The organism is Bacillus cereus group sp. N24 (genome assembly GCF_016483345.1).
Taxonomy (GTDB): domain Bacteria; phylum Bacillota; class Bacilli; order Bacillales; family Bacillaceae_G; genus Bacillus_A; species Bacillus_A toyonensis.
Map to the genome: position 1 here is coordinate 288358 of NZ_JAEHCA010000003.1, position 57671 is coordinate 346028.

Consider the following 57671-nt stretch of genomic DNA (forward strand, 5'->3'; position numbering starts at 1 on the left):
TCAAATGTTAGGAAAATTTTTATCTTATTATAATTTAATCGTTCCAGCCTCATCTCATACCCTCCCTACGTAACCATTGAATCTAATTTTTATTATATGAAATAGAAAATAGATGGTTCTTTCCGAACAACTATTCTAACATTTTTAACCATTCATCCCATTCTTCTTTCGTATCGCCGATTAGGATTGTTTGAATGTTCAACTGATCTCGAGCGCTTATTTCCCCTATAACCCCAACAGAAAGGTTCTCATTTTTTTCTTGCAATAAATCCCCAACATTCATCGCCCTTTTCAGTTCTAGGCCATTTTCAAAAGAGACAAATAAATATTTTGGCTGTATTTGCTCAACCGCTAATAACATGCCATCTCCCTCTAAACTTGTCCTAATATGTATCGCCTCATATCCTTTTAAACGTAAATACATTGAGAAAATAAATCCTTTCAACGCATTATTTTCTAACACAATTACTTTGTGTATGGAAGAAAACGTTGAAGCATTATGATACACCATTCCTAGACGAGTTTGTAAAAATGATACGGCATATTGGAATTGCGTCATTGCAATCTCATTGTTATTTTTTAGTGTCAACAATTTGTTTGTCACTTGAAGAATAATACCGGTGATAATTTTTTCTGTTGAATAAATACTAAAAGCCTCATTTATTAATGCAGAAGTTGTAATTTCATCAAATTCTAACAAAGCTTGTAGTAAATCGTCCACTAAAACAACTTCTTTATCGTAATGTATTTCTTTTTGGGCATTACTCTGCAAACGATTCCCTTCTAATAACTGCACTGCTTGTCCAATCATCATACCGGAAGAAACCTTCTCCATTAACCATTTCAAAATTCGAATATGCTCTTCTGTATATAATCGATGCCCAGCTTGATTCCGCTTTGGGGCAATAATCTGATATCGCCTTTCCCATGCACGAAGCGTACTCGGTTGAACTCCAATAATATTCGAAACAGCTTTTATATTATATTTTCCATTTAGAGTTGGCATCATTTCCCTCCACATAACGTAATAATATGTGTTTGAGCAGGTGCTCGAAAACGAAGTGGAATCAATGTTGTTCCGTATCCATTACTAACAAAGAGAGTCGTATTTGAATGATTATATACGCCACCTTTTAAATATTTTTCAGATGGGAATAATCGAATCTGTCCTCCATGTGTATGTCCACTTAACACAAGTGAAATTTGTTCTTTTCCAGACATTTTTTTTATTATATCAGGGTTGTGACTAATTAAAATACGAAATCCCTCTTCTTTACAATCAGCCAATGCTAAGTCTAAACGATCACGTTCCAATCCAACATCATCTACACCGAGTAAGCAAATTTTCTCTCCTAACTCAGATTCAAATACAACTCTTGTATTATCTAAAACTTTTACATTATTTTCTAATAGCAACGCATCTAATTCATGGTATTCAATCTCATAGTCATTATTTCCCCATACAAAATATACAGGAGCTATCGCTCTTAACTTTTGAATATTTGCAGAGATTTTTGATAAAGGTACGCCCTTTTCCGCTAAATCACCACCAATAATAACGAGATCTACTTTTCCCTTTATTCGCTCAATTAACGAATCTGAAACGACTCTTCTATGAATATCAGAAATAAAAAACATATTCATCTGTTGAAAACTTTGCGGGAATTCTTTAAATTCTAAAGTATGTTCCAATACCGTATTACGCATCGCTTCTTTATACATTACAAGAAGAAATATTATACCTATACATATGAGAGTACTTAATATTGTAATCCATATCATATTTTTACTCCCCTACTCATAAAGATAATCCTCAGTTTTTATAACAAGCTACGAATTGCTTAATTTACTAGCTCTCTTGTTTTACGGACTTATCTTTTATCGGAATTTTTAATTCTTGACCTGCACTCACTTCATCTTCTTCTAAGTTATTATACTTTTTAATAACTTCAATCCCACTTTCATCTGAAAAATATTGCTTCGCTATACTTTCTAAAGTTTCTCCCTTTTTCACAGTATGCGTTACCACCTTCTCAGATTGTTTCTGAGTTTCAGATTTGGCTGAATCAAAAAAAATTACTTCAAACGCACTTTTACCAGCATTACTACTATCACTTTTCACCTGAATATATTTATCCGTATACCATAAAATACTAATTGGTAGTAATATGAATAGACACGTTAATACTCGGACAAAAATGTGATTCATTTTAAACTTTTGCTTTTTCTCTTTATTTCTATGAAGTTCACTTCGCGGCGGTAAACTTTCATCTTCTTCCACTTGCTCAACTTCTAATTCCTCTTCAAAATCAGGAATTCGTTTCCTCATGTTGTTCACCACCACCTTCCATTTATTTTCTTAGTTGGAGTCCCATTATAAAATCAACAAGAAAGTGTGCAAAGATTGTTATAAATAAATTCTCTGTCCATTCAAATACATAACCAAAGACAAAACTAATAAAACAGACGAAACAAAACAAAAATGGCTTTGTTATATACCGAATATGTAAGACTGCAAATACTAAACTTGCTATTATAATTCCGAAATGAGTCTGCATTACACCTCTAAATAAAAATTCTTCTGCAAAGCCAATAACGAACGTAATAACGAGTAAATGCATAACTGACATTCCTTGAAACATCTTATCGTTAATACCACCATCATCAAACCAAGACTCTGGAAATACTCGCATTGCAACATAATCTAATAACACAATACCAATCGCTAATAAACTACCTACTATAAGTATTCGTACAGGTTCCCACTTCCAAAGACTAAAAACTTCTTTTGTATCTCGAAATAATATATATGCTAGCAAACAACCAATACCAATAATAATTAGCTGTGTTATATACAGATTCAGCCTTATTTCTTTCGGACTCATATCTTCAACATTATGCCTTTGAATGTTCATCATTCCTCCATCTTTTCTAGGCCGAAAAGCTTTTGTAACTCTGTTTCCCAATTATAGTCGAAATCGGATTGTTGCGCTCGTCTTTTTTTATACTCCGTTTTTGTAATACCACAATAATCGCAGCAATTTTTCAACTCTGTCTCTTTTCTATAACCGAACTGTTGAAGTACATATTCACGCCTACATCCTTTAACTTGTATCCATGACTTCATGTTTTCTAGCTCACTATATTTATTACGCAATCTTATTTCTACTTCAGCTATTAATCTGTTCATGATTTCATCTGACAAGCTCTCTAATATTAGTTTTCGCCGTTGTATGATCCCAAGCCGTTCGAGATGATAGCGGATGAAACGCCAATATTGTTCATTAAATCTTGCTGCATTATAACAAATTTCTTCTACATCTTCTATTGGTAATTCTTTCGTTTGAAACATTCTTTCTTGTAGTAAAGAAAATAAAAATTGTATTTGCGACTTACTTGGCAATTCATCTTCAATAATTGAAATTGGCAAATCGTGATCCAACGGACTACATAATAAAAAGGCTATACTCGGTTCGCCATCTCTTCCAGCTCTTCCGATTTCTTGCAAGTAGGAAGCTATATTAGTCGGATAATGGAAATGAATAATATATCTCGTATTCGACTTATTTACTCCCATACCAAAAGCACTTGTGCATATTACAATTTGCAATTGATCATTCATAAATTGCTGCTGAATTAACATACGCTCTTCATGTTCCATACCACCATGATAAAAAGCCACACCAGTACAGCCTTTTCCTCTTAAATATTCCGTTAAACGTTCTGTCCATGCTCTACTTGAACAATATACAATCCCAGGCCCCTGTAAATACATCACATGTTCCAAAAGTGCTTCTTTCTTCTCTTCTATCGTCTCTACAAATTGCACTTCCATTGCAATATTTGGACGATCAATAGAGTATGCATGCTGCGAGACATTCTTTAAACTTAAACTCTCTGCTATATCTTGCAGTACATCCTTTGTCGCTGTCGCTGTTAATGCTAGTACCGTAGGAGATCCAATGTTCTCGATTACTACGTTTAATTTTTTATAATCCGGTCTAAAATCATACCCCCACTGCGAAATACAATGGGCCTCATCCACAACAAACATTGAAATATGAATTTTCTTCAATTCTCTTATTAATAAATCCGATTGCAACATTTCTGGAGACACAAAAATAAATTTATAAAAAGCCAATTTTTTCATCGCTTCTCTTTTTTCACTTAATGTCCGAAAACTATTAAATGCAATCACTCGATTTTTCACAACATACTTTAATTGTGTAACTTGATCTTCCATTAAAGATAATAGTGGTGATACAACAAGCACTGTTCCTTCTTGCATTAGCCCTGGGAGTTGATAGCACATAGATTTCCCTCTTCCAGTCGGAAGCATCGCTATAACATCTTTTCCTTCTAATAAGTCTGTAATAACTTCTTTTTGTCCTTGACGAAATTCAGAATATCCAAACCACTTATATAAATATTCCTCAAGTTTCATTTATACCCTCCATCCGTGCCAATACAAGACGGACTTCAAAATAAGATATCTCTTCCCCAACCGCTTGTTTCAAGACACGTAACTTACGTGTTTGTAATGTCTCAATTACTTCTTTTACTTTATCTATTTTGTCTTTCTCCATAAACATCTCAATTGAAAATTCTTTTTCTCGTAAAGCGATTTCTACAAAATGATCTTCTATCGTTGCAACCTTCAAATTCCGAATTGTTGCTATTTCTTCCAGAAAGCGTCCTTGTCTCCAAAGATTATATGTTTTTTTCGTAGATATGCTAAATAAATCAGCCTTCTCATTTGGATAAGATATAATTTCAGCTAATAACGGAAACTCACTTTCTTTATTACGAACTTCTTGAATAATGAAATGAATTGTACCCCAAAATAAAAAATACACTCGAAATACATCTTGTTTCGTAATTTCTGCTAATTGTTGCAACGTACAACCGATGCGTTTATAGCCCGTTAAGCGATATGTTACGATTGTCGCCTCTAATGGTTTATTTTTTTGTAAAAGAGTATACATCTCCTTCCACAACCTTTTAGCCAATTCACTTCTCATATATGGTATTCCAGTGAGAAAACGTTTCACCCACATCATTATTTCTGTATCTTGCTGAATTGGAATAAATTTCGTATTCACCTGTTGTAAATTCGAAATGGTTTGAACGATTAATGATAATCTCTTCCAAAACGTTTCACCTATTTCACCATAGTGTAAACCATGTAAACACGTCGGAAAAGCAAAGTCATCTTTCCATTTTTTTAATTGTATGTTACCAGCAGTCGTTACTACGTATGTATTTTCATGTATAGATTGAACTAAATCCGTTTGTAACAACTTTGCAACTTCTTGATCATAATCAGCTCTATTCAATGATTTATAAATCCCAAACAAAAAAGAAATTTGAAACATATTCCCATCTTGTAATGTTTGCGATGACCTCTTTCCTTTTAATAAATAATAAATAGAAGAAACGGTCCTTTCGCCATTTAATTGTTTTAAACAATACAATAAAGTATATTGTATTTGCATTACCGCTTCCCCTTTCCAATTTAACTTAATTCTTTTTCAATATGATTACAACGTCTACTGTTACTCATTAACCTTATCATATCGGTACCATATGCTTGTACATACTCTATTGTACCAAACGAAATAACATTTACGTATTTTGAAAATCTTATGACATAATTCAAAAATAAGTTGACACTCTAATTGATAAGCATTATCATTATAATTTTATGTTGAAAAGTTTTACAAACCGTTTTACAATAAGGTTATAATTTTTATGGCGAGCTTTTCACATACATATTATCAGGAGGGAAAAAAGATGGCAAAATATACAATCGTTGATAAAGATACTTGTATCGCATGTGGTGCTTGCGGCGCTGCTGCACCAGACATTTATGACTATGATGATGAAGGTATTGCATTTGTAACATTAGATGATAACCAAGGTATCGTTGAAATTCCAGATGTATTAATTGAAGATATGATGGATGCATTCGAAGGTTGTCCAACTGACTCAATTAAAGTTGCTGACGAATCATTTGACGGCGACGCTTTAAAATTCGAATAGTCTTTTATTAACTTCAAAAAATGCCCCTCATATTGATGAGGGGCATTTTTTGTTCCCTATTTTCATTCTACTTAACAAAAAACCAGTAGTAGTTTCACACTACTAATGGTTTTATTTTATATGTTATGCATTTTTCATTTTTGCAAACACCCATACTTTCAGGCGTGAGAATAATGCTACAAATACAATTGTTACTACAATTCCTTTAATTAAATTAAACGGTAAGATCGCTGTTACAACAGTCGTTCTTATAGCCTCACTAGACATAGCAGGTGCATTTAAAAACCAAGTGTAAGCTGGGAATATGATGATATAGTTTAATACACTCATAATTAGCGCCATTGTAATTGTCCCTAACATTAGTCCTGTCGTTAAACTCTTTACAGTACGATACTTTCTAAATAAGAAAGCTGCTGGTCCAATAAATAAACATCCTGCAATAAAGTTTGCAATTTCTCCAACTGGCACTCCTATTAAACTTCCTTGAATCCCGTAATGTAAAATATTCTTTATTCCCTCTACAATTATCCCCGCAATTGGTCCAAAAATAATTGCAGCAATTAGAGCTGGCACATCACTAAAATCAATTTTTAAAAATGGCGGAAGCCCTGGGAACGGGAAATCCAACATCATTAGTAAATATGCAATACTACTTAGCATTGCTACACTCACCATCTTTACTACACTGTTTTTTTGTTTCATCGTTCTCTCTCCTTTTCCATCGATCATCTCATGGAAAGTGGAAAGGTTCTGCTATGCCTATTTTTTCATAGAATGAAAAAACCCTTTGTGTTTTACACAAAGGGAGAATTTAAGGCACATCAAACAGACGTTCAAATTCCTATCTTTTTTGAACGCTTGAACCTCCATCTTCTCCCATCCAGACTATACTGTCGGCTTTGGAATCACACCAAATCCTGCCTTAACGGCTCGCGGGCTTAGAACGAAATCATAAATAGTTCATCACCGCCGGTCGGGATTTTCACCCTGCCCCGAAGATAGACCGATATTCTATTTTCCCCTTCATTATACAACAACCTAATAACATTGTGAACTAAAAAATTGTAACTTACTTAAAATTAGTTGTTTATTTTTTATAACCTATTAATAATTGCAAAATATTTTACAATACACCCCATATTTTTTATTATTAGGCATTTCTCTTTTGAATTCCCTAGTCATATATAATGAAAAGTGATAAGATGTTGAATTGTTAAGATAAGAACATTTTCTGAGTTATGGAGGAAATGTCATGAAGAAAGATAAAAGACACTCTATTCGAGAAGCAATGAAAAAAAACTTAAGAAAAGAATACTTTTACTTAAAAAAAGAATTACTTTTCTACTGTCCAATTGATTTAGGCACATTCTCAAGCGAGACATACTATGCTGCTTTCGATGAAGATGGCATCAGTATTTATCAGTATGATAAAAAAACAGAAAGTAAATTAAAATTGTGCGAGCGTCATCCATGGAAGAGTTGGAATAAAGTGAAGGTTGATCACTATTTGACAACTTCTCAATTTATTTTTCAAGGTGAGCGTAACTGGATATTATCCCTTTTCCAAAAAGGAAAAGAAGCTCAAAAAATTATCGAAGAGCATACATCTTTACAAACAGAAGTTGTTTCTCGCTCTTTCTTAAAAAAACTTCCTGGTTTTCGTTCTAATACACCGTTGAATAAATACATCGGCAGCATTTGTTACACTGCACTTATTGCATTTTTATTAAAATGGATGATTCCATTTCAAGCACCACAAATCGCCCTGTACTCTCTTTCGATTGGTTGTATGCTTCTTGGCTTACTTTGTTTGACAATCGGTTTAATTGAACCGACTATTGTACTGTTTCGAACAAAAGAAAAAACAAGAACAAAAGTTTTTTACTTATATAGCTACTTAGCTATTTCTGGATTTATATGTGTCTTTATTTTTTGGTAAAAGAAGAGCTAGTTAAACTAGCTCTTCTTTACTTTACGTATAATTGTTGATTTGGATAAATTTGCTCTTGCTGCAATCCATTTTTTGCTTTTATTTCCTTAAGTGTCATACTAAATTTCCGTGCAATATTAACTAAAGTATCCCCTTTTTGTACGACATATAATGAGGAAGAAACAACTTCATTTCTTTGTTCATTTAAAACAAGTAATGGATTCATCGCATTCTTTTTCGCCATCGTCCATCTTCCTTGATGAAGTTCTAAATGTAAATGTGCACCTCGTGATTCTCCTGTGTTTCCTACTTCTCCAATTATTTCTCCTTTTGAAATATAATCCCCTTGAACTACGTGTCTCTTATTTAAATGTGCATACACAGCCTCATATTCTCCATGTTTAATAAATACAACGTTCCCATAACTATTTGAATAATAAGACTTTGTCACCTTACCATCTTGAATAGCTGCCACAGGTGCTCCGATCGGTGCAGCTATATCAATACCGTAGTGTTTTCCATGCCTTGTCCCAAAATAATCACTTATCTGTCCTTCCACAGGCCATGTCCATCGATTTTCTTCTGCGTAAACATGTAATTGAGATAAAAACAGTACAGTCAATAACATGACGCTACATTTTAACACTTTCATATACATCCTCCGTTTTCTAATTACCACCATACCTTCTCTATTTTGGTATATTACAGAAAAAAGTATACAAAAAAAGAAAGTGAATTACTCCACTTCCTTCTCTTTCTTATCACGAAAAACTAATGCGCTACGGTTATACTCCACATCTTTTACTTGTAATCGAGTATTTATTACTCTAGCTACTGCAAACAAATAATCAGATAATCTATTTACATACTTTAGAACAACTTCATTTGTTTCCACTTCTTTTTTCAACGATACGATAGAGCGCTCTGCTCTTCTCACAACAGTACGTGCAATATGAATGGTAGCTGATGCCTCGCTACCACCTGGTAAAATAAAGCGTTCTAATGGTGGCGCTTCTTCTATATACAAATCAATCCTTCTTTCTAAGCTTTCGACCATTTCGATCGTTACTTTATAAGGGATTTTCTCCTCCACTATCGCCAAATCTCCCCCGCAATCAAATAGTTCATGTTGAATATTTTCAAGTTCATTGTAAATATCTCCAAATGCCCCGCCTTGTAGCTTAGTCATCGCATATCCAATATGAGAATTCGCCTCATCTATCGTGCCATATGCTTCTACACGAATATTATCTTTATCCACCCTGCCACCTATTATACTTGTTTTCCCTTTATCTCCTGTTTTCGTATATAATTTCATTTCTTCACAGCACCTCTCTCGTTATTCTTAATTCGACTAAGATAGAAAAAAGTTCTACTATAATTTATTTAATTGATTTTACAAAAAAATAAAAAACAGTAGAACTTTATTTATTATTAACTTTAAAAACATATATCTAAATTATACGATTCGGCAAATATACAGAGAATATAGTTCCTTCTCCAACAACACTTGAGACAGAAATTTTCCCATCATGGCCTTGAACAATATTTTTAGCAATCGCAAGCCCGAGTCCTGTTCCACCCTTTTTCCCGCGTGTTCTTGCTTTATCAGCTTTGTAAAAACGATCAAACAAGAACGGGATATCTTCTTCTGGAATACCAACACCTGAATCTTGCACTTCGAAAGTAAGACCATTATTTTCCGTATGAATTACAAGTGCAACATGTCCACCTGCATTCGTATGACGAATTGCATTATCAATTAAATTCGTCAACACCTGTTCCATACGGTCTGCATCAAACGGATATTGTTCAATTGGACTTTGGAAATCTACTGTTAGTTCAACTTCTTTATCCTTTGCAATCCCTTGGAATTTACGGCCAATCTTTTCGACAAATGGATGAATATCTACTTCACCAATATGTAACTCTACGTGGCCACTTTCCATACGAGCTAAATCTAATAATTCATTTACAAGTTTACCTAAACGAACGGATTCATCATAAATAATTTGAACAAACTCATTAATTTCCTCTTTCGTTTGCACAATATCATCTAAAATCGCTTCACTATACCCTTGAAGCATGACCATTGGTGTACGAAGTTCATGTGATACATTGGCAATAAAGTCTTGACGCATCTTCTCAAGACGGCGTTCTTCCGTCATATCACGCAACACTGCTACAGCCCCACGAATTTTCGTTTGATTGTAAAGCGGCGTCATAAGAACTACGTAGTTACCTTTTTGCAAATTAATTTCAACAACTTGTTGTTGCTCACTTTCTACAACGCGATGGAATAGTTCCACAAGTTCAGAAGGTAGTTTTTTACTTAGCTCTATCTCTTTTTCTTCTTGCCAAACTTGTAAGAAATTTTCAGCCGGTGGATTAATAACTACGACTTCACCTTCTTGATTTAACGTAATAACTCCATCTGCCATACTACTCAAAATACTAGCTAACTGTTCTTTTTCTTGCTGCAAAGCATTCATATTAAACTTCAACTGTTTACCCATTTGATTTAAGGCCGTTGCAAGCTCACCAATTTCATCCTGAGATACCATAGGGGCCTTTGCATCAAACTTCCCACGTGCCACCTCAAAAGCAACCTCACGCATTTTACGAAGCGGTGCGGTAATTCGAGTAGATAAGAAGAACGCAAAGAAGGTTGTTAATATAATCGCAATCCCAGCCGATAAGAAAATAAAATCAGTCGTTCTCTCCATACCTTGTATTGGTACTTGTAAAGATTCATATACGAACACTGCACTTTGATTTTTTGATTGCACCGGTTTTCCGACAATCATAATATCATTTTCAGTATTTTTATTCTTCCTACTATTAGAAGCTTTTCTTATGTTGTTTTTAATTTCTTTTTTATCTTTAAAAACAGCAGCTAATTCTTTATCTTCTTTTAAATCATCTATTGTTAACGTAACTAATCCTTCTTGTTTCGGAGAAGATGAAATCTCCTTACCATCTTCTACAATAATGATTCTTGAAAGTGGGTCAGAGAATTTATACGCGATATTCTCAATCGTTTTTACATCGGCACCTTCTTCAATTAACTCTGAAACACTTGTTGCAACTTTCTGAAGCCTAGCTTCACTCATATCAACATAATACGTTCTAAAAAACTGTGAAAGTAAAATCGCAACAAATCCAAGAACAAACGAAACGAGAAGTAATATGGTCATCCATAACTTCCCTACTACACTTCTCCAAAGCATCAGTCGTTCACAACCTCAAACTTGTAACCTACGCCCCAAACGGTAACAATCATCTTCGCAGCATCTGGTGATTTTTTACTTAATTTCTCACGTAAACGCTTTACATGCGTATCCACTGTACGTAAATCTCCGAAGAATTCATATTGCCATACTTCTTTCAACAATTGCTCTCGATCGAATACCTTATCAGGAGCTTTCGCTAAGAATAATAGTAATTCATATTCTTTCGGCGTTAAGTTCACTTCATTACCATCTGCAGTAACACGATGTGCATCGTTATCAATTGTTAAGTGCGGGAACACAGTAACATCTTTCGTCGTTGTATCTTGTGTAAAGAATGTTGTTGGTACAGCACGACGTAACACCGCTTTCACACGAAGCACTACTTCACGTGGGCTAAATGGTTTTACAATATAATCATCCGTTCCAACTTCAAATCCTTGTACCCGATTTACTTCTTCACCTTTTGCCGTCAACATAATAATTGGTGTCGCTTTTTTCTCACGAACCCCTTTGCACACTTCGATACCATCTTTACCAGGCATCATAAGATCTAATAAGATTAAATCATAATCATTTTGCAACGCCATTTCTAAAGCTGTATCACCATTATCTGCTTCCTCAATTGTGTATTGCTCTCTTTCTAAGTACATTTTCAATAAACGACGAATGCGATCCTCATCGTCTACAATTAAAATTCTAAATTCATTTTCCATTTCTACCCGCTGCATATTTTCACATCAGCGGTTCACACCTACCCTTCTACACTATTATATTGCGCTATTCTCGGTTATTTAAGCACTCCTCTAAATGTTTCACTTCCCACTATTATGCTTCACAAGAATAATAAAGTTTGTTCAATTTTTTTCCAAAACTATGTATTTTATTTGAACAGTATATTATGTCCTCGACATCATTTTACAAAATCAACCGCTACTTTGTCATGTTTTTCTCAAAAAAGAAGAAAATTTGACAAAAATAAAATAGGAAAGTGACATACACTCTCCTATTTTATTTCTCTATGCATATGAATGTAAACCCGCAATGATTAAGTTCACTACAATAAAGTTAAACATAATGATCGCAAAACCAATTACTGCAAGCCACGCTGATTTTTCCCCATGCCATCCTTTAGATAATCGTAAATGTAATACTGCCGCATAAAAGAGCCACGTTATAAGTGCCCAAACCTCTTTCGGATCCCACCCCCAAAAACGCGTCCATGCTATTTGAGCCCAAATCATCGCAAAAATTAGCGCACCTAATGTGAAAACTGGGAATCCAATTGCAATAGATCGATATCCGATTTCATCCAGTAAATCACTATTCGTATTCTTTACTAGTGGCTGAAGTGCCGCTGATACTCGTTTGCGTAAAACAAGTCTTAATACAACATAAAGTAGTGTTCCAACTATTACTGACCAAATAACAGTATTTAATTTTTTCGCATTTACAATCGCTGGAACTTCGACTGTCGGTTCTAATTTATTTTCTGTCAGTAACTTCCCTTCATGTGGTCCAACTAAAGCTGGGAGATTATACTTCATCTCGACTTGTTGTTCATTTTTATCAATCCATTGAAACTTAGCTTCATATTTCATACTGGAGAATACTGTCGTTACCGCAATAAATCCAACTGTACAAACAAGTGTGAACACTACCGTTTCTAACCAAAATGTACGTTTACTTCTCGTTGATTGATCTACATTTTTCAATAAATACATAACGCCCGTAATAAAACTAATTGCTAAAATTGCTTGTCCTGCTGCTGCAGTCGTCACGTGAATGTGTAACCAGTTACTTTTTAAAGATGGGATAAGCGGGGATATTTCCCTCGGGAACATACTTGCATAGGCAATTAATAAAAGAGCAACTGGTAATGCAAATAGTCCAATTATACTTACGCGGTACATAAAATACATTACAATAAATGCTCCGACAAGCATCATACCGAAAAACGTACCGAATTCGAAAAAGTTACTAACTGGCGCATGACCTGATGCAATCCACCTTGTAACAAAATATACTGTTTGTGCTATAAATCCTAAAATTGTAATCGTTATTCCTACATTTGCCCATTTATGACCCTTTTCTTTAATTGCTCCCCCAAAAAATAGAGTTGCTATTAAATATAAAATAAATGCGGTAAAGAGAAAGTTACTACTTATTTGCACCATATCGTTTCCCCACCTTAACTAATTTTTTTATCAATTACTTTATCATTTGGCTGTGGAATTGCTGTACCTTCTAGTATTCTTTCAATATCTTTCTTTAAACCGAACCAATTTTTATTCGTATGTCCTGCAATCCACCATTCATCATTAACACGTTGTATCCAAATACGGCGATGATTCCAATACATACCTTGAATGACACCAACCATAAATATAAATCCTCCAATACCAAGAATCCAAAGCGTTAAATCTTTCCTAACCGTTAGAGCTGTCGCATTTTGCATTTCAACACCTGCAAATGACATTTTATATTTGTTGTTTCCATCTGCTTCTATATTTTGCTGAATACCAACGAAACTCACTTCACCATCTGGCGTCTCAGGCGTAAACATTTTAAATACGAATGCAGGGTTGTTTGGTAATTTTGTTTTTGTATTCGGTTTTCCATTCTCATCAAAATAAAAATCTGGAAAATAGCTTAATAGTTCTAAAGAATAACCATTTCCTAAATCGTATTTTTCTGTAGGATTCGCTAAATCTACTTTAATTGGTCCCCACTTTTGATTATTTTCTTTGTTTTGCAAGTGGAAGGACATACTTTTAAATTCACTTTCTTTATAATCCACTTGATACACTGCAAATTGATCAAATTTCAATGGCTCATTCACGCGAATTTCCGCTTCTTTTACTTTTTCTAATTTCGGTTTTTGCCCTGCTATATTTTCGCCTACCGCTTTATATAATACTGCATTCGTTTGGAAGTTTTTCGCAATCATTTTATCCCCAACACGGTCTATCGCTTCATCAAAAACTTCCTTATCCTTACTTTTATCATAAACTTCTTTTATAAACTTCTCATTTTTTAAATAGTATTGACCATCCGTCCCTGGTACTTCTTTCGTTTCACCATCACGTAACCAAAGAGCTTCGTCTACGTACATACTCGGTAAAAAACGAAGCATCGCACCGAATAAAAAGATAATAAGGCCGATATGATTTACATATGGACCCCAACGTGAGAAACGTCCCTTTTCCGCTAAAACGTTTCCGTCTTCCACTTTCACGTTATAGTTTCTTTTCTTTAAATTCTTTTGCACTCTTTCCAAGTCACCATCTTGCGGAGTACCAGTCCCGTATAATCTTTGTCTCTTTAAAAAGCTAGGATGTCTTTTTACCCCTTGTTTTTTTAAAGCTTTATAAAGGGGAATAACACGGTCTAAACTACATATCACAAGTGAAGTACCAATAGAAGCAATTAAAATCATGTACCACCATGAACCGTATAAATTATTAAATCCTAATTGATAGTATAATTGCCCTAAAAATCCGTATTCCTGTTTATAATATTCAGCTGGTGCAATTCCTGGCGTTATGTACATTTCTTGCGGAAAAATTGTTCCTATCGCTGATGCAGCTAAAGTTATTACGATTAGCCATACACCTACTTTTACAGAAGAGAAAAAGCTCCAAATTTTATCGACTATCGTTTTTGTTTGCGTGAGAGATCTCCGCGCACTCCCCTCATAGCGCATATCCAATAGTTTTACATTTTCATTGCTTTCAAATGGTTTCCCACAAGCTTCACAAAAAATGGTTCCTATCGGATTAACATGTCCACACTCACATTTAATTTCTTTCAACACTCTCACCGCCCCTGTATCTATATGTACTATTGTATATTCTAACCTCAAGTTACCGCAATACTCAGAATTTTTAAATCAGAGGCGCTATAGACATGCACCTCTTATGTAAAGGCTTTCTTTATTACGGAGTAATTTTCTTTAAATAGCCTTCTAACTGTTCTTTCGTTTGTTCACCTATAATTTGCTCCACTACTTTTCCATCTTTATCAATCAAAAAGCTTGTCGGTAATGGACCTACTCCATATGTGCCTATGATTTTTGTTCCTTTATCAATGGCAATTGGGAATTTCAAATCATATTGTTTCACAAAGTTCTTAACAGCAATATCTGTTTCATCTGCATCTAACGCAATAATTTCAACGCCTTTTTCTTTATACTTTGGATATAATTCATTCATATAAGGCATTTCTTTTTCACAAGGTTTACACCAAGTTCCCCAAAAGTTTAAAAATACACCTTTACCCTTTAAGTCCTTTAATTCAATTTTCTTTCCTTCCAAATCCGTCACAACAAAATTAGGTGCTTCTTTCCCAATTTGCATTTTCTCTTTATCAGTGAAAAACCCTTGATAAAGGGTAAATCCTACAGCACCGCTTAAAATGAGCAGGATGATAACACGAAATAATAAGCGATTTTTCTTCATCTTGTCTCCCCTCTCCTCGGTAAATGGTATGTATTCTTTTCTGTAAATGTTATATTGAATAAATCACCAGCAGAGCACTCCACTGGTGAAATTTTAACTCTATAGCTTATCTTGGCTTTGTAGAAGCAAGCGCGCGTAATTGTTTTACCTCATGTGGTGTCAATTCTCTTGCATCACCAGGTCGCAAACTACCCACTTCTAAAAAGGCATAACGTTCACGTTTTAATTTCACTACTTTACAGTCTAACGCTTCAAACATACGACGTACTTGACGGTTACGGCCTTCGTGAATTGTTAATTGTACAATCGCCATCTCTTTACGCTTGTCCCAAGAAATAATTTTCACATTTGCTGGTGCTGTCTTCCCGTCTTCTAATGTAACACCTCGTTCTAACATGCGAATTTTCTCACCTGTTAATGGCCCTTTTATTTTTGCAACATATGTTTTTTCAACTTTATATCTCGGGTGCATTAATACATTAGCGAAGTCCCCATCGTTTGTCATTAATAATACGCCAGACGTATCATAATCTAAGCGTCCGATTGGGAATAAACGTTGTGTAATTTCAGGGAAAAAGTCTGTTACAACATTTCTTCCTTTATCATCTGATACACTTGAAATTACGCCAGTTGGTTTATATAGTAAAAAATAAACAGGTTCTTCTTTTTCAAGAGGGATGTTATTTACTTCTACTTTATCTTGAGGAGTTACTTTTGTTCCTAACTCCTTCACTATTTTTCCATTAACTTTCACTTTTCCTTGCTGAATTAATTCCTCAGCCTTTCTTCTCGATGCAATACCTGCTTGTGCAATCACTTTTTGTAATCGTTCCATTTCTTTTTTTCACCTCGAATTTATCTTACCTTACATTAGAAAGACTTGGCAACCGCATACGTTTTACGACTGTTCGCCTCGTCTCACTTAAACAACATAGCGATGATATTAAACATATAAAGGGCAAATCATGTTTTTATCCTTTATTATTGTCCATATTTTTCATATTTCTCACAATAAAAGTTCATCATTTTGTCAAAAATACTGCATAAAAAAACCACTATTAAGCTACACCTTAATAGTGGTCGTATACGTATTATAAGCGAAATAGCCTAAAAAATGAATAGTATTACTGAAACAATAAAGAAACAAACACAATTGAGCAAATAATCCCGATTAAATCTGCAAAAAGTCCTACTTTTAATGCATCCCCCATTTTTCTAATCCCAACAGCTCCGAAGTATACTGTTAAAATATAAAAAGTCGTATCTGTACTCCCTTGCATCGTAGAAGCTAATCTCCCAATAAACGAATCTGGTCCATATGTTGCAATTAAATCAGTCGTAATACTTAAACCAGCAGAACCCGAAATTGGACGTATAAGCGCAAGTGGAACGATTTCTGCTGGGACATGAATTAAATCTAACATCGGCTTCATTACAGATATCATCGCATCTAAAGCACCTGATGCCCGAAAAATAGAAATGGATACAAGCATTCCAACCATAAACGGTAAAATGGAAACTGCAATTTGAATCCCTTCTTTTCCTCCCTCAACGAACGATTCATACGTTGGGACTTTCTTTATCGTGCCATATAAAAGGATAAAACCAATTACACAAGGGATTACCCATAATGAAATTGTATTTACAATACTCATTTTTTCCGCCCCTTTCTACTCCTTCTTCGGTAAAAATAGCGGTCAATCCAAATTGCCCCAATCATAGAGAGCACTTGTGCAATGAATGTTACCCCAACAATTTCAGTAGGATTTGCTGATTCATAAGTCATTCGAATCGAAATGACGGTAGTAGGAATTAAAGTAATAGCTGATGTATTTAATGCTAGAAACGTCACCATAGAGCGACTGGCCGAATCCTTCCCTCCATTTAATTCTTTCAGTTGTTCCATCGCTTTAATACCAAGAGGGGTTGCTGCATTACCTAGTCCAAAAAAGTTCGCCATCATATTCGATAGAATAAATCCCATTGACGGATGATCCTTCGGTATTTCTGGAAACAACCTTTTTACTATCGGCATAAAAAGTGTAACTAACTTTTTTAACAACCCTGCTTCCTCTGCAATTTTCATTAAGCCAAGCCAAAATACTAAAACGCTAATAAGTCCTATGCAAATCGTTACCGCATCTTTTGACCCATCAAATACAGCTTTCGTTACTTCTTCCATCGTTCCGTTTATCATGGCATACACAATCCCTATGACCGCCATCGCTGCCCAGACGAGATTAACCATCGTTCCCAACACCTATCATGTAAGAAAAAATTTCTTTCACATTGTTCCAGTACATACCCGTTGCAGCTACTAACTTCCGTTTACTATAAAATAAATTCCGTTCTCCGACTTTTTCATTACCAACATAAATGTCTGTCTTCCCAACCTTTACTCCCTCCGTAAGTTTTGCACTTTTATCAAGTTCAACTTTTAATACTACGTTCTTTTTTTCTTCTTCAGTTAACGGTACCGAAAAACTATTTTTCGTATAAACATGATTGGCATATTTCTTTTCATTTATTTCAGCAAGCGCTCCTTGTCCTAAAACTTTTGTTTGCTTAAAACGTTCAAACCCTTTGTCAAATAGATTCATATGATCATCCCAATCACTAGAAGCACTCAAAGTTACGACAATTAAATCTAGTCCATCTTTTGATGCCGTTGTAACAAGCGTTCGTCCTGCTTTTTTCGTAAAACCTGTTTTCCCACCTGTTGCAAATTCATAATAGGATGTCACAAGCTTATGTTTATTTTTCCACGGATAATCCCATGAATTTGATTTATACTTTTTTGTGCCAAAAATTTTCTTAAAGGTCTCGTTCCCCATTGCATATTTCGTTAACAGTGCCATATCATAAGCCGAAGAATAATGAGAGCCATCTCCATCCAAACCATGAGGATTTGAGAAGTGAGTATCTTTCATTCCAATTTGTTTCGCCTTTTCATTCATTAAATATACGAACCCCTCTATACTCCCTCCTACATTTTCAGCAATTACTTGCGCTGCGTCATTACCTGATCTAAGCATAAGTCCGTATACTAAATCCTCTAGCTTTACTTTCTGTCCAGGTTTTAAATAAATCGCCGATCCTTCCACCCTGACTGCTTCATTACTAACTGATACCATTTCTTTCATTTTTCCTGATTCAGCAGCTAACAAGGCTGTCATAATTTTTGTTATACTAGCAATTTTTTGTGGCTCATGTTCTGCTTTTCCGTATAATACACGACCAGAACTTTGCTCCATTAATACAGCATTTCGAGCGCTAACATTACTGTTCATCTTTGCATATGTAGGAATCGGCATAACGCTTGCGTACATAATAAGAAGCGTAATGATTACACAAATTCGTCTCATATTTCCCCCCACGTCCTTTTGGCACTTTTTGTACAAGTGTATGCTTGGCCTTTTAAAATATGAACGAAATCTTCCTTCTGCTCCCATTAAAAAAGACGCAAGGAATTTGCGTCTAATATGGTGTCCATTCAATTTGTTTCGCAGTTTCAAATCTTTTTTCTACATCAGGCCAATTCACAACATTCCACCAATTTTTAATATATTCATCTTTTCGATTTTGGTATTGTAAATAATACGCATGTTCCCATACATCTAGTACAAGGAGCGGTATCGTATCCCATTGTGTAAACAATTGATGAAGTGTACTCTGCAAAATTTCTAACCTTCCAGATCGGGGGACCCAAACGAGAATCGCCCAGCCTGAACCTTCTACTTTAGAGGCTGCTTCCGTAAAATGTTTTTGAAAACGTAAAAAGCTCCCAAAATCTTGTTCAATTTGTTGTGAAAAAGCCCCTCTTGGACTTCCACCACCATCTTTTTTCATGTTATTCCAAAATATCGTGTGTAAATAATGTCCTGATCCATGAAAAGCCGCTTCTCGTTCCCAATGCTTAATTAAATCAAATTGATTTGTTTTTCTCGCTTCCTCCATCATCTTCTCTGCTTTATTTAACCCTTCTACATAACTACGATGATGTTTATCATGGTGTAACATCATAATTTCTCTAGAAATATACGGCTCTAACGCGTTATATGGATAAGGTAATGGTGGGAGTGTATGCCCTCCAATTGGAACAGCTCGTTCACTATCCCCTCTTTCATATAGTTCATATTCCTCTTCTTCTTGCATAAATACTTCCTGCAGATGATGTTGAATATGTTCTACATCATCGCTTATTTCATACATAAACTCCGCATCCGTTTCGTACTCATGCTCTTTCATACGCTCTAATAATGTCTGAATTTTATAAGCAAGCATATGGACATCATACACTTCCATTGCGCGGCTATCTAATACGTGAAGAACACTTTCACACCAACTTTCTACTTCATGAAAGTAATCTGTAAATACACCTTGCTGACTCATGTTACACCTCCTTATTGCTATCCACTTAAATATATTCAATGAAAATCCCTTATATAACTGTACAAAAGGAAAAGAAGCTAAGTCTCCTTAGCTTCTTTTCCTTAATTAGTATTTGTGTAACATCTTCGTTTGGTAATCTGTCTCATAATATTCTAGTTCTTCACGCATCAATTGAAATTTACCTTCTAAATTCTTCATCACTTGCTCTATAGATGAAGGTGGTGTTTGTTGAAAAACGATAGAATTTTTTCCTGTATATGCAGATCGACTATTTTCATACCAATGATCACTCTTCGGGGAAAAAAACTCTGCAATTACTTGATGATATATCTTATATAAAATTTTTTCAGCTGCTGTTTTTCGAAATGGCTGGCTATTCAGCAAAACAAAACATGCATCATGTCCTTCTTCGCAAAAAACGAGAAGACGTCTCATTGATGCTAATAACCCTTTATAATATTGCTCGTTCCCAGCTGGTGTCTCTTCTAATAAAAAAGGCAACGTATGATAATTTACATAATTGGTTATCAAAGTAATCGCATCTTCTAAAAATATAGAAACTTGTTCTGTTTGATTTTCAACCATCAAATTAGACATTTCTTCCCTCTCCCTTTCCATTTCACGCTATTTCTATTCTTTTATTTTTATGTAATTCAGCCAATATTTCTTGTACTTTCAACACTGTTCTCTCATCAAAATATTGTTGAAATTCTTCTATATTATTTAAATATAAACGTTTTTGCGCACGGAGCTCCTTATCTTTCACTAAACAACATATCGCTACAATATCCCGTAAATATATGTCTTGTTCTTCTACTTTACACACTGGATTTCCTTCAAAAGGAGTAATTTCTTGTATAACTTCTTCAAAATAGCGAACGTATAAAACTGAAAAAGTTTTCTCTTTATCATTTAATATATATGTCACTTCAGATCTGTTAAAAAAATCTTCTGATGTATTAGGTTTTGCTTTCTCTAACTCATGCCCCGCATAACCTATTATAATCATATACTTCCCCTCTCTTCCTTCTTTCACTCCATTTTAACTTAACTTTCTGATAAACGAAATATTCTTTTAAATATACCTATATAAAAAATAGCTTACCTATACAGGAATTTACCTTTTTATTTTTCTTGAAGTTTGTCATAATAATATTATTGTCTCAGTTTTCTTATACAAGGAGAGTTGTATTTATGTCGTTTTCATGGAAACGTTTCTTACAAATCGGGAAAATTATCTTCCCATTTGTTGTATTAACAGTTGTATTCTTTCAAGCAAAAAAAGAATTAGCGGGCATTTCTTTTTTAGAAGCGATTGATACAATTAAAAACATTCCAACTGGAGGAGTCTTTTTAGCAATTACACTTGGTGCATTCGCTGTATCAACGATGTTCTTTTATGATTATGTTATGCTTCGTTACTTAAAAGCTGATATACCTGTCCAAAAGATTTTCCGTATCTCATGGATTGCGAATACTTTAAATGGTTTTATTGGATTTGGTGGCCTCGTTGGAGCTGGTGTACGAACAATGCTTTATCGTCCATACATAAAAGAAAATGGCAAGCTTATTAAAAGTATTGCCTGGATGACGACTGCCTTTATTAACGGATTAGCCATACTTTCATTCCTCGGTCTTATCGGAATATTAGACACAAGATTTATTTTGCATGAAAAACCGTGGTTATGGCCTGTCCTTATCTTCTTTGCCCTTTTCGTCCCTATATACATCGGCTTTTCTAAACTTAAAAATAGAAAAACAACGCAAACCGAAGGACAAGAAGAGGAAGAGAAAAATCCAACTGTTTTATACTCATTAGTTTCATTAGTCGAATGGGTATCTGCTGGTATCGTTATGTACGTCATTTTAATACTGTTTGGAATTGAAGTTGACTTTCAAAAGTTTTTAGGTGTATATGTAATTGCTGCCTTAGCTGGCGTCGTTAGTCTTGTCCCTGGTGGGCTTGGTTCATTTGACCTTGTCTTCTTAACTGGACTAGGACAATACGGCATTGATACAGGTGTTTTACTGCCTGCTATGTTACTATATCGCCTCGTCTATTACATTTTACCATTCTGCCTTGGTCTCATTTTTGCGGCTTTCGAAATGACAGGAGTGGCCATTAAAAAGTTTGAAGATAAACCTTTTATTGCGCCTGCATTAGAAACCACTGGCGTTATATGGACTTTGCAGCGTGACTTTCTAGGGAAATTAGGTTCATGGGCATCTGCTGCTTTAACAGTATTTGCTGGCTTAATGGTTATTTTATCGACTATTTTACCAACAAGTATAAACCGGGCACACGCCTTACATATTTTAGCTCCAAAGCATCTGATTCAGTTTTCTTTTAGCTTATCGCTAACATTCGGTATTCTCCTTCTAATCCTTTCAAGGGGAATATATTACGGAACAAAACGTTCTTATTATATGACAATTATTTCTTTAATTGGAGCGGCTATCTTTAATACGCTAAAAGGAATTGATATTGAAGAAACATTTATTTTGTTAATCGTACTCGCTGTATTATATATGCTTCGTAAAAGATTCGTACGCGAGAAAATGGAAATCTCACTTTCTGATATCGTAAAAGTTTTTATATTCTTACTTGTAACGTTATATTTATATAAAAACTTAGGTATTTTATTTGCAGGTGCAAAAGAAGCTTTTAAACCTGATTTCGTCGTTCGTAATATTACCCAAGTGAAACGAAGTGCATTAGCAGCTGCCTTTTTCGTTCCTACTTTTTTACTAATTGGCTCACTCATTGCCAATCGTTATCGAAATGAATTTCCCGGGCAACCAGCAAATGATAAAAGGTTACAAAACTTCTTAGATGAACACGGTGGAAATGTACTTAGTCATTTAGGTTATTTAGGAGATAAACAATTCTTCTTTAGCAGTGATGGGAAAGCGCTCCTTCTCTTCTCCATAACTGGAAAACGTCTTGTTGTATTAGGTGATCCAATTGGTGACCCTTCCTCCTATCGTAATGTGTTGCAAGAGTTTTTAGCTGAAGCTGATCGATTTGGATACATTTGTGTATTTTATCAAATCGAAAGTAAATGGATGAGTTTATATCATGATTTTGGTTATAACTTCTTTAAACTTGGTGAAGAAGCTGTCGTTGATTTAAATACATTTACAATAACAGGAAAGAAACGCGCTGGTATGCGAGCGACTTTCAATCGTTTTGAAAGAGAAGGCTATACATTCTCTATTCATCAGCCGCCATTCTCAGACGAATTATTCGAAGAGTTACGGAAAGTTTCTGATGCATGGCTCGGTGGAAAAAAAGAGAAAGGTTTTTCACTTGGATACTTCGATCGTGAATATATTAGCCGTGCTCCTATCGCTACATTATCTGATGCGGATGGAAAGATTATCGCATTCACAACCTTTATGCCCGTATATCAAAACGGATCATTGTCTGTTGATTTAATGCGCTATTATCCAGATGCACCTAGTGGAATTATGGACGCAATTTTCATTCACTTATTCCAATGGGCAAAAGAAAATGAATATCACTCCTTTAATATTGGTATGGCGCCACTTTCCAATGTTGGGTTATCAACACAATCATTTTGGTCTGAAAGAGTTGCTGCTGCAATCTTTAATAACGTTCGTTATACGTATAGTTTCAGCGGATTACGACATTTTAAAGAGAAATACAAACCAGCATGGAGCGGTAAATATTTAGCATTTAGGAAGAATCATTCTTTACCAATTACGATGCTCTCTGTAACAAAACTAATAGGAAAAAGAAAAAACAGCTAAAAATTTAGCTGTTTTTTCTTTTTTGAACTTGTACGATAAAATCCTTCTCATATTTCTTACCATTTATATAAAAAGTTCCCCACAGTTTATACGTGCCCTGGGCAGGAAATGTAATACGATACTGTAATTGCTCATCCGTATCAACAGGCATAGCGTATAAAAAGTTTTTCCTCGTTTCATCTACGATATAAAGAGTTTCCTCTTCTCCTCTCTCTGAATGTAATTTCAATTTTTCACCCTTTTTTGCTTGAAACTGAAATGTTAACGTCACCGGCTCATTTGGATGTAATGCACCGAATAAAAGAGAAACTTCATGCTCTCCAATTTTTTTTGTAAGTACACTATCGACTGGCAGGTTCACCTTCTTCTTATTTTTTTCTTCTTTTTCTCTCCCAAAATCTGTCTTCGCGAATGATTCTACTGACTTATTTTTGTCTTCATATAAAAATATTGTATACGCTTCATCTTTCGCTATTTTGGAAGATAACTTATATGATCCATTCCCTGCAAATGTAGGTTTAATTTGTTGTATATGTTTTAACTGTTCATCTACAATAACTGCCCGAATTTGATCATTTACACCACGAACCTCATTATTCTTTTTATTTAGTAATTGAAACAAAATATCTACTTTATCATTTCCTTTTCCATTTGATACATCCCATTTTACTTCTTGAACATCTCCTACCGTCTCTACGGATTCCTGATATTTTTTTATGTAAAATCCTCCCGCCACAATAAGTACCAAAGCTACAAGTCCAATGACAAGATTTTTCAAAAAATCACCTACCATTTTTATTGTCTCTGTTTATACAAAACTTCTTTCATATATATTCTAGATTATGATTTATGAAATCCTCCTCTTTTGCACATATTACAAATAATTAAAAAGATTTTAATTGAACGGATTCGTAGTGTATAATGCAAATGATATTGATTTCTATCAATACATTATAAGGAGGACTTTTCATGAGTGTACATATTGAAGCAAAACAAGGCGAAATCGCTGAATCTATTCTATTACCTGGTGATCCATTACGCGCAAAATATATCGCTGAAACATTTCTAGAGGACGTTACTTGCTATAATAACGTGCGTGGTATGTTAGGTTTCACTGGAACTTATAAAGGAAAACGTGTATCTGTTCAAGGTACAGGTATGGGTGTTCCTTCTATTTCTATTTATGTAAACGAACTAATCCAAAGCTACGGAGTTAAAAATTTAATTCGTGTTGGGACTTGCGGTGCAATTCAAAAGGACGTAAAAGTACGTGACGTTATTATTGCAATGACAGCTTGTACTGATTCGAATATGAACCGTTTAACATTCCCAGGTTTTGATTTTGCACCAGCTGCAAACTTTGACCTTTTAAAGAAAGCTTACGATGCAGGAACTGAAAAAGGATTACACGTTCGTGTTGGTAACGTTTTAACAGCAGATGTTTTTTATCGTGAAAGCATGGACATGGTTAAAAAACTTGCAGATTACGGTGTATTAGCAGTAGAGATGGAAACAACTGCTCTTTACACATTAGCAGCGAAATATGGTGTAAATGCATTATCTGTATTAACAGTAAGCGATCACATCTTCACTGGTGAAGAAACAACATCTGAAGAACGTCAAACTACATTTAACGAGATGATTGAAATCGCTTTAGATGCAGCAATTCAACAATAATACATTAAAGAACTCGTCATACGTCTGTCGAGTTCTTTTTATGTGACTTTTTATAAAAAACTACTTTAGAAAGAGACAGATTTCTCCCTCTACTTTCTTGTCACGTTTGTTATAATAAAGTGAAATCATTTACAGTATTTCTCATAAGAGGTGAAGCAGTGAAAAACAGAAGTATCGTCTTTAAACTATTTTTATTAACATCAACATTATTTACAATCATATTCCTCCTCTTTTTCCTAGGACAGTCTCTATTTTTAGAGAAATTTTATATTAATAAAAAAGTAAAAACCGTTCAAACTGCCTTTGAAAAATTCGTAGATAATTACGAAAAAAGCGGCAAAAGTTATGAGGAAATTAGAAAACTAAAACAAGAATTTCATGATAAAACAAATGCTGAAATGCAATTTTTAGATTCTAATGGCATTATTAAAAGTGACACCAATTACTACATTGATGTAATTGGTCCTAACGATACAACGTATTCCATTCCACTCAACAATATTTTAACACCTGAAGAATATAATAAATTTGAAAATTTAGGTTTAAAAAAAGATGGAATAATATCCGTCTTTGGATTCTTACACGGTAATATAATCACACCAATTGCATTAAAAACAAATTATAATCAGTGGAGCAATGGAAATATTACTTCCGATATGCAATTAATTGGTGAAAATCCATCTAAAAACAGACTTACAAACCGATATAAACAACAAGGATTTACTACGGTGGACTTTGAGGGTGTAATATCTAAATTACAGCTTCCTTCCAAGGCTGAGGTCCGTCTTGCAAATGATTTTGAAACATTACAAGCTGTTCAATCCTTTGCAAACACTATTAGACAAGGGATTTTCAATTCAAATCAACTAATCATATATCCCATAGATGCTGGCGAAAACTTAAAAAATCGTATCTTTGTAAAACCTATTATTGAAAACGGAAAAATTACAGAGTACGCCTTTGCGATAGTATCTTTGCAACCTGTTAATGAAGCGATGCTCGTTTTAAAAGATTATTATGTCTATGCCTTAATCATTGTGTTTCTCGTGATTATTTTATTATCCTTCTACTATTCAAAAATTATTGTGAAACCATTAATTAAGATTAATCGCGTTACAAAGAAAATGGCTAATTTTGATTTTAGCGAGAAACTACCTGTTACAGCAGACGATGAAATTGGCGGGCTTTCCGGCAGTATCAATACATTATCTGTAAACTTAAAAGACAGAATTGATCGATTAAATGTTGCCAATACAAAATTACAACAAGATATTGAACGTGAACGTCAATTAGAGAAGACGAGGAAAGAATTCATTTCTGGTGTATCCCACGAATTAAAAACACCACTTAGTGTAATTAGAAGTTTCGCAGAAGGGATTCAAGATGGTGTTAGTAAAGATACAACGTATTATACAGATGTTATTTTAGAAGAAACAGAAAATATGAACAGACTTATTGTTGAAATGTTAGAATTAGCAAAACTAGAATCGGGTACGTACAAACTAGAAATGACAACATTCTCAATCGGTGAATTAATTCAGCAAGTCCATACAAAGTTATTATTTAGCATGGAGGAAAAGCAGTTACAAGTGGACGTCGATGCAGACACTTCTATATTTGTTAAAGCGAATCGTAGTCGTATTGAGCAAGTAGTTGTGAACTTACTTAGCAATGCAATTCGCTATACGCCCGATGGAGAAAGAATACAAGTCTCTATTATAGAAACCGAAGATACAGTAAAAGTCGAAATCGAGAATACAGGAAATCCTATCCCAGAAGAAAGTCTTGAAAAAATTTGGGATCGCTTCTATCGTTTAGATGCATCACGCAGTCGTCATACTGGTGGTACCGGTCTCGGGTTATCTATTGTAAAAAACATTTTAGATCTCCATCATGCCAAGTACGGTGTATATAATACGAATAATAGCGTTGTATTCTATTTTAATTTACCAAATGTAAAAGAAGTCAAATAATTTGTCTTAATTTCACTAGGAGTTCACATGAAATTCACACTCTCCCTTTATAGTAAGAAACAAGTTAATCCTTTCCTTTACACATATAAAAGAGGAGAGTGCGTGAAATGAAACAAGCAGGACAACCTATTCAAAGTGAAAAACAATTAGAAACTATCAAAAATATACTTTTACAATCTTCGAAACGTGATGGCTTATTATTCGTATTAGCCGTAAATTCTGGCTTAAAAGTAAGCGAAATCTTACAATTAAAAGTTAGCGATGTCATCGATGAAAACGAAAATGTTCGTCATTCCATTTTATTTTACAATGAAAAAGTAAAGAAACATAAATGGTTTGCTGTAAATGAAGACTTACAGCACGCAATCGAAGACTACATGAAAGAACGTAAAACTTGGAAACGCAATGAGCCATTATTAAAGTCTCAAAAAGGAACAAAATCTATTACGAGACAACATGCATGGTACATTTTAAACAAAGCTGCAAAAGAAGTTGGATTAGAAGGGATTAGCTCACATACACTTCGAAAAACTTGGGGCTATTGTGCATACAAATCAGGTGTTGACATTGCATTTTTACAACACTTCTTTGATCATAGTACTCCATCAAAAACTTTAAAGTATATCGGTATCGCTTAATACCTCTTATACATAAAAAAGGTTACCATTTAAAAAATGGTAACCTTTTTTATGTTTCATATTCTCTTTTCTTTTCTTGTCTCTCTTATATTGTAGTGGTACTCTAATAATAAGGGGGAGAAATTATGAACACACTTACAATTGAATTACCGCAAGAAACGGCTGAAAAACTCGATTTATTAAAACAAGCTTATGAAAAGAAAACAGGTGCTAGCATTTCTGAGAGCACTCTCGTTCAAACACTTATCTCAAAAGAATTTATCCAAGCAATAACTCCTTTTGATTTACAACAATTTATTAACGGAAAAGAACAGCATTAATGCTGTTCTTTTTTTATTGCTATTTAAAATACAAAAAAATTTTACTTATTTTCCGAAAAACCATTGACAATGATAATGATAACCATTATCATTTATTATGAAGCCAACAATTGATGAATCAACCAAACGCTCAGTAACATTGTTACCCCTCTTTTTCATATAGAAAGGCACTGTACATTCCCCCTGTTTGTACAGTGCCTTTCTTGTTTTATCATCGTTCAAATAAATTTAATTGCTCAGGCTTTGGCTCACCATATGTAATGTTCATCATTTTCATAAGTTGTTTCGCATTATCCGCTGCATCCCCGCCCGAATTATTATTAAATAATACGTATATGTCCTTTGTCTTCTTTTTTAGTTGCTCTAGTCGTTCTACCCATTCTTCTAATTCTTTATTGTTGTAGCGATATAAACAGCGAACCGCCCTCCAATTTTCCCCTTTATCCAGCCAGCCATGAACGTTTCGACCATGAAAGCGGATTAATGTTATATCCGAATCCGTCGCCTCTAATACGAGTGGAACCGAACCAATTCCCGCTTGCGGTTCATCACAAATTGTATGAATCCATTTTTCTTTCTCTAAAAATTGTAGCGTTTTATCTCTCATTTCTGGATAAAACCATGTTTGATTTCGAAACTCTATCGCACACGGTAAACCTTCCATTTTCTCTTTCGTATATCGAAGGAAATCTACATTTTTCTTTTTGCAATCAAACCATGGTGGATATTGAAATAAAATTATTTTTAATTTATTCGCTTCTATTAAAGGAAGAATCGATTGTTTATACACATCAAACATCTCATCAAACGTAGAAAAAGGAGTTTCTCCTTTCATATGCCCTGTCATTCCTTGATACGCTTTTACGACAAAAGAAAAGTCTGTCGGTGTTTCCATCGCCCATTTCGTATAATTTCGTGCCGGTTGCATCGCATAAAATGAACTATCCACTTCGACAATAGGAAAATGTTCACTGTATGTTCGTAATTTATTTTTATTTTCATAGGGATCTATATATAAAGAATCATGATCTCCCCACCCTGTCACTCCAATGAAAAACAATCATATTCCTCCCTTTCAGTTTTCATCTTATATTCATTCTACTGATTTCCCAATCATCTTGGACAATCAAATTCATTAAGTAACTCTTTCTTTAAGAGTATCCGTATAAAAATATGATATACTAAATGGAAGAATTTTTAAATTGAGGGGTTATTTATTTATGCTTCCAACCGATGATATTTTATCTCATGAAAAACGAATAGAAGAACTAGAAAATAAAGTACGTTTTTATGAAGAACTTGTGAATCAATTGCCGCATCATTTCACATATAAAAATCCACATATTGGTTTGCAAATAAAGAAAACAAGAACAAATCATTCCATTCAAAACATACGAAAAGAGAATAAAGAAGCTGATTTTCAACTTACTTGCGATTCATTATTTTTATTTGAACAACTTGAAAAACACTTTGTTCATATTTTTGATGCTTTTTCACATCATGTAACCTTTATTGATAATAAGGGGAATATTACATTATGTAATCAAGCTGCTGCAGATGATTTTGTTGTAATACGAAACGAAATAATTGGAAAGCCAATTCAACAATTACTTAACTTACCTGAAGAAAAAATTAAAGCTATTGAAACCTTAAAAACAGGAACCGAAATATATAATGAAGAGGTTTTAGACAAAAACTATGGCATTATTAATAATCGAATTATTCGCGATTATAATGGAGAGATTTTTAGAGTTATTAGCGTTTTTCATTATTTAAACACAGAACGTGATGCAGAGAAATTTTCATTAGCAGGACGAATTGCCGCCGGGATTGCACATGAAGTACGCAACCCACTTACAACAGTACGGGGATACTTACAGTTTTTACAAGAGAGTGTATCTCCATCCAATAAAGAATTATTTAAACACTTACTTATTCCTGAATTAGATCGTGCAAATAGTATTATTACAAAATTTTTATCTATATCGAAAACACGCGAATTTAAAAGAGAACCGTTTCCCATTAATACATTTTTACGTGAATATATTCAACAGCTACTAGCAAGTGAGGTCTTTTTGCATAACATTTCAATTGATTATAATTTTTCTAATGAATTAGATGATATTTTAGTCCATATTGATCGCCATGAACTTGTTCAAGTGTTTTTAAACCTATTTCAAAACGCCGTTGATGCTCAAGGTGAAAAACCTCTTTCTATTCAAATCACTAGTTATCGCCTAGATAACTTCGTTCGGATTACTTTCACAGATAATGGAACTGGTATTCCTCCAGCTATTCAAGAATATATCTTTGATCCATTCTTCTCAACAAAAGATTCAGGAACAGGACTGGGCCTATCAGTAACAAAGAAAATTATTCAAAATCATAACGGCACATTAAAAATGACTAGTAATCAAGCCGGTACAACTTTCACTATTTCTATTCCAACTTTATCTAAAACAAACCATGAAAGAATGAATGAATACAAATGAGGTATTCCTCCACAAACCGCATGCCAATTGTTAGATACTCTCAACAATTGACATGCTTTTTTATGTTGAACTAATCTTCTTTAATTTCTATAAATCTTTCTCCATAACTTAATTGTTTTTGCTTGGTAGGCAAACTTCTTATTTTTTTAGAAATAGTAGTTTGTCCATCACGAATTTAGTATAAATCTCATCTTAATATATAGTAACGACTATTGATTCTATCAAAGAAAGGAATGAAAAGATAAACAATATAAATAAAGGAAAAGTATTTTATGGTAATGATTGTTGCGAAGTAAGAGCTTGCAGTCATATTAATATCTCTAAGTCCGAACTGAAAGAGTTTGTTAGACTTCTTCAAGCACTTGGTCAAGCTATTCAAGCTGTCTTTCAAACCCCTTCTCAAAATAATATAGATAATCTAATTGATGCCCTAAATAATCTACAAAAGTTCCTCAATTGCTTAGATTTATCTCCGGCACAAAAACAAATCGGAAATTCTATTATCACTAATCTATTAACTATTTTAAGAACAACACCTTTCTCATGCGGAGCATTGTACGTTGAGCTACAAAGCTTGCTAAGTTATTTAAAGTAGATTGTTGTACTATCGACAAATTAGTTAAACTCATAACAGAGATCCAAACTATTCCTAGTTCAATACGGATCAGATTGCCTTGGAGGAGGTGATAGTAGGACTCAAGGGGCTTAACTGGTGTCCAAGGACCGGCGGGCGCTCAAGGTGCTACTGGTGCGACAGTCCAGCGGGTACTCCAATTCCTGTAACTATCGCGTCCATCGGAAACTCCAACGCACAAACTATATTTCCTGGAACAAACATCCAATTTAATCAAGTTTTTGAAATAAATACTATCACTTTTAATGACACTTCAGACACTTTAACAGTTTTAGAAACAGGCGTATATGATATTAATTTCTCAGCGTCTACAACTTTCCCAGGCTCTTCACCGTTTGGGTTCGGTATTTCCTTCAATGGTCAACCACCTACTCGTAATTTTTCAACTAACGTTATCAGTAGTGCTGTTTCTTTCTCTACAATCGTTACTTTACAAACTGGTACAACAATCGCTGTACAACCTACAGCAAATACTATTTCTATTCCTAACACAGGTGATACAACAGCAACACTATCTGTTTTCCGAATTTACTAATTTCACTAAATAAGCGTATTTATAATAATATGCATCATTTGACTGTAAATTAAATTTCTCTTTTTATATAGAACGGGGCACTTATTTGGGAGGATAAGTGCTCCTTCTTTACGTTTCTTTACCTCAAATTTACTCTATCTTAATCCTCATTTTGTATGATAAATAGTGAAGTCAAAGATATGAAAGAGGGATGAAAATGAGAGTTATGTCACTGATACGCATCTGGGTTGCTTTTATGGTATGCATTATTTTATGTGTAGGATTTTTTTTAACTCTAAAATATTCCACTATATCAAAAGCAGAGAGAAAAACAGTTCCATACAAGCTTTTGTATACAAAACAAAGTAACATCCCTTATTCCAATGCAGCAAATAATGAAAAAAAGGTTATAAAAGGAATGCTTATTACGAAAGCTTCTAGTTACGAAACGCTACTTCAAATTGCTGAAACGATTAAAGATCAGTATATAAATAAAGAAATTGATGAAATCACGCTTTCTATCCATAATGAAAATAATGGTAGTTATGAAGAAGAATTACCTTACGAACCTATTAGTAAAGGCAAAATCATTATCACATATGATTCTCAATCCTCTGGCAGTACGAACATTATACTAAACGAGTAATATCATTTCCCAATTGGTATGGGCTAATCATTAGCGGTGAATAAACATCCCTTAATGATTGAAGTTTCACTTTATTTTTCATACGAAAAAGAGGCGGATTTCGTTATTCGCCTCTTTCTTCTTTTACCAAAGTGATGGAATCCACTCTTTCACTTTATCAAACCACTCTTGCTGCTCTTGTTTTCTTTGTTGTTCCTGTTCTTTCCTTCTCTTCTCTTCTTCTTTTCTTCGTTTTTCCTCTTCGATTGTTTGCAATTGTTTTTTGTAGTCAGCCTCTGGTATTAGCGATAACTGGAATGCTTTTTGAGCTGGATTTGCATTTGCTTTTTTCATGATATCCCGGAACATCGTCGTCGTAATTTGACTCCCTCCTGGAACATAATGCTCGCTATCTGTTTTATCATATCCTACCCAAATCGCACCTACTAAATCTGGCGTATATCCAACAAACCATGAATCCTTTGCACCATTGCTTGGACCATTTACAATTTGAGTAGTACCTGTCTTACCCGCCGTATCAACATTATTAACTTTCGCTTTTTCACCTGTTCCCTTTTCGACAACACCTTTTAATAAATATGTCATCTTTTGAGCAATTTTTTCACTCGTCACCCGCGTCTCTTTCTTATACCATTTCCCAATCGTTTCACCTTCAGCGTTTTGAATTTCTCTAATTGCATGAGCCTCCACTTGAACACCATCATTTGCAAATGTACTATATGCTTGGGCCATTACAAATGGAGATGTACCTACATGCATTCCGCCTAAAGCAATCGGATACGTACGATCTTCTGGCACTATTGGAATACCAAATCTCTCTAAAGATTTCAATCCTTTATCTAATCCTATTTGTTCTAACAGCCAAACTGCTGAAACATTATACGACTTTGCCACCGCTTCATACATTGTCACATTACCATGGAAGGTAAGATCACTATTTTTCGGTTCGTATTCTTTAATACTAAATGGTTCATCTTTTAATATATCGTATACTTCATACCCTTGTTCTAACGCTGGTACATATACAGCAAGAGGCTTTAACGTTGAACCTGGTTGCCTTTTTAATTGAGTAGCATGGTTAAATTGTAAAAACTGATACGGCCCTCTGCCTCCAACTAAAGCTGGAACACCACCAGTTTTTGGATTCACAAGGACCACTCCTGTTTGCATGAGCTGATCTGAACCACTATCTTTAAAATAGTTATCATTATTCACAACATCTTCTACAGCCTGTTGTTTTTTCGAATCAAGCTCTGTATAAATACGATAACCACCTGCTAAAATCTCATTTTGTGTTAATTCGTACTTGTCCATTGCTTCTCTAACAATATAGTCTACATATTGGGAATATTTACCTTTGTATTTATCATCAACACCACGTTTTAATACAAGACCGGACTCTTTTTCTTTATTGTACTGTTCTTCAGAAATATACCCTTGCTCTTTCATTAAACTTAATACGACATTACGTCGTTCAATTGATTTATTAAAGTTTTTATAAGGCGAATACGCAGACGGCGCTTTAATCAAGCCCGCAATCGTTGCAGCTTCTGAAATTGATAAATCTTTTACATCTTTATCAAAATAAGATTTAGCTGCTCTTTTTATACCCCAAGCCCCTTCACCAAAATAAATTTGATTCATATACATTTCAATAATTTCATCTTTTGTATAAGTACGTTCTATTTTTTTAGTTAGAAAATATTCTTTTATTTTACGTGAGAACGTGCGGTCTTGTGTCAAAAATACATTTTTCGCAAGTTGTTGTGTAATTGTACTTCCCCCTGCTACAACTTCTCCTGCTGTAATATTTTTAAAAACCGCACTTATAATTCCACTATAGTAAATACCGTGATGGTTAAAAAACTCCTTATCTTCTACTGCAACAATTGCCTGAACCATAATGTTAGGAATATCTTTCCTTTTTACGCCTTCTGTTTTAGAAGAAGCCAATTTAGTCGCAACTTCATTGTTTGCATCATAAATTAAAGTCGGTTGCGGAACAGCTTGTTTTAATTCAGATATGTCTTGAATGGAAATTATTATATTTATAGCAATAAATATAGTAACGAGTAAACTGCCCAATACAATTAATGAATTGCGTAGTTTCTTCCTCTTATTGAACCACTCAAGCGTTTTTTTAAAGTGAGTGTTCTTCAATTTCATTCGTTCACTTCCTTCGTTTGTTTACACTCTTCTTTTCAAAAGGAAGAATATACCTCCTTTTAAATTTATTATAATAACGTAGTCCTTCCTATAGTGTAAAGCTTTTCTTTCACATTCATACTTTTTGCAAGAAAAGGACATTCTACAAGTAAGATATTCAATATCGATTATTAATATTATTAATACAACAATGAGAGTTATGTTAAGTTTTTGTAAACTTTTCGATAAAATGTTTTAAAAAACGACAGTTTTTTGTTAGAATTGACTAGCCAATATATTTTACATATATTACTTTTGTGGGGGTAACTAATAATGGTCTTTAAATCAAAAAAAGATAAATTTTCTGAAATGTTAATGAATGTTTCTGAAAATTTAAAAGAAGGCGCGCAATTTTTCGTGGAGTATAAAATTAAAAATGCTAGCGATTTAAAAGAGTTTTCTATGCGCATGAAAGAATATGAGTCAAAAGGTGACTCATTTATTCACGAAATCATTATGGAGCTAAACAAAGCGTTTATTACTCCTATTGAACGTGAGGACATCCTACAACTTGCAATGAGTATGGATGATGTATTAGACGGATTAGATCACGGTGCTGGTCTGTTCGAAATGTATTCTATTACAGAAGCTGATGAATACATGATTAAATTCGTAGAAGCAATTAATCAATGTGCAATTGAAATTGCAAACTCTGTTGAACTACTGTCTAAAAAGAAGTTGGTCGACATTCGTACGAACGCGATTAAGATTAAGGATTACGAATCACAATGCGATGATATTCGTCGTCATGCGATTAAACACTTATTCTCTCGTGAAAAAGATCCGATTAAGATTATTCAATACAAAGAGATTTACGAAGAGCTTGAAGAAGTAGCTGATAGCTGCCAAAGCGTTGCAAACGTATTAGAAACAATTATTATGAAGAACGCGTAAGGAGTTTGATCATGGATACACTCTTGATACTGACCGTTTTAGTAGTCATTTGCGCTTTAGCTTTTGACTTTATCAATGGATTTCACGATACAGCAAACGCTATTGCAACGGCTGTTTCAACGAAAGCTCTAAAGCCTAGACATGCAATTATTATGGCAGCTATTATGAACTTTTTAGGTGCAATGACATTTACAGGTGTAGCAAAAACGATTACAAAAGATATCGTTGACCCATTTGCTTTACAAAATGGTTCTCTTGTAATTTTAGCTGCTTTACTTGCGGCGATAGCTTGGAACTTAATTACTTGGTACTACGGTATCCCAAGTAGTTCTTCGCATGCAATTATTGGCTCAATCGCAGGTGCAGCTATTGCTGCTGCTGGTATTAGTTCATTAAACCTTAAAGGATTCATTAAAATTCTTGAAGCTTTAATCATTTCACCGATTATCGCTTTTGTTATTGGTTATATCGTATACAGTATTTTTAAAGTGGTCTTTAAAAACTTTAACTTAACGAAAACGAATAAAAACTTCCGTATATTCCAGATTTTCACTGCAGCATTACAAGCTTATACACATGGTACAAATGATGCACAAAAAGCAATGGGAATCATTACGATGGCTCTTATGGCCAATAACTATCATACTTCTAGCGACATCCCGTTCTGGGTACAATTATCTTGTGCAATTGCAATGGGTCTTGGTACTTCTGTCGGTGGATGGAAAATTATTAAAACTGTCGGTGGACAAATTATGAAAATTCGTCCTGTAAATGGTGTAGCTGCTGATTTATCATCATCACTTGTTATTTTCGGTGCAACATTCATTCACTTGCCAGTTAGTACAACGCACGTTATCTCTTCTTCTATTTTAGGGGTTGGTGCTTCTCATCGTGTGAAAGGTGTAAAATGGGGAACTGCAAAACGCATGTTAATTACTTGGGTTATTACACTTCCTATTTCAGCTTCATTAGCTGCGTTATTTTACTACTTATTACACTTAATCTTTTAATCAAAAGTCGTCTTCCTTATTTTTCTAGGAAGACGACTTTTTTGTGAACAAGCCTATTTCTTATTAAAAAGCGTGTATAATAATTGATGGACAAGTTATATAGAGGAGTTGGCAATTTTGGAATACATCATGTTACTTTTCATCGGATTAATCGCCGGGACCGTCGGGAGCCTAGTTGGGCTTGGGGGCGGAATTATTATCGTTCCGTTATTAATTGGATTACACAGTTTATCACCACAACTCGCAGTAGGAACTTCTATGGTAACAGTCGTTTTTACAGGACTGGCTTCCACCCTTACGTATATGAAGCATAAACGGGTGGATTATAAAAGTGGACTTATTTTATTTATCGGGAGTGGCCCTGGTGGTATTATCGGATCATGGGCAAATAAATTTTTAAACCAAGATACATTTTCTTTATATTTTGGGATTTTCCTTATTTTCGTCTCCATTCTTCTTATGCTACGAGACAAATTAAAACCTCTTTCCTTATCAAATATGTCTGTCATTAAGCGGTCTTTTACAGATAACAAAGGAAATACTGTACACTATCAATTCCCACCGTTTCTTGCTATCTTTATCGCCTTTATAGTTGGGTTTATATCTGGATTATTTGGAATTGGTGGCGGTGCCTTACTTGTTCCAGCGATGATGCTTCTTTTTGCATTCCCAGCACACATTGCTGTGGCAACTTCGATGTTTATCGTATTTTTATCAGCAATTGTAAGTTCTGCAACTCACATCTCTCTTGGAAATGTTAGCTGGACTTATGCATTAATTCTTATTCCTGGTGCATGGATTGGCGGAAAAATCGGGGCTTATATTAATACAAAATTAAGCGGTAATGCCGTAATTAATTTATTACGTATCACATTAATAATTCTTGGAACTAGATTAATCATTACTTCACTTTTATAACGCGTTCTTTCTAGAATGCGTTTTTTTATACACATGAATATAAAAAAGCTCCTAGGAGAACAAATAAAACTAAACAAACACTTAATAGCATAAAATTTGAAATATGTACCTTCTTCAAGTTGATCACTCCTATAGCTGCGACTGTTATCTTTATGATAGCGAAAAAACAGTTCGCATGCAGTTACAAAGTGCTAACAATGCAAAATCATTTATTACAAATTTTATCCTTTTATTTCATTTCCTTGTATAATCTATCGATTCAATAAAAAAAGATGTCATATTGACATCTTTTTAGTGAAGAAGTGACCATCCCATAAAGTCTTCATGTACTTGGCACGCCCTCTTATCGTTTCGATCATATAATTCAGCATAACTATCTGTTTCTTCATCATAGGCCATCGTATAAATAATTTGGCCGTCTATTTCAACGGATAGAACGACTCCACCTTTCATCTCTTCTACATGAATGATAGCATTCGCCGGTATTCTCATATCCGTCATCTTCATCGCATCTAACAATATACTAAACCCCCTACAGCGTATTCATTGCTAGTACTATTACACACTAAATAGTATACTACTGTAATAGCATACATTTCGTCAATGAAATTGCTGTTTAAATAGCATATTGTCTTTATACATATACGCTAAAATAGAAAAACTAGAAATGTTTAAATGGGGGGCTAATATTGATTCTACACAAAGGAGATGTACTATTCCGTCAAGGCGAGGACGGTCCTTTATATTTTATAAAAACAGGTTTATTAAAAGTGGTTCGACTAGAAGAAGACGGAACACCATTTCTATTCAACATTATCGTTCCAGGTGAAACGATACCTCACCATTCTTTAATTTCGCCGAAGGAATATCACGGTACTGCTATTGCTTTAATAAAAACAGAAGTTGAACCGATTACTAGTAGCGAATGGTACGATAGACTTCAAGCAAACCCTAAATCATATGCCGACATCGCTATGCAATTACAATCGAAACTAAGAATGATGCAACAGCGGATTGACCAATTGTCAACTGTCTCTCCGAAAGAACGTCTTCATCGTTTACAAGAGTGGTTCACACTATATTTAGGTGACATTCCTATATATGAAATATTAACGCAAACTGAAATTGGTCAACTGATAGGTATACGCCGTGAAACAGTAAATCGGCTGTTAAGAGAACAAATAAAAAACGAGGTAAAATAATACCTCGTTTTTTGCTTATTCAAACTCACCCTATTGTAAGCTTGCTGCTGGACCAAAAAATTCATAATGAATATGCTCTTGTTTCACACCTAAATCAATTAGTGCAGTATTTATATGCTTCATAAATGGCACTGGACCACAGAAATAAAATTCTGCTTCAGTTGTCGGAATAATAGTTTGTAACCATTCACCTTCAATGAATCCTTCTTTATCAAAGTTTTTTATTTCCAAATCTTTTTCAGTCGGCGCAGAATAGCAAGTGTATGCTTTAACTTGTTCGTATTCATTGTCTACTGCCTTAACGTGTTCTTTCATCGCATGTGTAGTACTATTTATCGCTGCATGAACAAAATATACATTACGTTTTGAGTCTTGTTCAATTAACGTATTTAACATACTCATCATCGGTGTAATACCTACTCCACCACTAATTAGTACAACTGGTAATGTTGAATCCATATTTAATACGAAATCTCCCGCTGGTGCACTTACTGGCAGAATATCTCCTTCCCCTACATGATCATGTAAGTAATTAGATACTTTACCACCTGGTGTATCTACACCTTCTTCTTTTTTTACACTAATACGATAATATTCTTTTCCAGGAGCATCAGATAAGCTATATTGACGATTATGTGTATATGTTTCACCTTCAATATTTATTTGAATTGTTACATATTGTCCTGGGATGAATGAAGAAACTTTCCCGCCATCTTCAGGTTTTAAATAAAATGATGTAATAACGTCACTTTCTTTCACTTTTTTAACAACTACAAAGTTTCGGAAATCTTTCCATCCACCTTCTTTATGTGCAGCCTCTTCATACATCTCTGCTTCAATGCTAATGAATGCATCAGCAATGACTCCATACGCTTCTCCCCATGCATTTAAAACTTCATCAGGTGCACCTGCGACCTCTTTAATCGCTCGTAGTAAACATGTACCCACAATCGGATAATGTTCCGCTTTAATACCTAAACTTCTATGCTTATGACCAATTTGTTTTACAACTGGAATAATTGCTTCTAAATTATCAATGTACATCGCAGCTGCATAAACAGCATTTGCTAACGCTTGTTGTTGTCTTCCCTTTTTCTGATTCGTGTGGTTGAAAATATTCAATAACTCCGGATGTTCCTCAAATAAAATTTGATAAAATCTCGTTGTAATTTCAACGCCTTTTTCTTGTAATAATGGTACTGTTGATTTTACGATTTCAATTGTTTTTGCACTTAACATTGTATCCCACTCCTCTATTTCCTTAACTGTTTTTAGTTTAACTGAATTGTATTATACACATTGTGATTTTAATCACTATTAACACGGTGTTTTTGTGAAAAATATATGAACATTGCACTTACAAAAAGAAAATAAGCCAACTAGAATGCTAGCTAGCTTATTATTTGGACTGTATTGCTTGTTCAATTACCCTTATATCTTTCCCATCTCCAAATTCTGTATACCCCCAGATGTTCGTTTCGCCTCTATATTTATTTACGATAATATCTAAGTCATGGTATACACGATGGGCATAAACTACATACTCAATATTTTGAAGCTCCACACCTTTTTTTACAATTTCATAACTTCTATTTACATCACGTTTGATCTTTTCATTTTTTATTTCTGTATGTATGTTTTTTAAAGATGATTCTTGTTCTTGAAACCATTTCTTTAAATGGTTCCAGTCCCCGTCTGTATAATTCTCTGCCTTACCATAATTTAAGAAATTATTATAACTTTCATGTGTCGTACGAATAAAATCAAGCACTTTTGTCTCTTCTTGTACCGCTTCTATTTGAGCTATTGTATTTACCCCAGCGGGCTTATTCGCATAATGTAATAGCACTTTCATAAGACTATAACTCGCAATGATCATCACGATTATAATGCTGAACACACTTAGCAATTTCCTCATATACAGAACTCCTTTTCTACTATGAATATTACAATAGAGTGTTTCACTTCTATCATTCGCTCGTAGAAATACAATTCCTGTTTAAATTCTTCCTATCATTTCGACACTATTTTTCTACACATTTCGCCTTGGCAAATGCTCCTGTAAAACAATATAACCTTCATAAGCTGTATAACCAAGTATAGCTATTAATCCGATATAACAAGCGAATACTGTCCATTTCGTTTTCGCATCAACTTTATAATAGTTTTCTTTTTGTACTTTTTCTTTTTCCCATTCATTTAATTGTTTTTCCGCTACTTCAAATGCCTCCCTGATGTGAATTGTATACTCGTCTTTTTCATCCTCATATGGAACATAGTCTAGCGGCTCAAACTTCGGCAAAAGATGCTCTAACACTTCCATTCTTTGAAGTTCCCCTGTTTTTAATTCTTTTTCATGCTCTCTTTGTCTTAATACATTCATCTCATGATGCATCATGTATATAGTCCGATGCACAGCACCAGTTTCTTTTAGTTCCTCTTCAAGCTTAGCAACATATTCTTTCATTCCATCAATTCTATAACCTAATTCTTTAATCGGCTCATCTCTCTTTATTACTCTATATAGTTCCATACAGCCGATAATGAAAATAAATCCTCCCAAAATACTTTTAAAGTAAATTGAATAGCCTAGCAATAAAACAAGCCCTGCTCCCCAAATTTTCGTACTTACAACTGAAATAATCCGGCCACCATCTAGCGGTGAAACGGGAATTAAATTAAAGAAATTAATCATACTTCCAAGCAAAATAACAAGTGCCCAAAACGGCTCTTTCGTGATCATATAAAGTGGAATAGCCGGTAAAAATGAAAGTAATCCGAAAAGAGGCCCCATATAAGCAATATACGCTTCATCTTTTGCGTTTTTCGGCATCTCTTTCATTCCAATAAGAGCCCCCATAAATGGAATGAAGATTGCCGGTGATGTAGGTATCCCTTTTCTTCTTGCCGCCCATAAATGACCCATTTCATGAACAAATAACAAATAAACAAGTGCTACTCCAAATTTCCAACCATATATAACTGCGTATGCACCAAGTGATAGAAACATACTAAATACAGTTGAAAACTTTGCTAATTTAAAGATTGCGAATACCCACTTTAGCTTAGATAGTAAAAATAACCCTATTGCAACAATAATTCCCCATAATCCTTTTTTATTATTTCTCATGTCCCTCTCCTTTATCTTATTGAAATGAGCTATATGCACCCATTTCAGTTTATTCTATTCTCTATTATGACACATTTTTTTCTTTTCTTAGAAATAATGTTTATATCATCCATTTTTAGACAAAAATACAAATGAAAGGAGGTAGATACAAATGAAATTACAATCTCTCATTATAGGTGCTCTCTCTTTCTTAGCCTCAACTCTTATTTTTTATACCGTTAGCTACCTATTATTATTAGATTTGTTGCCAAATCACTTATTCATCGCTCTTATGATTCTATCCGCTCTTATGATTTCATTTCTTATTACACGAAAATCCATAAATGAGCCATCTGCAAAAGCAAAGTAATAGAGAGGGGATTCTCTCCCCTCTCTATTATCATTTCCTAGGAAAGTCCATATAGACTTTCCTATTCACTTTATCTTTGTAAATCCATTTTTTCACCATACTCTTTAACAATTTGAATGATATTTTGAAAAACGCCTATTTTTTCTTTTTTATTATTTAATATTTTCAAATCATAATTTTCATAATATGTTTCTAATGCTTTTAATTGGGATAATGAAGCATCTTTTATCGGAACAGTAACATTCAATTCATACTGTTTATACCCCTCCTTTACTTTTTCACCTGAAATCATTTCACTCTCTTTTGCTCCAATTAATTTTTGAACCTTTTCCGGGAAAATCAATTGCAAATAATATTCTTGTTCCTGTGCTAACTTGTTGTAAAGTGATTGCGAAATCGTATAACGTACCTTATAATTCATTTTTTGATCCCCTGCTTTAATATGAAACGCTGTAATCTGCAAATCTTTTTTCGTTACTTCTGTTAAAGGGTCAACCTGTATCTCGTCTTCTTTTTGTTCTGGAATCTTTGGAAATATAGACAAAAGTTTTTCCGTATCTTTTTCGTTCAACATGTACATAGCCTTCTTATATTGCAGCCAGCCTCGTCGATCTTCTCCTCTTAACCATGCATAATACGTTTCTTTTTTCCCATCTCTACTAATTTGTATTTCATATTCAGGTTCACCAAAGCTACCTGTTATTTCTTGTTTTTCCGCATTATTTATAATATCTATTACGGCCTTAACTTCTGACTCCTGTAACTTTTTCTCTTTATGTTTTTTTTGTATAACAGTTATCCCTATTGTTTCTTCCACTTCATTCACCGTCTCCTCTACTTGTTTCGTTTCTTTCTTTTGTTCTGCTTGACCACACGATGCTAGTAAAATCACACATAAAACCATTACATACTTCACTTTCAACTCAATCCCTCTTTTCTAATAAGAAATCCTTATAACCTTCATATAAGAAACAAAAACATGAGATCATATTAAATAAGCTATACTATACACTGAAGGGAGGATTTTACAATGTCCATTAATTTTCATGATGCAAATAATAAGTACACATATGCAACTAGAAATGCCCATGTTTCTTGGGAGGAAATGATAAAAAACATTACAGATATACAAAACAAACAAATAATTGACATAGGCTGCGGCGGTGGTATTTACACGAAAGAACTTGCTCTTATGGGAGCCAAAAATGTTGTTGGACTTGATTTTTCAAAAGAGATATTACAAGCTGCAAAAGAAAATTGTAGCGGCTTTCCAAACATTTCATTCGTTCACGGTGATGCACATAGCATCCCATATCCTGATGAAACATTCGACATAGTTATTTCGCGCGCAGTTATTCATCATTTACAAGACATTCCTACATTTTTACGTGAAGCTTCTCGTATATTAAAGAAAAACGGTGTACTTATTTTACAAGATCGAACCATTGAAGATTGTACAATTCCAGGAAGCCCTGAACACATTCGCGGATATTTTTTCTCGGTATTTCCAAAACTCATTGAAATCGAATCAAAAAGAAGACCAAAAACTGCTACTATACAGCAAGAATTACAAAAGCATTCTCTTCACGTGTTCCCTTCGCAAACACAATGGGAAGTACGAAAAATACACGATTCTGTAGCAGCATTACTACAAGACTTATCTCCTCGAACCGGACGATCCATTCTATACGAATTAACAGATCATGAGCTTGCTCAACTTCTACATCATATCCAAATCGCATTACAAAACATCTCTCCTATTATTGAAAGAGATCGGTGGACAATTTGGAGCGGCAGGAAATTGTAAGGAAGGAAGCCTCACAAATGAATGTGAGGCTTCCTTCTTTCATAATCTAATTTTGCAACACTCTTGATATCCTCCACTTCTGGCCTGTGCACTCCCACACTTCGGACATACTAAATATCTAGACTGATTTGTCAACAAACTACCTTTTTGAAAGAGTAAAACTTCTGCTTGTTTAAACGAACGCGAATAATATAACCACATAAAACCAATTATAGCAATAATGCCAAATAATACTCCCATCGCAAGCATTTCAGTCACCTCTTTTGGTTTGTTCTTTCCAGCAAGTGGATTGTTTTATTATTCTCTGTAAATTCTATCAATACCTTCTTTACTCCTATAAATATCAACTTTCTCTACAAATTTTACAATTCTCTACAACTATTCACCCCCGTTTTACACTTCATCATTTCCTTCACAATAACAAATATCATCTTTGATATTTCCGCATATAAATATATCTTTCAAAAAACATATTGACTTTCAAAAAAAAACATGCAACAATACTGTCAGAATACTTGAACTAAAATTCATTGACGAGAACGAGTACGTTATCGGACTGTTCCCCAGAGAGTTGGCGATTTGCTGAAAGCCAACGTTCAGTGCGTAGCCGAAAATCATCTCCGAGAAGTAGAACCGAATGTTACAGTAAGTTCTTACCGGCTGTCCCCCGTTACAAGGAACACGTATCATGTTGTACGTTGCAAAGCCGTATACATATAGATTTATTTCTACATGTATAAATTAGGGTGGTATCGCGGGTAAATATAACTCGTCCCTTTCTTTAGGGGCGAGTTTTTTGTGTTCTTACAAATGAATTTTAAAAAAGGAGGAAAAAAAACAATGAACACTGTATCAAAAAAACATATTTTTTTCACAGGTCTTATGCTATTTTCTTTATTTTTTGGGGCAGGTAATTTAATTTTCCCTCCCATGCTTGGACAAAATGCAGGTGAAAACTTTTGGCCTGCAATGATTGGATTTTTACTAACAGGAGTCGGCTTACCTTTATTAACTGTTATTGCAATTTCTTTATCAGGAAACGGTATGCAACAACTTGCAAGTCATGTTCACCCATTATTCGGAATTTTCTTTACCGTAGTTGTATATATTGCAATCGGTCCATCTATGGGGATTCCGCGCGTCGCTAACGTCGCCTACGAAATGGGTGTTAGTTCTTTCTTACCAGAAACAATTCGCTCTAGTAGCCTAGCGTTATTTTTATACACAGTCATCTTCTTTGCTATCGTATTTTGGCTTAGTTTAAATCCATCTAAACTTGTTGACCGTATCGGAAATATATTAACACCTATTTTATTACTCTCTATTTTCTTATTGTTTGTTAAAAGTGTATTTACACCACTTGGGCAATCCGGACAAGCAATGCAAGAATATCAAACTTCCCCAATCTTCAAAGGTTTTATGGAAGGATATTTAACGATGGATACTATTTCAGCACTTGCATTTGGGATTATCGTTGTAAATGCCATTCGCTCTAAAGGTGTGAATGATCGTAAAACCATTGCCATTGCAACAGCAAAAGCAGGATTTATTGCTGCTACCGGACTCGTACTTGTATATGGTGCACTTGGCTGGCTCGGTGCGACTAGCGTCTCTCTCGGATACGCAAAAAATGGTGGACAGCTACTTACTGTTATCGTACAACAACTATTCGGTCCATATGGTCTTCTTCTATTGTCTCTTATCGTTACACTCGCTTGCTTAACGACATGCGTTGGACTCGTATCTGCATGCAGTCAATATTTCGCAACATTATTGACTACATTCTCATATAAAGCATTCGCGAGTATCATTTGCGCATTAGGGTTACTAGTTGCTAACTTAGGTTTAACAAAAATTATCGCCATCTCTGTTCCAATTCTACTTGTTGTATATCCAATTGCGATTGTACTCGTTCTCCTATCGTTACTACATAAATATTTCGGCGGTTATCGATCTGTTTATGTAGGTGCTTTATTCGGGGCAGCAGTTGTGAGCGTATTTGACGGATTAAAACAAGGCGGTATTCCAGTTTCATTTATCACACCCTATTTTGAATTTATCCCTTTATATAATGAAGGAATAGGCTGGCTAGTACCAGCATTAGCCGGAGCTCTTATCGGCCTTACTATCGCTAAGCTAAGCGGTGCGAAAAAAGTTCCCCTACTAACCGAATCCAGCGAAGCAAAAGCATCCTAAAAAAACTCCCGAAAGGGCGTTTTTTTACATTTGATAAGCAGTATGATTAAAACTGCTTATTTTATACGCTTTCGTATAATATTCAATATTTGTATCAACTGTCTCTACTTTGACAACATCATAGCAATCTTCTTGCTTTACTAAAAATAAATAATACTCTTCTTTCGCCTCAATAATTGCAATTTTATCTGTTTCAACATTATATTGTTCACAAAGCGCTTGTAATGCGTTCACATAGTCCCCTAATTTTTTAGACTTATCCATTCCGAATATAGTTTGAACTAACATATACATTCTCCCCTCTGTATGTACTGTTAACAACTTAATGATAACGCTTACATTATTTATCGTCAATAAAAAGATGCAACGATTTTACTGCCAAATCCAAATTGATGCAAGCTAATAATCAGCGAGGAATCTCCCCCGCTGATAAAAATTTCACTTTCCCCCGCATTAACGGGCAGTAAGACTCCCCCTCAAAATTCAGCGAATACGAGGAAGGTAAGCGGGAGATAACTGCCCGTAAAAGCCCGATTGGTGAAGGCCAATAATCAGTAGGAATAACCCCCCACTGATTAAAGTTTCACTTTATCATTTCGTTAATTGATGTCTAAATGCATAAATAACCGCCTGTGTACGATCACTTACATTTAGCTTATTTAATATGTTACTCACATGTGTCTTTACTGTTTTGAGGGCAATAAATAACTCATCTGCAATCTCTTGATTACTTTTCCCCTCTGCAATTAATAACAAAATTTCAGACTCTCTTTCTGTTAACTCCTCATGTAAAGGTTGTTCTTTTTTCTGGCGCATACGAGACATCATTTTGCCAGTAACTTTCGGCTCTAATACCGTTTCTCCATCATAAGTAGCTCTTACAGCGTCTGCAATATCACTTGCTCGGGATGTTTTTAATAAATAACTTGTCGCTCCTGCCTCGATAACAGGATATAGCTTTTCATCATCTAAAAAGCTCGTTACAACTACAATTTTTGCTTCTGGCCATTCTTGAATAATAGCACGTGTCGCTTCAACCCCGTCCATTTCATCCATAACAAGATCCATTAAAATAATATCTGGTCTTAATTGCAACGCTAGCTCTGAACCTTTTCTTCCATTTTCAGCTTCACCAACTACTTCAATATCTGGCTGCGTTGATAAATATGCTGATACTCCCATTCGAACCATTTCATGATCATCAACTAGTAATACTTTTATCATGATTCTCCCCCTTTCTCAATCATAATTGGCACTTTCACTTCAATTTGCGTACCTTTTGCCGGAAAGCTAAGTACTTTTAATGTTCCACCAATTTCATGAACACGCTCTTGCATTGATCGTAAACCGTATGAACCCGCTTTATTCACTCCCACTTCAAAGCCAACACCGTCATCAATAATTTTTAAAATCGCATATTGATCTATTTTACGAAGACGTACTTCCGTTTTCTTTGCCTTCGCATGTCGTAACGTGTTTGATAGAGCTTCTTGTACAATACGGAATAAATGATCTTCTACACCTTTTTTTAATTCAATTGGCTCAATTAACCATTCAATTTTCATATGTTGCTTTCTAGACAGTTCTGTTAATAATTCTTCTATACCCTCTGTTAACTTCTTACCTTCTAACTGTACTGGGCGTAGATGTAAGAGCAATGCTCTCATTTCTGATTGTGCATTTACGACCATATTTTCAACAAGTTGTAATTGTTTTTTTGTCGTGTCTGGAATTTCAGCTACTTGTTCATTAATGGCTGACATCATCATCGACATTGCAAAAAGCTGCTGACTTACTGAATCATGCAGTTCCCTTGCTAATCTATGCCTTTCTTGAGAAATCGCCTCTTGCCTCATCTCTTCATTCCAATGGGCTCGTTCATTCGTTACTTTTTGAAATAATCCCGCTTGCTCCTCTAATCGACGAGCAAGGCCGATTACTTTTCGTTCCACTTCATGGAATTCATCATCCGCAGTAAATGAAACATCGTTCGGAAAATTCCCTCGTTCTACTTCAAATAGAAACGTATTTAATCCTTGTATACGCTGCTCAATATAATAGCCGATTGCATATCCTATAATCCCCCCGATAAGGAGACTTGTGCTCATAATAAACAAGCCAATTGGAACAGAAGCGATGGATTCTTCCCATAATAAATCGTAAACTTGTTGCTCGCTTTTCCATACATACACAATTGTACAAATAAGTGCGATACTCACTGAGGATAACATCGAATAACGAATATACATCCACGAAATATTTTTTTGTTTTTTCATTATACTTTCCTCACTTCCGTATCACCTACTACAAGTGAAGAAATGATTTTTATACGACGAGGAGCTTCTTTATACTGTTCTGTTCTAAATGTAACATTACGATTAAAACCTGTTTCTTCATGCCCTGGCAGGAGTACCCGCCCAACAATTACAGAATGATTTAAAGACAATTCAATATCATACGGTACATATAAACGAATGTTACCAACGACACCTCGAATAACAATTACCGTTTCCCCCTCCGGAATCATAGCAGTTGTTAAATCAATCTCGACATCACAAGCACCATATTGGACATTAATATCTTCAAGTTCATAAATATGATCCATCATTCGTACATTACCTACGAACATATTTTTTATATACGGTTCTGTACGATATATTTGTTTTTCTTCATCTATATATCCCTTTTCTTTAATTTCAAATTTCATTACTTTTTGCTGATGTCCTTGTTGAATCAGTTGATAACCAATTAAAGCTAAACAAGCAAATACGACAAGTACAAACGCTGCTGATGAAAATAAGAAGAATAAGAATACTATACCACCGACAAATAAAAATACATTCCCTCTTACGTAACGATTCTTCTTTCGATAATGTCTTCCAAACATAAGCATAATAAATGCAAAAATTAGACCACCTGGTTCAAAATGTCCAAGTATCATATCAAGAAATAGACCGAATCCAAATATGATGAGGAGCATCCCCATTAATTGTGTTTTTGAAAAGCGCTTCTTCATTTCAGCTCCCCCCTCCTTGTCACATATACATAGAAGAAAAGGCATTGCTTTCCAACACCTTTTCTCCTATCACTATATCATAAGCCTGTTTTATAATATACTACAATTATTTTGTTACTTCTTTCGTTAACGATACTTCATTTTTCTCTTTCATTTCACGCTCAAGCTTTGCAATTTTCATATCAAATGTATCACGCTCATGCTCTTCATTTATACGAAGCTCTATGTCACGAATGTGATCTTCAATTTCTTCGAATCGTAAGAACGGATTATTTTCATCCATTTTATGAATAGCAGTATTCATACGGCGGTTTGCATGCGCCATATTTTCACGAGCCATTAATTCCATACGCTTTGCGTTCATTTCTTTTAATTTATTTTTCATTTCTGAAAGACGACGCTCTAACTCATCAATTTGCTCTACAACACCAGCATACATTTCTTCTAAGCGAGTTACTTGCCCTTCATAATACGCCACTTCTTCTAATGCACGTTCATGCAGTTGTAATTCGCCTGCTTCTTGAGCAATGATAGCTTGCTTTGATCTTTTGTTAACAAAATAGCGTGCTTGCTCAAGCTCACGAGCGAAGTTAGATTTTAATGTTTTATGACGCTGAATTAACTTCTCAATTTTTGTTATTTCACGCTCACTATCGCGTAAATATTGGTTTAACATTGCAATTGGATTTTTTCTTTCTTTCTCATCTAACACATTATGAAAATCAGCTAAAATTGCATCGCGTACACGTCCGAATAAAGATTGTTTCATTATAAATCTTCCTCTCTTCTACTTTATTTATAATTTATTGTTTTATTGGTTTATTGTTTTAGTTTTTCATTAATTTGTTCCACTCATCTTCAAAGTTGCTATATGGTTTAGAACTTTCTGAAGCTGAATCAACAACTACATCTTTTTCTTTTTTCCATTCACGGTATCCGTAGTACAAAACTACCAATGCAGCGATACCAATTAATGCTGGTGAATGAGAAAGTGCAATGGATAAACCGATTAAACCAACAATGCCCCAAGCTAGCTTTCCAAAAAATGATTTAGCTCGCACAAATGATTTATAGCTCCAGTACACAACTCCTGCTCCGATTGCGAATCCTACAATACCAGCAAGACTACCAAGAGCAATTAAAGCCAAAATACCGGCCGCGATAAACGCTAGAAATTGTTTCATCTTGTGCTTGCCTCCCTTCGATTTGATACTCTTATCTTAACTATTTTTTCATTTTTCCATAACGAGCTTAAGAACCGTTTTCAACTCAGACTTAAGACCGAGATACATTCAGCCTTCTGTAAAAAACATAAGGTAGAATAGGATGATTCACTCTTTTACCACACAAAAAAAACCGTGCAGAGAATATTCTCTGCACGGTTTCAATTACTAAAGTTATCATTCATATCAAATTATGCTGTTTTATGATACTCTTTTTTCTCCGCCACTTTCGAAAACTTCGGAAATCCAATCAAAATCGAAACAATTCCACATACCCCAACTAAAATTGGATAAAATGCATACGGTAACAGTTCAATCGGAGATAAAGCAGCAAACCCTGCCGCAGTTAACATTTGAGCACCATACGGAATTAATCCTTGCACACAACATGAGAAAAGGTCTAATACACTTGCTGATTTACGGGGATCAATTTCATATTGATCTGCAATGTTTTTCGCAAGCGGGCCTGTAAAGATAATTGAAATCGTATTATTCGCTGTACACATATTCGTCATACTCACTAAACCAGCAATACCGAACTCTGCGCCTTTTTTCGAACGAATATTACGCGTTAAAAGATTCATTAAATATTGAATCCCACCATTATATTGAATTAGTTCAACCATACCACCGATTAAAATAGCAAGTAATACTAACTCCATCATACCGCCCATTCCAGTCGTTACACTTTTAAAGAAACTCTCCAACGTGTAACTTCCATCTATAAGACCGATAGCGCCAGATAATACAGTTCCACCAGTTAACACAATAAGTACATTCCAGCCAAGTAGCGCGGTAATAAGTACTCCTGCATACGGTAAAATCTTTATCCAATCAAAACTATGAGCTTTAACCTGCGTATCACTTCCTGAAGTAATTATTACTAATAGTACAATTGTAATAATAGCAGCTGGCAATACAATTAAAAAGTTCGTTTTAAACTTATCTTTCATTTCTGTTCCTTGCGAACGAACAGCTGCGATTGTTGTATCTGAAATAAATGATAAATTATCACCAAACATCGCTCCACCAACAACAGTAGCCATCGTAAGTGCAATTGAGATATCAGTTTGTCCACTAATACCTACAGCAATCGGTGCTAACGCTGCAATTGTTCCCATTGAAGTTCCCATCGCTAATGAAATAAACGCACCTATAACAAAAATTCCAGCTACGATAAATCCTGGTGGCAAAATAGTTAACGCTAAATTAACAGTTGAGTCTACTCCGCCCATTCCTTTTGCTGTTTCAGAAAATGCACCTGCAAGTACAAAAATTAATACCATAATCATAATATCCGGATTTCCTGCACCTTTAGCGAATCTTTCTACTTTCACATTAAAACTTTCTTTACGATTCATCACCAAAGCAATTCCTACAGCAATTGAAATCGCTACAAGTATCGGCAATTTATAGAAATCACCCGTAATAATTCCAGAACCAATAAATAGCGCTAAAAATATCCCAAGTGGTAATAAAGCTAAACCATTTCCTCTCGTTTCTTTCAAAGTACCATCTCTCCCTAGTTTCAACCTTTTTTTTAATGAATAACAAAAGACCTCTTCCAACGAGAAGAGGTCTTATACATCTATAAGGAACGCTCTTCTCATCTTTCAAGCACATGCTTGCTGGATTTGGCACAGCACTCTAAAATCGAGTCCGCTGCCGAGGCATCGTAGGGCCAGTCCCTCCGCCTCTCTTTATAAGAAGGTTTCATATTTATTTTTTAATAATAATTTCTTCCCTAACTTTACTCGCTTACAAAACAAAAGTCAATTATTTTTTGTATAGATTTTTTTGGTAATTATACAAAAATATGAATACACCAATCATTTTAACTTTTCGATTTCTTTATCTAATATTGAAATCCAATAAAATTCACTATTGTTTATCGCTTCCATGATCCATTTCGTTGTTTGCCAGGCTAATTCATATTCTTCCTTTGTAACATCACCATTTTTATAAGCGTCCTCTAACTCATCTTCATCCAATACATACATCTTACCATTCGGCAATAGCACTACATCTAAATATAAATCATCAAAATACGGTAAACCCCGGTCGTCTATTTCGTATTCTTTCGTCACATCAATATAATATTGTACTAAATTCCCCTTATTATCTAACATAGCTGTAATCGCAAAGTTTTTCCCTTTTATGAAATACTGAATCCACGTATACTCATTACCTGCGACACAAATTTCTTTACCATCATATTCTTTATAACTAGGTTCTCTCACCTTTTTTATGTCCAGTATTCCTAGCATGCCCTCTTCTACTTGCTTAACCATATAATCCTTCTCTATTAGTCGCTTCCACGAAGAACCGTCACCATATTTACGTTTCATTACGCCCGCTCCTCTTCTATATATAGAAAAGCTCCCACATATATTATGTGAGAGCTTGTTCATATTATAATTAAGCTGCTTGACCCTTTTCAGATATCTCTTTTAAATAGGCTTGTCCTTTTTCAGCGTCATATTGACCTTCCCACTTAGACATAACTACAGCTGCTAAAGAGTTACCTACAACGTTAACTGCTGTACGAGCCATATCTAGAATACGGTCAATACCTGCAATAAAGGCTAAACCTTCTGCTGGAATACCTACTGTACCAAGCGTTGCTAATAATACAACGAATGATACGCCCGGTACACCTGCGATACCTTTTGATGTAACCATTAATACAAGTAATAATGTAATTTGTTGAGAAATAGATAAATCAATACCGTACATTTGTGCTAAGAAAATAGCCGCAATTGCTTGATATAAAGTTGATCCATCTAAGTTAAATGAATAACCTGTCGGAATAACGAAAGATGTAATTGCTTTCGGACAACCGAACTTTTCCATTTTCTCCATGATTTTCGGTAAAACTGTTTCTGAACTTGCTGTAGAATACGCTAAGATCAGCTCGTCTTTTAAAATCTTAAAGAATTGGAAAATGTTAATTCCAAATATTTTCGCTGTAAGTCCTAAGACAACTACAACGAAGAAGATCATTGCTCCGTATACTACAATTAGTAATTTCCCTAACGGAATTAATGAAGCTAAACCGAATGTAGAAACTGTAACACCAATTAATGCGAATACACCAAATGGTGCAAACTTCATAACTTGGTTCGTTACGTAAAACATTGCGTCTGCTACACCTTGGAAAAATTGTAGAACTGGTTTACCACGTTCACCAATTGCTGCTACACCTAAACCAAATAATACAGAGAAGAAAATAATAGCAAGCATATCACCATCAGCTAATGATTTCATAATGTTCGTCGGAACAATATTTACAAACGTATCCGCAAACGAATGACTTTGTACTTGCTCTGTCGTATGTGTATATTTAGAAATATCTGTTTTTGTTAACTTATCCATATCAACGCCTTTTCCAGGTTGGAAAATGTTCGCTATTAATAGACCAACAACAATTGCAAGTGTTGTAATAATTTCAAAGTAAATAATTGTTTTTCCGCCTAGTCGACCTAACTTCTTAACATCGCCAACACCAGCAACCCCAACAACAATACTTGCTACAACAATCGGTACAACGATCATTTTAATTAATCGGATGAAAACATCACCAATTGGTTGTAAGTACTTCGCAACTGCTGGATTATCAAAGAAAATCGCACCAACTGCAATACCTAACGCAAGACCTATTAATATTTGCCATGCAAGTCCTATTCTTTTCATATTTGTTGTAACCCCCTCTTCGATGTATCACTCTATCCCTCATTCTATCTCTATAAAACTAAGAAATTAAGAGTATTATATATTATTCGACAATTCACTACATTTTGTCCCTGTTAAAAATCATAAATCAAAAAATTAAATCTGACAACAAAATAACTTTTCCCGAACGCAAATAATTTTCTTGACAAAAATAAAACCCATGTCAGAAAACCTAACATGAGAACGATTCCTTACTAGTGTTTAATTGACTCCCTACATAATTTTTCGCTATATACAACAATTCTGTTTATTCCTTTATTTTATAAAAATACCTAAATATACCTTTATTTCATATGTGAAAAAATATAACTTTCATGACAATTACTGTTGAAAAATGATAAATTCCGACAAAACTTAGCAATTTTATAAAATTTTCTTTACATTATGATTACAACGATAGACACACTTCTTCTTATGATATATAACATTCATAGGGAAAGGAGCCAGACAACCATGAAAAAGAAATTTGCAGCGTTTAGTGTTTTAGCAGCAGGAACGATTTTTGCTTCCCCATTACTTTCACCCGTATACGCTGAAACAAATCAAGATAAATTATCGAATATACAATCAGAATTAGACGGCAAACAAAATGACTTACAAAATAAATCAGCTGAGAAAGAACAAATAGAAAAAGAAATCCAAGATTTACAGAAAAAAATCGACGAATTAACTACTTCTATTAATAAAAACGAGGCTGAATTAAACGATACAAAAAAAGAAATTAGCAAAACACAACAAGTAATTGCTGACAAAAAGAAACATATAGAACAATTACAAACAAACATAGATACACGTCAGGAAGTTATTAAACAACGATTACAATCTATGCAAGAAAAACCACGTACAAACATCATTACAGAGGTATTAACAAACTCTGCAAACATTGCTGACCTTATTGATAATATGTACTCCGTCAGTTTAATTTTAAACAATGATACAGATATTGTGAAAAAACAAACAACCGATCAAAATGCTGTGGCGACAGAAAAAGAGGCTGTTGAGAAAAAAGAACAACAACTAAAAGAGGCCGAACAAAGATTAATCCAAAAACAACAAGAGCTACAAACAAACCAGCAACAGCAACAATCATTTATTAATGATCTACATACGAAAGTAGCAAAAGTAGATTCAGAGATTGAAGGACTAGAAGAATCAAAAGGCATTTTAGAAAATCAGCGTCAAGCTGTTCAAAAAGCAATTGAAGAAGAAAAACGTGCAGAAGAGGCTCGTAAAGCCGAGGAAGCCCGCAAGGCAGAAGAAGCTAAACAAGCTACTACATCTGCTCAAAAAGCTCAAGCAGCTTCACCGCCACACGATACAAATACTGGCGGCTTTATTAAACCAGCAGCTGGATCAAAAACTTCTGGGTTTGGTACACGTTCTTTAGATAACCATAAAGGTATCGATATTGCCGCTTCGGGAACGGTTCCAATTATTGCTGCTGCAGATGGTGTAGTTATCCGCTCGGAATTCTCATCTAGTTACGGAAATGTTGTGTACTTATCTCACCGTATAAACGGAAAGACATACACGACAGTATATGCACATATGAGTAGCCGTTCTGTATCAAATGGACAAACTGTAAAACAAGGCACTCAACTTGGATTCATGGGGAATACTGGCCAATCATACGGGCAACATTTACACTTCGAACTTCACCTTGGAGAATGGAATGTCGGCAAGACAAACGCAGTTGATCCATCTTCATATATCGGATTATAAAAAACTCGGTGCATACCGAGTTTTTTTCTTTACACTTCACACACTATAGGCATTCTACATAGACTATAACTAAATGCCTATCGTTTACGGGGTGATCAAAGATGGATACACAATTACAACAAAAAATAGAAGAAGCTAGAGAAACGTATATTGGCCGGTTATTTACATTTGGCGGCTCAGCATTGTTTTTAATCGGTTCTTTCATCGCAGTCGTTACAGCCTACAAAGCATATAATCGTCTATTACATTCATCAATGTCAGCATAAAAAAAAGACGGGGGACCCCCGTCTTTTTTATGCGAACATTTTAAATACACCTATCGCATTTAAAAATACAATAATTACAGTTACTGGAATAACATAACGAAGCAAGAAGAACCAAATGTTAAATAACGTCTTCCCTTTCGTTTCCGTAACTTCTAATTCTTTCATTAATAACTCTTTACTCATTTTATTTGGTACAAATAGCGAAATAGCTAGTACCCCTAGCGGCAGCAATACATTACTTACCGAGAAGTCGACGAAATCAAAGAATGTTTTCCCAAATATTTTCACATCACTCATAATTCCAAACGATAATGCTGACGGAATTCCAACTGCAAAAATAAGAATACCAATTAATAATGATGCTGAAGGACGCTTCTTTTCATTACCTTTCGCAACAGATGCTACTACAATTTCAAGCATTGAAATAGCTGATGTTAAAGTCGCAAAGAAGAATAAAATTAAAAACATAATAAAGAAAAATTGTCCAAATGGTATTTTTGCAAATACGGCTGGAAGGACGATAAACAGTAATCCCGGTCCTTCCGTCGGTTTAACTCCTAATGCGAAAATCGCTGGGAAAATCGCTAATCCCGCAAGTACTGTAACGAAAACAGTTAAACTTACAATAGATGTTGCTGATTTCGCTAAATGTTCTTCTTTCTTTAAATACGAACTATACGTTACCATTACCGAGGCACCTACTGTTAGTGAGAAGAAAGATTGTCCCATCGCATATAAAATCGTATCTGCTGTAAGCTTTGAAAAGTCAGGTTTTAAGAAGAACTCTACTCCAGCAAAAGCACCCTCAAGTGTCAACGCACGAATAATAATCGCGATAAATAAAATAAATAATAATGGCATCATATACTTACTTGCCTTTTCTATACCTTTCTCTACACCTTTACTTACGACAAAAATAGTACAAAGCATAAAGATAAATTGCGCTCCAATCGCACTTACTGGATTTGAAATCGCCTCACCAAACACACTCGCATAATCGACAACACCATTCCAAAAACTACCTGTAACACTGTAGTATAAATACAGTAAAATCCATCCACCTACAACACTATAGAAAGAGAGTACACTAAAACATGTTACAACTCCCATACGACCAATCCAAGGATATACTTTACTATTTGGCACTAATACTTTATACGCTGTAACTGCCTCTTTTTGTGTACTACGACCAATAACAAATTCTGCTAGTAATAGCGGCATCCCAATAAATAAAGTTAATAGTAAGAAGACTAGGAAGAATGCGCCTCCCCCGCCATTA

General features: G+C 34.6%; 59 protein-coding genes, 1 pseudogene, 2 riboswitches and 1 other annotated feature (2 of these 63 only partly in view). Of the genes and pseudogenes, 19 read left to right on the forward strand and 41 right to left on the reverse strand.

The features are described from left to right. The 7 genes from JDS95_RS07375 to JDS95_RS07405 all read right to left on the reverse strand — a co-directional run. Positions 1 to 53 carry the 5' portion of a genetic competence negative regulator gene (locus tag JDS95_RS07375; protein ID WP_001235404.1) on the reverse strand. It extends 556 nt beyond the left edge of the window, so the window shows 53 of its 609 coding nt (coding positions 1-53); its start codon is at positions 51 to 53; the stop codon falls past the left edge of the window. 77 nt (positions 54 to 130) lie between these two features. Then, positions 131 to 1006 carry a MerR family transcriptional regulator gene (locus JDS95_RS07380; RefSeq protein ID WP_001142654.1) on the reverse strand — a complete coding sequence of 292 codons (876 nt, stop codon included), beginning with the start codon at positions 1004 to 1006 and terminating at the stop codon, positions 131 to 133. Next, positions 1006 to 1782 carry a metallophosphoesterase gene (locus JDS95_RS07385; RefSeq protein ID WP_000637912.1) on the reverse strand — a complete coding sequence of 259 codons (777 nt, stop codon included), beginning with the start codon at positions 1780 to 1782 and terminating at the stop codon, positions 1006 to 1008. The genes JDS95_RS07380 and JDS95_RS07385 overlap by 1 nt, the downstream gene beginning before the upstream one ends. Positions 1783 to 1849: 67 nt before the next feature. Next, the gene (locus JDS95_RS07390; protein ID WP_001231536.1) at positions 1850 to 2329 is read right to left on the reverse strand and encodes a LysM peptidoglycan-binding domain-containing protein; all 480 of its coding nucleotides are present in this window, start codon (positions 2327 to 2329) and stop codon (positions 1850 to 1852) included. 22 nt (positions 2330 to 2351) lie between these two features. Next, the gene (locus tag JDS95_RS07395; protein WP_001025773.1) at positions 2352 to 2915 is read right to left on the reverse strand and encodes a CPBP family intramembrane glutamic endopeptidase; all 564 of its coding nucleotides are present in this window, start codon (positions 2913 to 2915) and stop codon (positions 2352 to 2354) included. Further along, complete coding sequence (locus JDS95_RS07400; protein WP_000762984.1) at positions 2915 to 4444, reverse strand: RecQ family ATP-dependent DNA helicase; 1530 nt, start codon at positions 4442 to 4444, stop codon at positions 2915 to 2917. Before JDS95_RS07400 ends, JDS95_RS07395 begins: the two co-directional genes overlap by 1 nt. Further along, positions 4434 to 5495, reverse strand: a complete 1062-nt coding sequence (locus JDS95_RS07405; RefSeq protein WP_001167019.1) for a YpbB family protein — start codon at positions 5493 to 5495, stop codon at positions 4434 to 4436. The genes JDS95_RS07400 and JDS95_RS07405 overlap by 11 nt, the downstream gene beginning before the upstream one ends. A gap of 298 nt (positions 5496 to 5793) precedes the next feature. On the opposite strand from JDS95_RS07405, the gene JDS95_RS07410 reads away from it, so the two are divergent. Continuing rightward, positions 5794 to 6042 (forward strand): ferredoxin, encoded by a 249-nt coding sequence (locus JDS95_RS07410; RefSeq protein WP_001151993.1) that lies wholly within the window; start codon positions 5794 to 5796, stop codon positions 6040 to 6042. Between the two features lie 123 nt (positions 6043 to 6165). On the opposite strand, the gene JDS95_RS07415 is transcribed toward JDS95_RS07410, so the two are convergent. Next, on the reverse strand, positions 6166 to 6744 hold the full coding sequence (locus JDS95_RS07415) for an ECF transporter S component (protein ID WP_000810842.1): 579 nt from the start codon (positions 6742 to 6744) through the stop codon (positions 6166 to 6168). Positions 6745 to 6906: 162 nt separating this feature from the next. Continuing rightward, a riboswitch (FMN riboswitch) is annotated at positions 6907 to 7046 on the reverse strand. A 248-nt stretch (positions 7047 to 7294) separates the two neighbouring features. Here JDS95_RS07415 and JDS95_RS07420 point away from each other — a divergent pair. Next, complete coding sequence (locus tag JDS95_RS07420) at positions 7295 to 7981, forward strand: hypothetical protein (protein WP_000710843.1); 687 nt, start codon at positions 7295 to 7297, stop codon at positions 7979 to 7981. A 28-nt stretch (positions 7982 to 8009) separates the two neighbouring features. Here JDS95_RS07420 and JDS95_RS07425 read toward each other — a convergent pair whose 3' ends face one another. From JDS95_RS07425 to JDS95_RS07490, 14 genes are all read right to left on the reverse strand, one after another. Continuing rightward, positions 8010 to 8624: a peptidoglycan DD-metalloendopeptidase family protein gene (locus JDS95_RS07425; protein ID WP_000866131.1), complete on the reverse strand. Its 615-nt coding sequence runs from the start codon at positions 8622 to 8624 to the stop codon at positions 8010 to 8012. Between the two features lie 84 nt (positions 8625 to 8708). Next, entirely contained in the window at positions 8709 to 9290 is a 582-nt protein-coding gene (locus JDS95_RS07430; protein ID WP_000781253.1) for a cob(I)yrinic acid a,c-diamide adenosyltransferase, read from the reverse strand. 136 nt (positions 9291 to 9426) lie between these two features. Further along, a complete protein-coding gene (gene resE / locus JDS95_RS07435) occupies positions 9427 to 11202 on the reverse strand; it encodes a sensor histidine kinase ResE (protein ID WP_000964660.1) in 1776 nt (591 codons plus the stop codon). Beyond that, on the reverse strand, positions 11202 to 11918 hold the full coding sequence (resD, locus tag JDS95_RS07440; protein ID WP_000426665.1) for a DNA-binding response regulator ResD: 717 nt from the start codon (positions 11916 to 11918) through the stop codon (positions 11202 to 11204). The genes resE and resD overlap by 1 nt, the downstream gene beginning before the upstream one ends. Positions 11919 to 12221: 303 nt before the next feature. Then, positions 12222 to 13379: a cytochrome c biogenesis protein ResC gene (gene resC / locus JDS95_RS07445; protein ID WP_000250078.1), complete on the reverse strand. Its 1158-nt coding sequence runs from the start codon at positions 13377 to 13379 to the stop codon at positions 12222 to 12224. Between the two features lie 14 nt (positions 13380 to 13393). Continuing rightward, positions 13394 to 15019 (reverse strand): cytochrome c biogenesis protein ResB, encoded by a 1626-nt coding sequence (gene resB, locus JDS95_RS07450; protein WP_000910514.1) that lies wholly within the window; start codon positions 15017 to 15019, stop codon positions 13394 to 13396. A gap of 121 nt (positions 15020 to 15140) precedes the next feature. Continuing rightward, a complete protein-coding gene (gene resA, locus JDS95_RS07455) occupies positions 15141 to 15662 on the reverse strand; it encodes a thiol-disulfide oxidoreductase ResA (RefSeq protein ID WP_000742207.1) in 522 nt (173 codons plus the stop codon). Positions 15663 to 15768: 106 nt separating this feature from the next. Beyond that, complete coding sequence (gene rluB / locus JDS95_RS07460; protein WP_000440550.1) at positions 15769 to 16497, reverse strand: 23S rRNA pseudouridine(2605) synthase RluB; 729 nt, start codon at positions 16495 to 16497, stop codon at positions 15769 to 15771. Positions 16498 to 16786: 289 nt separating this feature from the next. After that, positions 16787 to 17317 carry a spore maturation protein SpmB gene (gene spmB / locus JDS95_RS07465; RefSeq protein WP_000029515.1) on the reverse strand — a complete coding sequence of 177 codons (531 nt, stop codon included), beginning with the start codon at positions 17315 to 17317 and terminating at the stop codon, positions 16787 to 16789. Further along, the gene (gene spmA, locus JDS95_RS07470; RefSeq protein ID WP_000247802.1) at positions 17314 to 17910 is read right to left on the reverse strand and encodes a spore maturation protein SpmA; all 597 of its coding nucleotides are present in this window, start codon (positions 17908 to 17910) and stop codon (positions 17314 to 17316) included. Before spmA ends, spmB begins: the two co-directional genes overlap by 4 nt. Next, the gene (dacB, locus tag JDS95_RS07475) at positions 17903 to 19027 is read right to left on the reverse strand and encodes a D-alanyl-D-alanine carboxypeptidase DacB (protein ID WP_001252631.1); all 1125 of its coding nucleotides are present in this window, start codon (positions 19025 to 19027) and stop codon (positions 17903 to 17905) included. Before dacB ends, spmA begins: the two co-directional genes overlap by 8 nt. 112 nt (positions 19028 to 19139) lie before the next feature. Then, positions 19140 to 20054: a superoxide dismutase gene (locus JDS95_RS07480; RefSeq protein WP_000082675.1), complete on the reverse strand. Its 915-nt coding sequence runs from the start codon at positions 20052 to 20054 to the stop codon at positions 19140 to 19142. Positions 20055 to 20159: 105 nt separating this feature from the next. After that, positions 20160 to 20651, reverse strand: a complete 492-nt coding sequence (locus tag JDS95_RS07485; protein WP_000067560.1) for a YpuI family protein — start codon at positions 20649 to 20651, stop codon at positions 20160 to 20162. 22 nt (positions 20652 to 20673) lie between these two features. Next, positions 20674 to 21063 (reverse strand): hypothetical protein, encoded by a 390-nt coding sequence (locus JDS95_RS07490; protein ID WP_000583780.1) that lies wholly within the window; start codon positions 21061 to 21063, stop codon positions 20674 to 20676. 185 nt (positions 21064 to 21248) lie between these two features. Here JDS95_RS07490 and mprF point away from each other — a divergent pair, with 185 nt between their 5' ends. Then, entirely contained in the window at positions 21249 to 23828 is a 2580-nt protein-coding gene (gene mprF / locus JDS95_RS07495; protein WP_000010879.1) for a bifunctional lysylphosphatidylglycerol flippase/synthetase MprF, read from the forward strand. Positions 23829 to 23832: 4 nt separating this feature from the next. Here mprF and JDS95_RS07500 read toward each other — a convergent pair whose 3' ends face one another. Then, positions 23833 to 24621: a hypothetical protein gene (locus JDS95_RS07500; protein ID WP_000232578.1), complete on the reverse strand. Its 789-nt coding sequence runs from the start codon at positions 24619 to 24621 to the stop codon at positions 23833 to 23835. 176 nt (positions 24622 to 24797) lie between these two features. Here JDS95_RS07500 and deoD point away from each other — a divergent pair, with 176 nt between their 5' ends. The 4 genes from deoD (at position 24798) to JDS95_RS07520 (ending at position 28436) form a co-directional block, all read left to right on the forward strand. Further along, positions 24798 to 25505, forward strand: a complete 708-nt coding sequence (deoD, locus tag JDS95_RS07505) for a purine-nucleoside phosphorylase (RefSeq protein WP_000110704.1) — start codon at positions 24798 to 24800, stop codon at positions 25503 to 25505. Between the two features lie 158 nt (positions 25506 to 25663). Beyond that, entirely contained in the window at positions 25664 to 27478 is a 1815-nt protein-coding gene (locus tag JDS95_RS07510; RefSeq protein WP_000797525.1) for a sensor histidine kinase, read from the forward strand. A 107-nt stretch (positions 27479 to 27585) separates the two neighbouring features. After that, positions 27586 to 28116 carry a tyrosine-type recombinase/integrase gene (locus JDS95_RS07515; protein ID WP_000806240.1) on the forward strand — a complete coding sequence of 177 codons (531 nt, stop codon included), beginning with the start codon at positions 27586 to 27588 and terminating at the stop codon, positions 28114 to 28116. A gap of 125 nt (positions 28117 to 28241) precedes the next feature. Continuing rightward, positions 28242 to 28436 carry a DUF3924 domain-containing protein gene (locus JDS95_RS07520; RefSeq protein ID WP_001094863.1) on the forward strand — a complete coding sequence of 65 codons (195 nt, stop codon included), beginning with the start codon at positions 28242 to 28244 and terminating at the stop codon, positions 28434 to 28436. 211 nt (positions 28437 to 28647) lie between these two features. Here JDS95_RS07520 and JDS95_RS07525 read toward each other — a convergent pair whose 3' ends face one another. Continuing rightward, the gene (locus tag JDS95_RS07525) at positions 28648 to 29496 is read right to left on the reverse strand and encodes a DUF72 domain-containing protein (RefSeq protein WP_000465099.1); all 849 of its coding nucleotides are present in this window, start codon (positions 29494 to 29496) and stop codon (positions 28648 to 28650) included. A 160-nt stretch (positions 29497 to 29656) separates the two neighbouring features. On the opposite strand from JDS95_RS07525, the gene JDS95_RS07530 reads away from it, so the two are divergent. From JDS95_RS07530 to JDS95_RS07540, 3 genes and pseudogenes are all read left to right on the forward strand, one after another. Beyond that, entirely contained in the window at positions 29657 to 30928 is a 1272-nt protein-coding gene (locus tag JDS95_RS07530; protein ID WP_000938021.1) for a PAS domain-containing sensor histidine kinase, read from the forward strand. 241 nt (positions 30929 to 31169) lie between these two features. Beyond that, positions 31170 to 32097 (forward strand): annotated as a pseudogene (locus JDS95_RS07535) (Gly-Xaa-Xaa repeat protein). 196 nt (positions 32098 to 32293) lie between these two features. After that, on the forward strand, positions 32294 to 32722 hold the full coding sequence (locus JDS95_RS07540; protein WP_001265580.1) for a hypothetical protein: 429 nt from the start codon (positions 32294 to 32296) through the stop codon (positions 32720 to 32722). Positions 32723 to 32845: 123 nt separating this feature from the next. Here JDS95_RS07540 and JDS95_RS07545 read toward each other — a convergent pair whose 3' ends face one another. Then, positions 32846 to 34888, reverse strand: coding sequence for a transglycosylase domain-containing protein (locus JDS95_RS07545; RefSeq protein WP_085449985.1), 2043 nt, complete (start codon positions 34886 to 34888; stop codon positions 32846 to 32848). Between the two features lie 312 nt (positions 34889 to 35200). Between JDS95_RS07545 and JDS95_RS07550 the strand changes: the two genes are divergently transcribed. The 3 genes from JDS95_RS07550 (at position 35201) to JDS95_RS07560 (ending at position 37749) form a co-directional block, all read left to right on the forward strand. Further along, complete coding sequence (locus JDS95_RS07550; RefSeq protein ID WP_000231444.1) at positions 35201 to 35821, forward strand: DUF47 domain-containing protein; 621 nt, start codon at positions 35201 to 35203, stop codon at positions 35819 to 35821. A gap of 11 nt (positions 35822 to 35832) precedes the next feature. Beyond that, positions 35833 to 36831: an inorganic phosphate transporter gene (locus JDS95_RS07555; RefSeq protein ID WP_000380277.1), complete on the forward strand. Its 999-nt coding sequence runs from the start codon at positions 35833 to 35835 to the stop codon at positions 36829 to 36831. 117 nt (positions 36832 to 36948) lie between these two features. Beyond that, on the forward strand, positions 36949 to 37749 hold the full coding sequence (locus tag JDS95_RS07560) for a sulfite exporter TauE/SafE family protein (RefSeq protein WP_000455752.1): 801 nt from the start codon (positions 36949 to 36951) through the stop codon (positions 37747 to 37749). A 291-nt stretch (positions 37750 to 38040) separates the two neighbouring features. On the opposite strand, the gene JDS95_RS07565 is transcribed toward JDS95_RS07560, so the two are convergent. Continuing rightward, positions 38041 to 38268 carry a hypothetical protein gene (locus tag JDS95_RS07565; RefSeq protein WP_000883004.1) on the reverse strand — a complete coding sequence of 76 codons (228 nt, stop codon included), beginning with the start codon at positions 38266 to 38268 and terminating at the stop codon, positions 38041 to 38043. A gap of 170 nt (positions 38269 to 38438) precedes the next feature. Here JDS95_RS07565 and JDS95_RS07570 point away from each other — a divergent pair, with 170 nt between their 5' ends. After that, the gene (locus JDS95_RS07570) at positions 38439 to 38951 is read left to right on the forward strand and encodes a Crp/Fnr family transcriptional regulator (protein WP_000600584.1); all 513 of its coding nucleotides are present in this window, start codon (positions 38439 to 38441) and stop codon (positions 38949 to 38951) included. Between the two features lie 30 nt (positions 38952 to 38981). Here JDS95_RS07570 and hmpA read toward each other — a convergent pair whose 3' ends face one another. From hmpA to JDS95_RS07585, 3 genes are all read right to left on the reverse strand, one after another. Further along, on the reverse strand, positions 38982 to 40190 hold the full coding sequence (gene hmpA / locus JDS95_RS07575) for an NO-inducible flavohemoprotein (protein ID WP_000947324.1): 1209 nt from the start codon (positions 40188 to 40190) through the stop codon (positions 38982 to 38984). Between the two features lie 160 nt (positions 40191 to 40350). Continuing rightward, positions 40351 to 40869, reverse strand: a complete 519-nt coding sequence (locus JDS95_RS07580) for a hypothetical protein (RefSeq protein WP_001228785.1) — start codon at positions 40867 to 40869, stop codon at positions 40351 to 40353. A 114-nt stretch (positions 40870 to 40983) separates the two neighbouring features. Continuing rightward, on the reverse strand, positions 40984 to 42081 hold the full coding sequence (locus JDS95_RS07585; RefSeq protein ID WP_199690357.1) for a site-2 protease family protein: 1098 nt from the start codon (positions 42079 to 42081) through the stop codon (positions 40984 to 40986). Between the two features lie 151 nt (positions 42082 to 42232). Here JDS95_RS07585 and JDS95_RS07590 point away from each other — a divergent pair, with 151 nt between their 5' ends. Continuing rightward, positions 42233 to 42430, forward strand: a complete 198-nt coding sequence (locus JDS95_RS07590; protein WP_000776282.1) for a hypothetical protein — start codon at positions 42233 to 42235, stop codon at positions 42428 to 42430. 70 nt (positions 42431 to 42500) lie between these two features. Here the strand turns inward: JDS95_RS07590 and JDS95_RS07595 are convergent, their stop codons facing one another. After that, on the reverse strand, positions 42501 to 43352 hold the full coding sequence (locus tag JDS95_RS07595) for a YhfM domain-containing protein (protein WP_000865659.1): 852 nt from the start codon (positions 43350 to 43352) through the stop codon (positions 42501 to 42503). 108 nt (positions 43353 to 43460) lie between these two features. On the opposite strand from JDS95_RS07595, the gene JDS95_RS07600 reads away from it, so the two are divergent. Next, on the forward strand, positions 43461 to 44237 hold the full coding sequence (locus tag JDS95_RS07600; protein ID WP_000026268.1) for a class I SAM-dependent methyltransferase: 777 nt from the start codon (positions 43461 to 43463) through the stop codon (positions 44235 to 44237). Positions 44238 to 44276: 39 nt separating this feature from the next. Here JDS95_RS07600 and JDS95_RS07605 read toward each other — a convergent pair whose 3' ends face one another. Beyond that, on the reverse strand, positions 44277 to 44486 hold the full coding sequence (locus JDS95_RS07605) for a hypothetical protein (protein WP_000880630.1): 210 nt from the start codon (positions 44484 to 44486) through the stop codon (positions 44277 to 44279). Between the two features lie 272 nt (positions 44487 to 44758). Continuing rightward, positions 44759 to 45017: a binding site (T-box leader), on the forward strand. 60 nt (positions 45018 to 45077) lie between these two features. Between JDS95_RS07605 and brnQ3 the strand changes: the two genes are divergently transcribed. After that, positions 45078 to 46433 carry a branched-chain amino acid transport system II carrier protein BrnQ3 gene (gene brnQ3, locus JDS95_RS07610; protein ID WP_033661247.1) on the forward strand — a complete coding sequence of 452 codons (1356 nt, stop codon included), beginning with the start codon at positions 45078 to 45080 and terminating at the stop codon, positions 46431 to 46433. Positions 46434 to 46457: 24 nt separating this feature from the next. On the opposite strand, the gene JDS95_RS07615 is transcribed toward brnQ3, so the two are convergent. From JDS95_RS07615 to gltP, 9 genes are all read right to left on the reverse strand, one after another. After that, a complete protein-coding gene (locus tag JDS95_RS07615) occupies positions 46458 to 46796 on the reverse strand; it encodes a DUF3922 domain-containing protein (protein ID WP_134853365.1) in 339 nt (112 codons plus the stop codon). Between the two features lie 228 nt (positions 46797 to 47024). After that, the gene (locus tag JDS95_RS07620) at positions 47025 to 47657 is read right to left on the reverse strand and encodes a response regulator (protein ID WP_000598709.1); all 633 of its coding nucleotides are present in this window, start codon (positions 47655 to 47657) and stop codon (positions 47025 to 47027) included. Then, positions 47654 to 48709, reverse strand: coding sequence for a sensor histidine kinase (locus tag JDS95_RS07625; RefSeq protein WP_000744314.1), 1056 nt, complete (start codon positions 48707 to 48709; stop codon positions 47654 to 47656). The genes JDS95_RS07620 and JDS95_RS07625 overlap by 4 nt, the downstream gene beginning before the upstream one ends. After that, positions 48709 to 49449, reverse strand: coding sequence for a cell wall-active antibiotics response protein LiaF (liaF, locus tag JDS95_RS07630; RefSeq protein ID WP_000745641.1), 741 nt, complete (start codon positions 49447 to 49449; stop codon positions 48709 to 48711). Before liaF ends, JDS95_RS07625 begins: the two co-directional genes overlap by 1 nt. Positions 49450 to 49555: 106 nt before the next feature. Beyond that, positions 49556 to 50218: a PspA/IM30 family protein gene (locus JDS95_RS07635; RefSeq protein WP_000814140.1), complete on the reverse strand. Its 663-nt coding sequence runs from the start codon at positions 50216 to 50218 to the stop codon at positions 49556 to 49558. A gap of 58 nt (positions 50219 to 50276) precedes the next feature. Beyond that, positions 50277 to 50633, reverse strand: a complete 357-nt coding sequence (locus JDS95_RS07640; protein WP_000808637.1) for a lmo0954 family membrane protein — start codon at positions 50631 to 50633, stop codon at positions 50277 to 50279. A gap of 230 nt (positions 50634 to 50863) precedes the next feature. Beyond that, positions 50864 to 52180 carry a Na+/H+ antiporter NhaC family protein gene (locus JDS95_RS07645; RefSeq protein ID WP_000665472.1) on the reverse strand — a complete coding sequence of 439 codons (1317 nt, stop codon included), beginning with the start codon at positions 52178 to 52180 and terminating at the stop codon, positions 50864 to 50866. A gap of 95 nt (positions 52181 to 52275) precedes the next feature. Beyond that, positions 52276 to 52381: riboswitch (SAM riboswitch) on the reverse strand. 120 nt (positions 52382 to 52501) lie between these two features. Next, positions 52502 to 53020, reverse strand: a complete 519-nt coding sequence (locus tag JDS95_RS07650) for a ribonuclease FAU-1 family protein (RefSeq protein ID WP_000824638.1) — start codon at positions 53018 to 53020, stop codon at positions 52502 to 52504. A 70-nt stretch (positions 53021 to 53090) separates the two neighbouring features. After that, positions 53091 to 54365 carry a glutamate/aspartate:proton symporter GltP gene (gene gltP, locus JDS95_RS07655; protein ID WP_000821124.1) on the reverse strand — a complete coding sequence of 425 codons (1275 nt, stop codon included), beginning with the start codon at positions 54363 to 54365 and terminating at the stop codon, positions 53091 to 53093. Positions 54366 to 54857: 492 nt separating this feature from the next. On the opposite strand from gltP, the gene JDS95_RS07660 reads away from it, so the two are divergent. Together JDS95_RS07660 and JDS95_RS07665 are read left to right on the forward strand one after the other, a co-directional pair. Continuing rightward, positions 54858 to 56126, forward strand: a complete 1269-nt coding sequence (locus JDS95_RS07660) for a murein hydrolase activator EnvC family protein (protein WP_000726073.1) — start codon at positions 54858 to 54860, stop codon at positions 56124 to 56126. Between the two features lie 101 nt (positions 56127 to 56227). Beyond that, positions 56228 to 56392 (forward strand): hypothetical protein, encoded by a 165-nt coding sequence (locus JDS95_RS07665; protein ID WP_000380940.1) that lies wholly within the window; start codon positions 56228 to 56230, stop codon positions 56390 to 56392. 27 nt (positions 56393 to 56419) lie between these two features. Here the strand turns inward: JDS95_RS07665 and JDS95_RS07670 are convergent, their stop codons facing one another. Next, positions 56420 to 57671, reverse strand: partial view of a sodium-dependent transporter gene (locus JDS95_RS07670; RefSeq protein WP_000665455.1) — the 3' portion only. The gene runs 104 nt beyond the window's last position; 1252 of the gene's 1356 nt are visible here — the last part of the coding sequence; its start codon lies beyond the right edge, outside the window — the gene reads right to left on this strand; its stop codon occupies positions 56420 to 56422.

What these genes read in the sequence shown, in the direction of transcription:
- JDS95_RS07580 (WP_001228785.1), bottom strand. Translation starts at nt 40,869, where the DNA reads ATGAGGAAATTGCTAAGTGTGTTCAGCATTATAATCGTGATGATCATT.
- JDS95_RS07480 (WP_000082675.1), bottom strand. Translation starts at nt 20,054, where the DNA reads ATGAGTCAGCAAGGTGTATTTACAGATTACTTTCATGAAGTAGAAAGT.
- JDS95_RS07650 (WP_000824638.1), bottom strand. Translation starts at nt 53,020, where the DNA reads ATGAAACGTAAATATGGTGACGGTTCTTCGTGGAAGCGACTAATAGAG.
- JDS95_RS07660 (WP_000726073.1), top strand. Translation starts at nt 54,858, where the DNA reads ATGAAAAAGAAATTTGCAGCGTTTAGTGTTTTAGCAGCAGGAACGATT.
- JDS95_RS07585 (WP_199690357.1), bottom strand. Translation starts at nt 42,081, where the DNA reads ATGAGAAATAATAAAAAAGGATTATGGGGAATTATTGTTGCAATAGGG.
- JDS95_RS07635 (WP_000814140.1), bottom strand. Translation starts at nt 50,218, where the DNA reads ATGAAACAATCTTTATTCGGACGTGTACGCGATGCAATTTTAGCTGAT.
- JDS95_RS07395 (WP_001025773.1), bottom strand. Translation starts at nt 2,915, where the DNA reads ATGAACATTCAAAGGCATAATGTTGAAGATATGAGTCCGAAAGAAATA.
- JDS95_RS07520 (WP_001094863.1), top strand. Translation starts at nt 28,242, where the DNA reads ATGAACACACTTACAATTGAATTACCGCAAGAAACGGCTGAAAAACTC.
- hmpA (WP_000947324.1), bottom strand. Translation starts at nt 40,190, where the DNA reads ATGTTAAGTGCAAAAACAATTGAAATCGTAAAATCAACAGTACCATTA.
- JDS95_RS07665 (WP_000380940.1), top strand. Translation starts at nt 56,228, where the DNA reads ATGGATACACAATTACAACAAAAAATAGAAGAAGCTAGAGAAACGTAT.
- resA (WP_000742207.1), bottom strand. Translation starts at nt 15,662, where the DNA reads ATGAAGAAAAATCGCTTATTATTTCGTGTTATCATCCTGCTCATTTTA.
- JDS95_RS07640 (WP_000808637.1), bottom strand. Translation starts at nt 50,633, where the DNA reads ATGAAACAATTTCTAGCGTTTATCGCGGCCGGTATTTTGGCTTTAATT.
- JDS95_RS07500 (WP_000232578.1), bottom strand. Translation starts at nt 24,621, where the DNA reads ATGGTAGGTGATTTTTTGAAAAATCTTGTCATTGGACTTGTAGCTTTG.
- JDS95_RS07490 (WP_000583780.1), bottom strand. Translation starts at nt 21,063, where the DNA reads ATGATTATAATAGGTTATGCGGGGCATGAGTTAGAGAAAGCAAAACCT.
- resD (WP_000426665.1), bottom strand. Translation starts at nt 11,918, where the DNA reads ATGGAAAATGAATTTAGAATTTTAATTGTAGACGATGAGGATCGCATT.
- JDS95_RS07385 (WP_000637912.1), bottom strand. Translation starts at nt 1,782, where the DNA reads ATGATATGGATTACAATATTAAGTACTCTCATATGTATAGGTATAATA.
- JDS95_RS07515 (WP_000806240.1), top strand. Translation starts at nt 27,586, where the DNA reads ATGAAACAAGCAGGACAACCTATTCAAAGTGAAAAACAATTAGAAACT.
- JDS95_RS07410 (WP_001151993.1), top strand. Translation starts at nt 5,794, where the DNA reads ATGGCAAAATATACAATCGTTGATAAAGATACTTGTATCGCATGTGGT.
- JDS95_RS07605 (WP_000880630.1), bottom strand. Translation starts at nt 44,486, where the DNA reads ATGCTTGCGATGGGAGTATTATTTGGCATTATTGCTATAATTGGTTTT.
- JDS95_RS07625 (WP_000744314.1), bottom strand. Translation starts at nt 48,709, where the DNA reads ATGAAAAAACAAAAAAATATTTCGTGGATGTATATTCGTTATTCGATG.
- mprF (WP_000010879.1), top strand. Translation starts at nt 21,249, where the DNA reads ATGTCGTTTTCATGGAAACGTTTCTTACAAATCGGGAAAATTATCTTC.
- JDS95_RS07620 (WP_000598709.1), bottom strand. Translation starts at nt 47,657, where the DNA reads ATGATAAAAGTATTACTAGTTGATGATCATGAAATGGTTCGAATGGGA.
- JDS95_RS07590 (WP_000776282.1), top strand. Translation starts at nt 42,233, where the DNA reads ATGAAATTACAATCTCTCATTATAGGTGCTCTCTCTTTCTTAGCCTCA.
- resE (WP_000964660.1), bottom strand. Translation starts at nt 11,202, where the DNA reads ATGCTTTGGAGAAGTGTAGTAGGGAAGTTATGGATGACCATATTACTT.
- liaF (WP_000745641.1), bottom strand. Translation starts at nt 49,449, where the DNA reads ATGAAGAAGCGCTTTTCAAAAACACAATTAATGGGGATGCTCCTCATC.
- JDS95_RS07545 (WP_085449985.1), bottom strand. Translation starts at nt 34,888, where the DNA reads ATGAAATTGAAGAACACTCACTTTAAAAAAACGCTTGAGTGGTTCAAT.
- JDS95_RS07425 (WP_000866131.1), bottom strand. Translation starts at nt 8,624, where the DNA reads ATGAAAGTGTTAAAATGTAGCGTCATGTTATTGACTGTACTGTTTTTA.
- JDS95_RS07530 (WP_000938021.1), top strand. Translation starts at nt 29,657, where the DNA reads ATGCTTCCAACCGATGATATTTTATCTCATGAAAAACGAATAGAAGAA.
- brnQ3 (WP_033661247.1), top strand. Translation starts at nt 45,078, where the DNA reads ATGAACACTGTATCAAAAAAACATATTTTTTTCACAGGTCTTATGCTA.
- rluB (WP_000440550.1), bottom strand. Translation starts at nt 16,497, where the DNA reads ATGGAACGATTACAAAAAGTGATTGCACAAGCAGGTATTGCATCGAGA.
- JDS95_RS07390 (WP_001231536.1), bottom strand. Translation starts at nt 2,329, where the DNA reads ATGAGGAAACGAATTCCTGATTTTGAAGAGGAATTAGAAGTTGAGCAA.
- gltP (WP_000821124.1), bottom strand. Translation starts at nt 54,365, where the DNA reads ATGAAAAGAATAGGACTTGCATGGCAAATATTAATAGGTCTTGCGTTA.
- JDS95_RS07430 (WP_000781253.1), bottom strand. Translation starts at nt 9,290, where the DNA reads ATGAAATTATATACGAAAACAGGAGATAAAGGGAAAACAAGTATAATA.
- JDS95_RS07550 (WP_000231444.1), top strand. Translation starts at nt 35,201, where the DNA reads ATGGTCTTTAAATCAAAAAAAGATAAATTTTCTGAAATGTTAATGAAT.
- dacB (WP_001252631.1), bottom strand. Translation starts at nt 19,027, where the DNA reads ATGAGACGAATTTGTGTAATCATTACGCTTCTTATTATGTACGCAAGC.
- JDS95_RS07420 (WP_000710843.1), top strand. Translation starts at nt 7,295, where the DNA reads ATGAAGAAAGATAAAAGACACTCTATTCGAGAAGCAATGAAAAAAAAC.
- JDS95_RS07415 (WP_000810842.1), bottom strand. Translation starts at nt 6,744, where the DNA reads ATGAAACAAAAAAACAGTGTAGTAAAGATGGTGAGTGTAGCAATGCTA.
- JDS95_RS07405 (WP_001167019.1), bottom strand. Translation starts at nt 5,495, where the DNA reads ATGCAAATACAATATACTTTATTGTATTGTTTAAAACAATTAAATGGC.
- resC (WP_000250078.1), bottom strand. Translation starts at nt 13,379, where the DNA reads ATGGTGCAAATAAGTAGTAACTTTCTCTTTACCGCATTTATTTTATAT.
- JDS95_RS07600 (WP_000026268.1), top strand. Translation starts at nt 43,461, where the DNA reads ATGTCCATTAATTTTCATGATGCAAATAATAAGTACACATATGCAACT.
- spmB (WP_000029515.1), bottom strand. Translation starts at nt 17,317, where the DNA reads ATGAGTATTGTAAATACAATTTCATTATGGGTAATCCCTTGTGTAATT.
- JDS95_RS07400 (WP_000762984.1), bottom strand. Translation starts at nt 4,444, where the DNA reads ATGAAACTTGAGGAATATTTATATAAGTGGTTTGGATATTCTGAATTT.
- JDS95_RS07540 (WP_001265580.1), top strand. Translation starts at nt 32,294, where the DNA reads ATGAGAGTTATGTCACTGATACGCATCTGGGTTGCTTTTATGGTATGC.
- JDS95_RS07555 (WP_000380277.1), top strand. Translation starts at nt 35,833, where the DNA reads ATGGATACACTCTTGATACTGACCGTTTTAGTAGTCATTTGCGCTTTA.
- deoD (WP_000110704.1), top strand. Translation starts at nt 24,798, where the DNA reads ATGAGTGTACATATTGAAGCAAAACAAGGCGAAATCGCTGAATCTATT.
- spmA (WP_000247802.1), bottom strand. Translation starts at nt 17,910, where the DNA reads ATGGTTAATCTCGTCTGGGCAGCGATGGCGGTCATAGGGATTGTGTAT.
- JDS95_RS07485 (WP_000067560.1), bottom strand. Translation starts at nt 20,651, where the DNA reads ATGTCTAATTTGATGGTTGAAAATCAAACAGAACAAGTTTCTATATTT.
- JDS95_RS07380 (WP_001142654.1), bottom strand. Translation starts at nt 1,006, where the DNA reads ATGCCAACTCTAAATGGAAAATATAATATAAAAGCTGTTTCGAATATT.